54 protein-coding genes, 1 tRNA gene and 1 pseudogene (2 of these 56 cut by a window edge) are annotated in these 55,349 nt (G+C 72.4%); 38 read left to right on the top strand and 18 right to left on the bottom strand.

The window, feature by feature from the left end; translation table 11 throughout:
• From ACYBSK_RS17980 to ACYBSK_RS17945, 8 genes are all read left to right on the top strand, one after another.
• Window positions 1-484, top strand: the 3' portion of a protein-coding gene (locus ACYBSK_RS17980; protein WP_460246820.1) for a carbohydrate ABC transporter permease. Its footprint begins 377 nt before the window's first position; 484 of the gene's 861 nt are visible here — the last part of the coding sequence; its start codon lies beyond the left edge, outside the window; the stop codon is at window positions 482-484.
• A 23-nt stretch (window positions 485-507) separates the two neighbouring features.
• Window positions 508-1,488: a hydroxyacid dehydrogenase gene (locus ACYBSK_RS17975; RefSeq protein ID WP_460247051.1), complete on the top strand. Its 981-nt coding sequence runs from the start codon at window positions 508-510 to the stop codon at window positions 1,486-1,488.
• Window positions 1,485-3,362 (top strand): DUF2264 domain-containing protein, encoded by a 1,878-nt coding sequence (locus ACYBSK_RS17970; RefSeq protein WP_460246819.1) that lies wholly within the window; start codon window positions 1,485-1,487, stop codon window positions 3,360-3,362. The genes ACYBSK_RS17975 and ACYBSK_RS17970 overlap by 4 nt, the downstream gene beginning before the upstream one ends.
• Window positions 3,363-3,407: 45 nt before the next feature.
• Window positions 3,408-4,601, top strand: a complete 1,194-nt coding sequence (locus tag ACYBSK_RS17965) for a DUF4032 domain-containing protein (protein ID WP_460246818.1) — start codon at window positions 3,408-3,410, stop codon at window positions 4,599-4,601.
• 432 nt (window positions 4,602-5,033) lie between these two features.
• Window positions 5,034-5,855, top strand: a complete 822-nt coding sequence (locus ACYBSK_RS17960) for an MmyB family transcriptional regulator (RefSeq protein WP_460246817.1) — start codon at window positions 5,034-5,036, stop codon at window positions 5,853-5,855.
• An 88-nt stretch (window positions 5,856-5,943) separates the two neighbouring features.
• Entirely contained in the window at window positions 5,944-6,984 is a 1,041-nt protein-coding gene (locus ACYBSK_RS17955; RefSeq protein ID WP_460246816.1) for a thiolase family protein, read from the top strand.
• Between the two features lie 78 nt (window positions 6,985-7,062).
• Window positions 7,063-7,731: a TetR/AcrR family transcriptional regulator gene (locus ACYBSK_RS17950; protein WP_457478132.1), complete on the top strand. Its 669-nt coding sequence runs from the start codon at window positions 7,063-7,065 to the stop codon at window positions 7,729-7,731.
• A gap of 8 nt (window positions 7,732-7,739) precedes the next feature.
• Window positions 7,740-8,531 carry an SDR family NAD(P)-dependent oxidoreductase gene (locus ACYBSK_RS17945; protein WP_460246815.1) on the top strand — a complete coding sequence of 264 codons (792 nt, stop codon included), beginning with the start codon at window positions 7,740-7,742 and terminating at the stop codon, window positions 8,529-8,531.
• 31 nt (window positions 8,532-8,562) lie between these two features.
• Here the strand turns inward: ACYBSK_RS17945 and ACYBSK_RS17940 are convergent, their stop codons facing one another.
• Window positions 8,563-9,270 carry a DUF2470 domain-containing protein gene (locus ACYBSK_RS17940; protein WP_457478130.1) on the bottom strand — a complete coding sequence of 236 codons (708 nt, stop codon included), beginning with the start codon at window positions 9,268-9,270 and terminating at the stop codon, window positions 8,563-8,565.
• A 216-nt stretch (window positions 9,271-9,486) separates the two neighbouring features.
• Here ACYBSK_RS17940 and ACYBSK_RS17935 point away from each other — a divergent pair, with 216 nt between their 5' ends.
• Entirely contained in the window at window positions 9,487-9,783 is a 297-nt protein-coding gene (locus ACYBSK_RS17935) for a plasmid mobilization protein (RefSeq protein WP_457478129.1), read from the top strand.
• Between the two features lie 129 nt (window positions 9,784-9,912).
• Complete coding sequence (locus ACYBSK_RS17930; protein WP_457478128.1) at window positions 9,913-10,314, top strand: ATP-binding protein; 402 nt, start codon at window positions 9,913-9,915, stop codon at window positions 10,312-10,314.
• A 115-nt stretch (window positions 10,315-10,429) separates the two neighbouring features.
• Here the strand turns inward: ACYBSK_RS17930 and ACYBSK_RS17925 are convergent, their stop codons facing one another.
• A complete protein-coding gene (locus ACYBSK_RS17925; protein WP_460246814.1) occupies window positions 10,430-11,077 on the bottom strand; it encodes an MBL fold metallo-hydrolase in 648 nt (215 codons plus the stop codon).
• Window positions 11,077-12,162 carry an S-(hydroxymethyl)mycothiol dehydrogenase gene (locus tag ACYBSK_RS17920; RefSeq protein ID WP_460246813.1) on the bottom strand — a complete coding sequence of 362 codons (1,086 nt, stop codon included), beginning with the start codon at window positions 12,160-12,162 and terminating at the stop codon, window positions 11,077-11,079. Before ACYBSK_RS17920 ends, ACYBSK_RS17925 begins: the two co-directional genes overlap by 1 nt.
• 120 nt (window positions 12,163-12,282) lie before the next feature.
• On the opposite strand from ACYBSK_RS17920, the gene ACYBSK_RS17915 reads away from it, so the two are divergent.
• Window positions 12,283-13,065, top strand: a complete 783-nt coding sequence (locus ACYBSK_RS17915; RefSeq protein ID WP_460246812.1) for an ABC transporter permease — start codon at window positions 12,283-12,285, stop codon at window positions 13,063-13,065.
• A gap of 31 nt (window positions 13,066-13,096) precedes the next feature.
• Here the strand turns inward: ACYBSK_RS17915 and ACYBSK_RS17910 are convergent, their stop codons facing one another.
• On the bottom strand, window positions 13,097-13,570 hold the full coding sequence (locus ACYBSK_RS17910) for a MarR family winged helix-turn-helix transcriptional regulator (RefSeq protein WP_460246811.1): 474 nt from the start codon (window positions 13,568-13,570) through the stop codon (window positions 13,097-13,099).
• A 71-nt stretch (window positions 13,571-13,641) separates the two neighbouring features.
• Here ACYBSK_RS17910 and ACYBSK_RS17905 point away from each other — a divergent pair, with 71 nt between their 5' ends.
• Window positions 13,642-14,418, top strand: coding sequence for an alpha/beta fold hydrolase (locus ACYBSK_RS17905; RefSeq protein ID WP_460246810.1), 777 nt, complete (start codon window positions 13,642-13,644; stop codon window positions 14,416-14,418).
• 177 nt (window positions 14,419-14,595) lie between these two features.
• On the opposite strand, the pseudogene ACYBSK_RS17900 reads toward ACYBSK_RS17905, so the two are convergent.
• The 5 genes and pseudogenes from ACYBSK_RS17900 to ACYBSK_RS17880 all read right to left on the bottom strand — a co-directional run.
• Window positions 14,596-14,874, bottom strand: a pseudogene (locus tag ACYBSK_RS17900) (DedA family protein); the annotation flags it as partial.
• A 113-nt stretch (window positions 14,875-14,987) separates the two neighbouring features.
• The gene (locus ACYBSK_RS17895) at window positions 14,988-16,166 is read right to left on the bottom strand and encodes a serine hydrolase domain-containing protein (protein ID WP_460246809.1); all 1,179 of its coding nucleotides are present in this window, start codon (window positions 16,164-16,166) and stop codon (window positions 14,988-14,990) included.
• 126 nt (window positions 16,167-16,292) lie between these two features.
• Window positions 16,293-16,514 (bottom strand): hypothetical protein, encoded by a 222-nt coding sequence (locus ACYBSK_RS17890; protein ID WP_457478121.1) that lies wholly within the window; start codon window positions 16,512-16,514, stop codon window positions 16,293-16,295.
• A gap of 29 nt (window positions 16,515-16,543) precedes the next feature.
• On the bottom strand, window positions 16,544-17,242 hold the full coding sequence (locus tag ACYBSK_RS17885; RefSeq protein ID WP_457478120.1) for a hypothetical protein: 699 nt from the start codon (window positions 17,240-17,242) through the stop codon (window positions 16,544-16,546).
• Window positions 17,243-17,429: 187 nt separating this feature from the next.
• A complete protein-coding gene (locus ACYBSK_RS17880; protein WP_457478119.1) occupies window positions 17,430-17,723 on the bottom strand; it encodes a hypothetical protein in 294 nt (97 codons plus the stop codon).
• A 102-nt stretch (window positions 17,724-17,825) separates the two neighbouring features.
• Between ACYBSK_RS17880 and ACYBSK_RS17875 the strand changes: the two genes are divergently transcribed.
• From ACYBSK_RS17875 to ACYBSK_RS17840, 8 genes are all read left to right on the top strand, one after another.
• Complete coding sequence (locus tag ACYBSK_RS17875) at window positions 17,826-18,317, top strand: glutathione peroxidase (RefSeq protein ID WP_457478118.1); 492 nt, start codon at window positions 17,826-17,828, stop codon at window positions 18,315-18,317.
• Window positions 18,318-18,380: 63 nt separating this feature from the next.
• Window positions 18,381-19,940 (top strand): ATP-dependent DNA ligase, encoded by a 1,560-nt coding sequence (locus ACYBSK_RS17870; RefSeq protein WP_460246808.1) that lies wholly within the window; start codon window positions 18,381-18,383, stop codon window positions 19,938-19,940.
• A gap of 114 nt (window positions 19,941-20,054) precedes the next feature.
• Window positions 20,055-20,540: a cation:proton antiporter regulatory subunit gene (locus tag ACYBSK_RS17865; RefSeq protein ID WP_457478116.1), complete on the top strand. Its 486-nt coding sequence runs from the start codon at window positions 20,055-20,057 to the stop codon at window positions 20,538-20,540.
• A gap of 4 nt (window positions 20,541-20,544) precedes the next feature.
• Window positions 20,545-21,873, top strand: a complete 1,329-nt coding sequence (locus tag ACYBSK_RS17860; RefSeq protein WP_457478115.1) for a cation:proton antiporter — start codon at window positions 20,545-20,547, stop codon at window positions 21,871-21,873.
• Window positions 21,874-22,021: 148 nt separating this feature from the next.
• On the top strand, window positions 22,022-23,554 hold the full coding sequence (locus ACYBSK_RS17855; protein WP_460246807.1) for an MFS transporter: 1,533 nt from the start codon (window positions 22,022-22,024) through the stop codon (window positions 23,552-23,554).
• A 134-nt stretch (window positions 23,555-23,688) separates the two neighbouring features.
• A complete protein-coding gene (locus tag ACYBSK_RS17850) occupies window positions 23,689-24,231 on the top strand; it encodes a hypothetical protein (protein WP_460246806.1) in 543 nt (180 codons plus the stop codon).
• 63 nt (window positions 24,232-24,294) lie between these two features.
• Window positions 24,295-24,795 carry an NUDIX domain-containing protein gene (locus ACYBSK_RS17845; protein WP_460246805.1) on the top strand — a complete coding sequence of 167 codons (501 nt, stop codon included), beginning with the start codon at window positions 24,295-24,297 and terminating at the stop codon, window positions 24,793-24,795.
• A 103-nt stretch (window positions 24,796-24,898) separates the two neighbouring features.
• Window positions 24,899-26,293 carry an NADP-dependent succinic semialdehyde dehydrogenase gene (locus ACYBSK_RS17840; protein ID WP_460246804.1) on the top strand — a complete coding sequence of 465 codons (1,395 nt, stop codon included), beginning with the start codon at window positions 24,899-24,901 and terminating at the stop codon, window positions 26,291-26,293.
• Here the strand turns inward: ACYBSK_RS17840 and ACYBSK_RS17835 are convergent.
• The 4 genes from ACYBSK_RS17835 to ACYBSK_RS17820 all read right to left on the bottom strand — a co-directional run bounded on the left by ACYBSK_RS17835 (window position 26,268) and on the right by ACYBSK_RS17820 (window position 32,165).
• The gene (locus ACYBSK_RS17835; protein WP_460246803.1) at window positions 26,268-27,182 is read right to left on the bottom strand and encodes an oxamate carbamoyltransferase subunit AllH family protein; all 915 of its coding nucleotides are present in this window, start codon (window positions 27,180-27,182) and stop codon (window positions 26,268-26,270) included. The two genes, ACYBSK_RS17840 and ACYBSK_RS17835, sit on opposite strands and share 26 nt — an antisense overlap.
• Window positions 27,179-28,681, bottom strand: a complete 1,503-nt coding sequence (locus tag ACYBSK_RS17830; RefSeq protein ID WP_460246802.1) for a YlbE family protein — start codon at window positions 28,679-28,681, stop codon at window positions 27,179-27,181. Before ACYBSK_RS17830 ends, ACYBSK_RS17835 begins: the two co-directional genes overlap by 4 nt.
• 55 nt (window positions 28,682-28,736) lie before the next feature.
• Window positions 28,737-30,305, bottom strand: coding sequence for an acyl-CoA synthetase FdrA (locus tag ACYBSK_RS17825; protein WP_460246801.1), 1,569 nt, complete (start codon window positions 30,303-30,305; stop codon window positions 28,737-28,739).
• Window positions 30,306-30,596: 291 nt separating this feature from the next.
• The gene (locus ACYBSK_RS17820) at window positions 30,597-32,165 is read right to left on the bottom strand and encodes a PucR family transcriptional regulator (RefSeq protein ID WP_460246800.1); all 1,569 of its coding nucleotides are present in this window, start codon (window positions 32,163-32,165) and stop codon (window positions 30,597-30,599) included.
• 202 nt (window positions 32,166-32,367) lie between these two features.
• Here ACYBSK_RS17820 and ACYBSK_RS17815 point away from each other — a divergent pair, with 202 nt between their 5' ends.
• The 5 genes from ACYBSK_RS17815 (at window position 32,368) to ACYBSK_RS17795 (ending at window position 38,118) form a co-directional block, all read left to right on the top strand.
• Window positions 32,368-33,483, top strand: a complete 1,116-nt coding sequence (locus ACYBSK_RS17815; protein ID WP_460246799.1) for a carbamate kinase — start codon at window positions 32,368-32,370, stop codon at window positions 33,481-33,483.
• Between the two features lie 85 nt (window positions 33,484-33,568).
• Window positions 33,569-34,711 carry an acetamidase/formamidase family protein gene (locus tag ACYBSK_RS17810; protein ID WP_460246798.1) on the top strand — a complete coding sequence of 381 codons (1,143 nt, stop codon included), beginning with the start codon at window positions 33,569-33,571 and terminating at the stop codon, window positions 34,709-34,711.
• A 94-nt stretch (window positions 34,712-34,805) separates the two neighbouring features.
• Entirely contained in the window at window positions 34,806-36,089 is a 1,284-nt protein-coding gene (locus tag ACYBSK_RS17805; protein WP_460246797.1) for an amidohydrolase family protein, read from the top strand.
• A 1-nt stretch (window position 36,090) separates the two neighbouring features.
• The gene (locus ACYBSK_RS17800; protein ID WP_460246796.1) at window positions 36,091-36,660 is read left to right on the top strand and encodes a DUF1097 domain-containing protein; all 570 of its coding nucleotides are present in this window, start codon (window positions 36,091-36,093) and stop codon (window positions 36,658-36,660) included.
• A gap of 105 nt (window positions 36,661-36,765) precedes the next feature.
• Window positions 36,766-38,118, top strand: coding sequence for an esterase-like activity of phytase family protein (locus ACYBSK_RS17795; protein ID WP_460246795.1), 1,353 nt, complete (start codon window positions 36,766-36,768; stop codon window positions 38,116-38,118).
• A 22-nt stretch (window positions 38,119-38,140) separates the two neighbouring features.
• Here ACYBSK_RS17795 and ACYBSK_RS17790 read toward each other — a convergent pair whose 3' ends face one another.
• Window positions 38,141-38,500, bottom strand: a complete 360-nt coding sequence (locus ACYBSK_RS17790) for a hypothetical protein (protein WP_457481783.1) — start codon at window positions 38,498-38,500, stop codon at window positions 38,141-38,143.
• A 121-nt stretch (window positions 38,501-38,621) separates the two neighbouring features.
• On the bottom strand, window positions 38,622-39,788 hold the full coding sequence (gene xylA, locus ACYBSK_RS17785; protein WP_457478101.1) for a xylose isomerase: 1,167 nt from the start codon (window positions 39,786-39,788) through the stop codon (window positions 38,622-38,624).
• Window positions 39,789-39,986: 198 nt separating this feature from the next.
• Here xylA and xylB point away from each other — a divergent pair, with 198 nt between their 5' ends.
• The 10 genes from xylB (at window position 39,987) to ACYBSK_RS17735 (ending at window position 50,712) form a co-directional block, all read left to right on the top strand.
• A complete protein-coding gene (xylB, locus tag ACYBSK_RS17780; RefSeq protein WP_460246794.1) occupies window positions 39,987-41,438 on the top strand; it encodes a xylulokinase in 1,452 nt (483 codons plus the stop codon).
• A gap of 285 nt (window positions 41,439-41,723) precedes the next feature.
• A complete protein-coding gene (locus ACYBSK_RS17775) occupies window positions 41,724-42,914 on the top strand; it encodes an ROK family protein (protein WP_460246793.1) in 1,191 nt (396 codons plus the stop codon).
• 198 nt (window positions 42,915-43,112) lie between these two features.
• Window positions 43,113-43,268 (top strand): hypothetical protein, encoded by a 156-nt coding sequence (locus tag ACYBSK_RS17770; protein ID WP_457478098.1) that lies wholly within the window; start codon window positions 43,113-43,115, stop codon window positions 43,266-43,268.
• 109 nt (window positions 43,269-43,377) lie between these two features.
• Window positions 43,378-44,052, top strand: coding sequence for an N-acetylmuramoyl-L-alanine amidase (locus ACYBSK_RS17765; RefSeq protein ID WP_457478097.1), 675 nt, complete (start codon window positions 43,378-43,380; stop codon window positions 44,050-44,052).
• 169 nt (window positions 44,053-44,221) lie between these two features.
• Window positions 44,222-45,481, top strand: a complete 1,260-nt coding sequence (locus ACYBSK_RS17760; RefSeq protein WP_457478096.1) for a GAF domain-containing protein — start codon at window positions 44,222-44,224, stop codon at window positions 45,479-45,481.
• Between the two features lie 120 nt (window positions 45,482-45,601).
• Window positions 45,602-47,125 (top strand): acetaldehyde dehydrogenase ExaC, encoded by a 1,524-nt coding sequence (gene exaC / locus ACYBSK_RS17755; RefSeq protein WP_460246792.1) that lies wholly within the window; start codon window positions 45,602-45,604, stop codon window positions 47,123-47,125.
• A 152-nt stretch (window positions 47,126-47,277) separates the two neighbouring features.
• On the top strand, window positions 47,278-47,991 hold the full coding sequence (locus tag ACYBSK_RS17750) for an alpha/beta fold hydrolase (RefSeq protein ID WP_460246791.1): 714 nt from the start codon (window positions 47,278-47,280) through the stop codon (window positions 47,989-47,991).
• A gap of 107 nt (window positions 47,992-48,098) precedes the next feature.
• Entirely contained in the window at window positions 48,099-48,743 is a 645-nt protein-coding gene (locus tag ACYBSK_RS17745) for an SMI1/KNR4 family protein (protein ID WP_457478080.1), read from the top strand.
• Window positions 48,744-49,120: 377 nt separating this feature from the next.
• The gene (locus tag ACYBSK_RS17740; RefSeq protein WP_460246790.1) at window positions 49,121-50,203 is read left to right on the top strand and encodes an NAD(P)H-dependent amine dehydrogenase family protein; all 1,083 of its coding nucleotides are present in this window, start codon (window positions 49,121-49,123) and stop codon (window positions 50,201-50,203) included.
• A 29-nt stretch (window positions 50,204-50,232) separates the two neighbouring features.
• On the top strand, window positions 50,233-50,712 hold the full coding sequence (locus ACYBSK_RS17735; RefSeq protein WP_457478078.1) for a carboxymuconolactone decarboxylase family protein: 480 nt from the start codon (window positions 50,233-50,235) through the stop codon (window positions 50,710-50,712).
• Between the two features lie 40 nt (window positions 50,713-50,752).
• Here the strand turns inward: ACYBSK_RS17735 and ACYBSK_RS17730 are convergent, their stop codons facing one another.
• From ACYBSK_RS17730 to ACYBSK_RS17720, 3 genes are all read right to left on the bottom strand, one after another.
• Window positions 50,753-52,396 carry a GMC oxidoreductase gene (locus ACYBSK_RS17730; protein ID WP_460246789.1) on the bottom strand — a complete coding sequence of 548 codons (1,644 nt, stop codon included), beginning with the start codon at window positions 52,394-52,396 and terminating at the stop codon, window positions 50,753-50,755.
• A gap of 159 nt (window positions 52,397-52,555) precedes the next feature.
• On the bottom strand, window positions 52,556-53,467 hold the full coding sequence (locus ACYBSK_RS17725) for an alpha/beta fold hydrolase (protein WP_460246788.1): 912 nt from the start codon (window positions 53,465-53,467) through the stop codon (window positions 52,556-52,558).
• A 74-nt stretch (window positions 53,468-53,541) separates the two neighbouring features.
• Window positions 53,542-53,790, bottom strand: a complete 249-nt coding sequence (locus ACYBSK_RS17720; RefSeq protein ID WP_457478075.1) for an SCO4226 family nickel-binding protein — start codon at window positions 53,788-53,790, stop codon at window positions 53,542-53,544.
• A 232-nt stretch (window positions 53,791-54,022) separates the two neighbouring features.
• On the opposite strand from ACYBSK_RS17720, the gene ACYBSK_RS17715 reads away from it, so the two are divergent.
• From ACYBSK_RS17715 to ACYBSK_RS17705, 3 genes are all read left to right on the top strand, one after another.
• Window positions 54,023-54,427 (top strand): FKBP-type peptidyl-prolyl cis-trans isomerase, encoded by a 405-nt coding sequence (locus ACYBSK_RS17715; protein WP_460246787.1) that lies wholly within the window; start codon window positions 54,023-54,025, stop codon window positions 54,425-54,427.
• Window positions 54,428-54,522: 95 nt separating this feature from the next.
• Window positions 54,523-54,614 (top strand) — tRNA-OTHER (locus ACYBSK_RS17710).
• Window positions 54,615-54,656: 42 nt separating this feature from the next.
• Window positions 54,657-55,349, top strand: the 5' portion of a protein-coding gene (locus ACYBSK_RS17705) for a diacylglycerol/lipid kinase family protein (protein ID WP_457478073.1). 240 nt of this gene lie beyond the right edge of the window; only the first 693 of its 933 coding nucleotides appear in the window; it begins with the start codon at window positions 54,657-54,659; its stop codon lies off the right edge, out of view.

Genomic DNA, 55,349 nt, shown 5'->3' with positions numbered 1-55,349 from the left:
GCAGACGGTGCTCGCGCTGCCGCTGTACCTGATCGCCTCCGAGATGGGCGTGGTGAACACCTTCTGGTCGGTGTTCGTCCCCGTCCTGTTCAATCCCTTCGGCGTCTACCTGGGCCGCATCTTCGCCCAGGGGTACGTGCCGGACGAGGTCCTGGAGGCGGCCCGTGTGGACGGCGCCGGCGAGCTGACGACGTACGTCCGGGTGTCGCTGCGGATGCTCGGCCCCGGCCTGATCACCGTCTTCCTCTTCCAGCTGACGGCGATCTGGAACAACTTCTTCCTTCCGATGGTGATGCTGTCGAACCAGGACCTCTATCCCGTCAGCCTGGGCCTGTTCCAGTGGAACAGCCAGGCGTCCGTCTCGCCCGAGTACTACCCGGTGGTGATCATGGGCTCGCTCCTCGCGGTCCTTCCTCTCGTCCTCGCGTTCGTCTTCCTCCAGCGGTTCTGGCGGTCCGGTCTCACGGCGGGGGCGGTCAAGTGAGCAAGCCCCGCGTGGCGTTGGCCATGTCCCCCCGGGCCGCGGCGGCCGTCTTCACGCCGCGGTCCATGGCCGCGCTCACGGAGGTCTGCGACCTCGCGCCGCTGCCCGTGCTGGACGACCTGACGACGGCGCGGGCGAGGGAGGTGCTGGCCGGCGTCGAGGTGCTCGTCACCGGCTGGGGCTGTCCGCCGCTCGACGCCGACGTGCTCGCGGCGGCGCCTGCCCTCAAGGCGGTGGTGCACTCGGCGGGTTCGGTGCGCGGGCATGTCACCGACGCCTGCTGGGAGCGGGGCATCGCGGTGTCCTCGGCGGCCGCGGCCAACGCGCTGCCGGTCGCCGAGTACACGCTCGCGATGATCCTGCTGCACGGCAAGCACGTGCTGGAGCGGGCCCGCCACTACCGCGAGACGCGCGAGCGCGGCGACTGGCTGCTCACCCCGCACGAGGTGGGCAACTACCGCCGCACCGTGGGCATCCTGTCCGCGTCGCTGATCGGCCGCCGCATGATCGAACTCCTGCGGCCCTTCGACTTCGAGGTGCTGCTGCACGACCCGTACGTGTCCGCGAAGGACGCGGCGGAGCTGGGCGTCGAGCAGGTGTCCCTGCCCGAACTCTTCACGCGCAGCGACCTGTTGAGCATCCACACCCCGCTGCTGCCCACCACGCGCGGGCTGGTCAGCAGGGACCTGTTGAACTCGATGCGGCCCGGTGCCACGCTGATCAACACCGCGCGCGGCGCCGTCGTCGACCAGGACGCCCTGACCGACGTGGTCCGCGCGGGCCGGATCCGCGCGGTGCTCGACGTGACGGACCCGGAGGTGCTGCCCGCCGAGCATCCCCTGTGGGAGTGCCCGAACGCACTGATCACGCCGCATCTGGCCGGCTCCCAGGGCAGTGAGTGGGAGCGGCTCGCCGACACCGCGGTCGGCGAGCTGGCGCGCTGGGCCGCGGGCGACGGCTTCGCCCACCCCGTACGACGCGAAAGGCTGGCGTTCCTCGCATGAACAGCACCCCGTTCGACCTGCCCGCAGAAGACCGGGACCTGAGCCCGTGCACGGGGTTCACCCGGGCGCACTGGGAGGCCGTCGCCGACGGGCTGCTCGGCGCGGCCTGGCGGTGGGCGACGCCCGAGGGCGCGCTCCTGGACCTGCCGGGCCGCCCCTCCGGCTCCGGTGTCCGTTCGGACGGCCTCGAAGGGTATGCCCGTACGTTCCTGGCCGCCGGGTTCCGGGTCGCGGGCGCCGAGGGCAAGGATCCGCACGGCTGGCTGGAGCGGTACGCGCGCGGCCTCGCGGCGGGCACCCTGACGCCGGGCCGGGACGACGCCGAGTCCTGGCCGCTGATCCTCGACCACCACGTGCAGGGTCAGCCGATGGTGGAGTCCGCCTCGGTGGCGCTCGGTCTGTCGCTGACCCGGCCGTGGCTGTGGGACCGGCTCGACGGGGACGTGCAGGACCGGGCGGAGAAGTGGCTGCGCGGCGCGATCACGCACACCCCGGCCCCGAACAACTGGTACCTCTTCCCGTTCATGGTGGCCTCGTTCCTGGAGTCGGTCGGCCGGGCCGACGCGGCGACGACCGGGGCGATCCAGCGGGCCCTGGACCTGATGGAGACGTGGTACGAGGGCGACGGCTGGTACCGGGACGGCGACGGCCGGGCCTTCGACCACTACAACGGGTGGGCGCTGCACCTCTACCCGCTGCTGCACGCACACCTGACGGCGGACGCGGCGCTCGCGGAGCGCTTCGGTCCGCGGCTGCGCGAGCATTTGGAGGGCTTCTCCCTGTTCTTCGGCGCGGACGGGGCGCCGATGCACTACGGGCGTTCGCTCACGTATCGGTTCGCGACGTCGGCGGCCGTCGGCGTCGGCGCGGTCACCGGCCACACCCCCCTGACCCCCGGCACCTCACGACGCCTGATCAGCGGCAACCTGCGCTACTTCCTCGACCGGGGCGGCGTCACGGACGACGGTCTGCTGAGCCTCGGCTGGCACGGCCCGCACGAGGCGACGCTTCAGCACTACTCGGGCCCGGCATCGCCGTACTGGGCGTCGAAGGGTTTCGTGGCGCTGCTCGCGGGCGCGGACGACCCGTTGTGGACGGCGCCCGAGGAACCGGCGCCGAGCGAGGGGCCCGACCGGGTGCTCGCGCTGCCCGCGCCGGGTCTGCTGGTGCAGTCGACGCGCGCGGACGGCATCGTGCGGCTGCACAACCACGGCAGCGACCATGTCCGGCCGCACGAGGGCGAGCTCGCCTCGCAGGACGACGCCCACTACGGCCGCCACGCCTACTCGACGCACACCGGCCCCACCTCGGGCGCCAATCCGGCGGACAACCATCTGTCGGTCGAGTGCGGCGGCGTCGGCAGCGTCCGGCGCCGCATCCATCCGCTGGGCGCGGGGCACGGCGACGGATGGGGCTGGGCCGCGTCCTGGCACCGGCCGGCGTTCACGTCGGGCCCGCCGATGGTGCCGGGGTTGCGCGTGGAGAGCGTGACCGTGGCCCGGAGCGCGTACGAACTGCGGGTGCACCGGGTGGTCGGCGCCCCGCCCGGAGCGCGGGTGACGCTCACCGGGTGGGCGACGCGGGCGCTGCGCTCGGAACTCGTCGGGCTGCACGGCTGGGGCGAGCGGGACGAGGTGCGGGCGCCCGAGGGCACGGCGTACGAGGCGTGGGTGCGGGTGCCGCGGCTCGCGGCGGACGTGGAGGGCACGGCGGTGTTCGCGGCGCTGGCGCGCCTCGGCACCGCCGAGGCGGCGGACGACCTCGCGGACGCCGTGGCCGACATCGCCCTCCTGGACGGGGAGTTGACGGTCCGGTGGGCCGACGGCACGCGGACGACGGTCGCCTTCGACCCGGTGGACGTCTCGTGCGCCTGACGCACTCCTGAGACTCGGCGGCATGGCCCGTTTACGCTGGTGGCCATGCCGCTAGAGATCAGCGCCACCAACCCCGAGCACCCGGTGCTCCTGCTCGCCCTGCCCTGGCACATCCCGCTGGAGGAGTGGCCGGAGGAGTACCTGGTGCCCCTGCCGCGCGGCATCTCCCGGCACGTGGTGCGCTACGCGCGGGCCGGCGACGAGGTGGTGGCGGTCAAGGAGCTGGCCCGCCGCCCGGCGCTGCGCGAGTACGAACTGCTGCGCACGCTCGACCGGTTGGGCATCCCGGCGGTGGATCCGCTCGCGGTGGTCACGGGCCGCGAGCAGCCCGACGGCACCCCGCTGGAGCCGGTGTTGATCACGCGGCACCTGGGCGGCTCGCAGCCCTACCGCTCCATGTTCGAGACGACGCTGCGGCCGAAGACCGTGCACCGCCTGATGGACGCGCTCGCCGTCCTCCTCGTGCGCCTGCACCTCACCGGCTTCGCCTGGGGCGACTGCTCGCTGTCCAACACGCTCTTCCGCCGGGACGCGGGCGCGTACGCCGCGTACCTGGTGGACGCCGAGACCGGCGAGCTGCACCCCCAACTGAGCGACGGGCAGCGGGAGTACGACATCGATCTGGCGCGGGTGAACATCGCGGGCGAGATGCTGGACCTGGAGGCGTCGGGGGCGCTGCACCCGTCGATCGACCCCATCGAGTTCGGCGCGGAGATCGTGCAGCGCTACACGAACCTGTGGACCGAACTGACCCGTACGTCGGTCTATCCGGCGGGCAAGCACCACTACATGGAGCGCCGCATCCGCCGCCTGAACGACCTGGGCTTCGACGTGGCCGAGATGCAGATCTCGCGCTCGCCGCACGGCGACACCGTCACCTTCGTGCCGAAGGTCGTCGACGCGGGCCACCACCAGCGTCAACTCCTGCGGCTCACCGGCATGGACGCCGAGGAGAACCAGGCGCGGCGGCTCCTCGGCGACCTGGAGAGCTGGATGGCGACGCAGGAGGACGCGGCGGACGCCCGGCCGGAAGTGCTCGCCCACCGCTGGGTCCGCGACGTGTTCCGCCCCACGGTCCGCGCCGTCCGCGACCGCGTCGACACACCGATGGATCCGGCCGAGCTGTACCACCAGGTCCTGGAGCACCGCTGGTACTTGTCCGAGCGCGCCCAGCACGACATCGGGCTCGACGCAGCGGCCGACGACTACGTACGGAACGTGCACAAGGCCGGGAGCTGACACGGCCCGGGGACCGGGCGCGGTCGGTGCCGTGGCCGCTACGTGATGGCGAGTGACGGCACCGACCGCAGCCAGTGACCTCCTCCGGCCGCCCGGACGAGTGTGGGCGTTTGCGTCTCGCAACGCATTTTCCGGCCACATCCAACACAATTGGTGGCCCGGCCCCACTCGCACTCACGTGAACAGCCGCGGAGGCTCGTGGGTTACCCGCAGCCGGGAACTTTCGGCCAATCTCGAGCGGCCCGGCACAAGTGCCGCAATGCCGCGCTCACTTGCTCACGGCGGAAGAAACCAGCAGGTGGGCAACCCAACTCCGCTCATCATGACGCACCGTCTGATCGTTTTCTTCGGGCAATGTTTATTACCAAAGAGCTTGGGACTATTTAGACTGCACTCGCTCAACCAGGCGTGAACAACGAGGGATTACCCACCATGAACAAGAAGGCGCTCCGCGCCCTGCTCCGTGAACGTCGTGCCCTCATAGCCCCGGAATCACATGGCTTCAGCAGACCGACAGGACAGGGCCGCCGCGCGCCCGGCCTCTCCCAGCATCAAGTCGACCAGCTGCTGCACCGAACGCTCGGCACCTACCACCGACTGGAGTCGGGCACCTACCCGAACGCCCCGGCGGAGCTGCTGCGCGACGTGGCACGTCTGTTCGGGCTCAACGAGCAGGAATGGATCCTGCTGTGCCGGTACGCCCTGCTCCAGGATCCGCCGGGACCACTCAACTTCAGCGCGGGCAAGGAAGTTCCCGGTGTCTGGCAGGAAGCCGTCGACGGCATCTCGCACATGGCCTACGTCACGGACGCATCGTGGGATCTCCTGGCCTGCAACGATCCCTTCTCGGAGCTTTTCCCCGACGCGTGCGTGCCGGCGAACACCATGCGCTGGATGCTGCTGGATCCAGCGGCTCGGACGGCCCTGACGAATTGGTCCACGGCGTGGGCGCCCCTGGTCATGCCCCAGCTGCGTGCCGCGCTGGCCTCACGCCCCCACGACGACACCCTCCTTCAGATCGAGAAGGAGGTGTTGGCCGACTCCGAGACGGCACGCATCTATGAAGCGGGCGGGGCGTCCGTGCATCCCGACGGCGACGAACGCCCACTGCTTCACGCGAAGTACGGTCCGGGCTGGGTGACCACCTGCGCCGCCCAACCCCTCACCGCACCGGGCGCCAGGATGATCATCCTGGTCTTCCACCCCGGCGCGCGCCGGTCCCACCAGCGCGCGCCCTACCTTCGCGCGGGCTGAACCGAGGCTGCAGGGGGCACCGTTACGGCGGTGAAGTACGTTGAGCGACACCCCCCACGCCCGAACTCAGCCAAGTGGGAGTCACTCCGTGCCCGCCTACATATCGCAGCCCCGGACCGTCTTCGGCGCCCACAAGATCGCCACTGACGAGATAGCCGACGACATACGCTCCCACCACCGCGATCACCCCCGCCTGGGCGCAATCCTGCGCGTCATCGGCAACTGCGGTGTCGACACGCGCTACTTCGCCCGTCCGCTCCAATCCCCGACGGTATCGGGCACGTCGGACGTCGGTGAACGGGCACGCACCGCGTTCGAGGACGCGCTCGAACTTGCCGAACAGGCAGCGACGACCGCACTCGATGCGAGCGGGCTGGCTCCCGAGGACGTCGACGCCGTCATCACCACCCACGCCTCGGGCTGGGCAGTTCCCAATCTGGACATCCGGTTGATGAACCGGCTTGGCCTCCGCCCGACCACCCGGCGTATCGCCCTCACGACCTTGGCGTGCGCAGGTGGGGCCCAGGCGCTGATCCGTGCCGCCGATCACGTGAACGCCCGCGCCTCCGACAGGGTGCTCGTGGTCGCGGCGGAAGCCATATCGGGCGTCTACCAGCACAGCGACACCACCATCCAGTCAATGATCTACAAGGCCCTCTTCGGCGATTCGGCCTCTGCCGCGATCGTCACGGCGCGACCTTTCGGACCCGGGATGGCCATCGAGGACAGCTTCGAATACGTACTGCCCGACAGTGTCGACCGGTACAGCGGCCGGGTCGCCGTCGACGGCTTCCACTTCGACTCAACCAAAGCTGCGCTGTCGGCGGCCGATGACGTGCTGCCGGCACTCACCGACTGGCTGGGCTCCCGCCGCACCGATTTCCCCGTGATCCACCCCGGCAGCACGCGCATCATCACCGACACCGCGACAGCGCTCGGCTTGAGCGCCAACGCCGCTCGGCACTCCACCGACACCCTGGCCGAAGAGGGCAACCTCGGCGCGCCGAGCGTCCTGCGCGTCCTCGAACGCACCCACACCACCCCGCCCGCCCCCGGCTCCCGCGGCACGCTGGTCGCCTACGGGCCCGGGTTCACGACCGCCGCGCTGCACGGGCACTGGCACGCCTGAGGCGGGACGCGGACCGGAACAGGAATGTCCCCCTGGGACATCTGTCCCATTGGGACACGAAGGTGTAAGGTCGAAGACATGAAGGGCAACGACGCGATCAGCACCGCACCGGCCGCCGACCGCCGCCAGGCCAAGGCCCGGCGGACGCGCGAGGCGCTCGCGGAGGCGGCCGTGGAGCTGATCCTCGAGCGCGGGCTCGCCGACGTCACCGTCGAGGCCATCGCCGAGCGCGCGGACGTCACCCGCCGCACGTTCAGCCGCCACTTCTCCGGCAAGGAGGACGCGGCGCTGGACTTCACCCGGGCCGACGGCGCGGGGATCAACGCGGCGCTGCGCGCCCGCCCCGCCGAGGAGCCGCCACTGCTCGCCTACCGCGGCGCGGTCACCGACTGGCTCGCCGACCGGGAGACCCCCGCCTGGCATCACCGTCCCCGGCTGCGCGAGCTGTACGCGGTCGTGGACGCGGAGCCCGCCCTCTTCGCCGCGTACGAACGGATCCGGGTCGACGCCCAGGACGAGTCCGTGCGCATCATCGCCGACCGGCTCGGCACCGACCCGGCCCGTGACCCCCGTCCCGAGGTCTACGTCGGAGCCCTGGCCGGAGTACTGACCGCCGCACTGCGCACGTGGGCGCGCGGTGCGGACTCGGACGCCGAAGACCTCGCCGATCTGGTCGCGCGGGCCTACGACGCCCTCATAGCGGAGGCCGCCCGCGCGGCGGCCCCCGTCAACGCCACCAGAAAGTGAAACGCACCATGAGCACCACCCCCACCACGGGCAACATCACCGAGTACGCCGCCGAGTTCGCCGGGAAGACCGCCCTCGTCACCGGCTCCGCCTCCGGCATCGGCCTGGCCACCGCCCGCCGCCTCGGCCGCGGCGGCGCCAACGTCGTCATCGCGGACTACAACGAGAAGGGTGCCCAGACAGCCGCCGAGACGCTGACGTCGGAGGGCCTGAAGGCCGCGGCCGTCGCCCTCGACGTCACCGACCCGGCCTCCGTCGAGGCGGCCGTCCGGTTCACCGTCGACACGTTCGGCGGGCTCGACCTGGCCGTGAACAACGCCGGCATCGGCGGCGCGAGCGCCCCCACCGGCGAGTACGACATCGATGTCTACAACCGCGTCGTGCGCACGAACCTGGACGGCGTCTTCTACTCGATGCGCTACGAACTCCCGGCGATCCAGGCCGCGGGCAAGGGCGGCGCGATCGTCAACGTCGCCTCGATCCTCGGCTCGGTCGGCTTCGCCGGCTCCCCCGCCTACGTCGCCGCCAAGCACGGCGTCGTCGGCCTGACGAAGTCGGCGGCCGCCGAGTACGCGGCGAAGGGCATCCGCGTCAACGCGGTGGGTCCCGGCTTCATCGAGACCCCGCTCCTCAAGGAGATGGACAAGGCCGCCTACGACGGTCTCGTCTCGCTGCACCCGGCGGGCCGCCTGGGCCAGTCCGAGGAGGTCGCCGAGCTCATCGCGTTCCTGCTCTCGGACCGCGCCTCGTTCATCGCCGGCAGCTACCACCTCGTGGACGGCGCGTACACCGCCGTCTGATCCACCGGTCCGGCCGCGCCGCGCGGCGGGGTCACCTCCGGCGGCGGCTGACGGACTGGGCCGACGCGAGCAGGCAGTGCATGCGCTCGGTGAGCGAGCTCAGGTCGTCGGCCGGCCGGTGGAACGCGAGGCGCACGTCGGCCTGGCCGCGCATGCGTTCCAGACGCAGCGTCAGCCCGTGCCGGTCGACGGCGAGCGGCTGCACGCGGACGACGCCGTGCAGGCTGTCGGGCGTGATGAGCCGGGTGAGCTGCTCGACGGCCTCGGGGTGGGCGTCGGCCAGATGCGTGAGCAGCCGGGGCTCGGCGAGCGCCAGCGGGTCGGGGGCGGTCGCGGCGAGTTCGTCGAGGTCGATGCAGATGCGTTCCGAGCGGGTCTGGAGCACCGCCCGCTCGGGGCGCAGCACCATCTCCATGCCGTCCGCGCTCTCCTCGGGCACGAGTTCACCGGAGAGCCACAGCCGGGCGCGCACCCGGTCGCGTACGGGGACGGGTGCCGCGTCGGCGAACTCCAGGAGCGTGGTGGGCCGTCCGTGCGGTGAGCAGAGCACGGCGGCGGCCAGCACGCTGTCGGCCGGCGGCGTGATGCGCACCGTGCCGTCGTCGGCGACGCGATGCGCGCCGACGAGGTCGTCCTGCCCCACATCGGTGGTGACGCCGCAGGTCCATGCGGCGGCGAGCACGGAGCGTGCGTGGGCCGCAGTGCTGGGCACGGCGGCAGCGATCTGTCGGACACCCATCCCGAACCTCCATTAGGTAAGCCTTGCCTAACTTACCGGAGATGATCGGCGAGGGTCTACCCCGCCCTCCCCGTGTCGGGGAACGGGGCGGCGGATCCCGACCGGTTCTGAGCGTCTTCTGCGCGGCGCGCCATCGAACGTCGCCAACTCCACGCTAACGAGGGGTGAATATGCCATCCGCCCGCGCGGCGCGTCCCATGGCGGCATCATGCCGCCATGGACGGTAGTACTGCGCTCCTACGGGAGCTGTTCACGCCCGATGAGTACGCCGCGGTCCGCAGTCATGCGGACCATCTGGGCGTGACCGTGACCGAGTACGTACGCTCCTCAGCCGCAGAACGCGCCCTGGAGCGGCTCCATGTGACGCGGGCCCTGGAGTCCCGTGCGCCGCATCCGGGCAAGTTGCCGATACCGCACGTGGAGCGCTCGCACGGGTCCGACGGCGCTTCTTCCCCCGCGCTCGACCGGTTCCTCGACACGCTGGCGCACCCGCACCCCACGGAAAGCGGCTGAACCGGCCTGAACGGGCCGGGGCGGGGCACACGATGCACAGAGCACGGATGACATGACGGTGATGTGGGAATGGGGTCCGTCACCGAGGTGCGATCCGCGCACAGTCCATCACGAGAGGAAGTGATCGTCATGCGTGCGTCGAGGGGCGCCGAGCGGCGTGCCGCGCGCGTGGAGTTCCTCATGCCGCAGGGGACGGGCGCGGCCCGGTGGGCCCGGCGGCTGACGCGGCGGTTCCTCGCCGGGCGTGCGGGCGAGGGGGCGACGGACGCCGAGCTGGTGGTGTCGGAGCTGGTGGCGAACGCGACGGAGGCCCAGGGCGGCAGCTGCCGGATGAGCCTGTGCCTGGACTCCGGCGAGCTGACGGTGGCCGTCCACGACGACGCACCGGGCGTCCCGCGCCTGATGCCGGAGTCCCGGACGGCCGAGTCGGGCCGCGGCATCGTCCTGGTCGATGCTCTCGCCCGCAGCTGGAGCGTCCGCCCGGACCCGCGCGGCGGCAAAACGGTCTCCGCGGTCCTGACTCCCTGCTGACCGGGGCCATGGGAGCCCCTGCGGCGATTGAGCAGCGGGGCCCGGGGCGGAGCCCCGCGAGCGCACCCCCGGTCGGAGCGACGGCACACCCGCCGCTCCGACCGGAGGTACCGGCTCAGTGCCCGCGCGCGATCCACTCGTCGAGCTGGGGCGCCTCCGCCCCGATCGTCGTCCCGTCCCCGTGCCCGGTCCGCACCACGGTCTCCGCGGGCAGCGTCAGCAACCGCTCCTTGATCGACTCCACGATCGTCGGAAAGTCGCTGAACGTCCGCCCCGTGGCCCCGGGCCCGCCCTGGAAGAGCGTGTCCCCGGTGAACACGGTGCCGAGGGCCGGGGCGTAGAGGCTCACCGCGCCGTGGCAGTGCCCCGGCGTGTGCAGCACGGTCAGCTCGACGCCCGCGACGGCGATCGTCTGCCCGTCGGCCAGTTCCCCGTCCGGCGCCCGGTCCGGATGCGTACGCTTCCACAGCTCGGTGTCGGCCGGGTGCAGCAGGATCGGCGCCCCGGTCCGTGCGGCGAGCGCGGGCGCGGCGTCGATGTGGTCGTCGTGGGCGTGCGTGCACACGATCGCGACGAGCCGCCGCTCGCCCACGGCCTCGGCGATGGCGTCGGCGTCGTGCGCGGCGTCGATGACGATCGCCTCACGGTCGTCGCCGACGATCCACACGTTGTTGTCGACGTCCCACGTGCCCCCGTCGAGGGAGAACGTGCCGGAGGTCACCAGGTGCTCGATGCGGGCACCGGGAGCGGTCGTGCCGGTCATCAGAACACCACCACCGAACGCAGCACGTCACCGTGGTGCATCCGCTCGAACGCCTTCTCCACGTCGTCGAGGGCGATGGTCTCGGTCACGAACGCGTCGAGGTCGAGGCGGCCCTGGAGGTAGAGGTCGATGAGCATCGGGAAGTCGCGGGACGGCAGGCAGTCGCCGTACCAGGACGACTTGAGCGCGCCACCGCGGCCGAACACGTCGAGCAGCGGCAGCTCCAGTTTCATCTCCGGCGTCGGCACCCCGACCAGGACGACGGTGCCCGCCAGGTCGCGGGCGTAGAAGGCCTGCTCGTACGTCTCCGGACGGCCGACCGCCTCGATGACGACATCGGCGCCGAAGCCGCCGGTCAGCTGGCGCACGGCCTCGACCGGGTCGGTGGAGCGGGAGTTGACGGTGTGGGTGGCGCCCAGTCCGCGGGCCGTGGCGAGCTTGGCGTCGTCGATGTCCACGGCGATGATCTTCGCGGCGCCGGCGAGCCGCGCGCCGACGACGGAGGCGTTGCCCACGCCGCCGCAGCCGATGACGGCGACGGAGTCGCCGCGGCCCACGTTGCCGGTGTTGATCGCGGCGCCGATCCCGGCCATCACGCCGCAGCCGAGCAGGCCCGCGGCGGCCGGCGAGGCCGAGGGGTCCACCTTGGTGCACTGCCCGGCGGCGACCAGGGTCTTCTCGGCGAAGGCGCCGATGCCGAGCGCGGGCGACAGCTCGGTGCCGTCGGCCAGCGTCATCTTCTGCTTCGCGTTGTGCGTGTCGAAGCAGTACTGGGGGCGCCCGCGCCGACAGGCCCGGCACTGGCCGCACACCGCACGCCAGTTGAGGACGACGAAGTCGCCCACGGCGACCTCGTTGACCCCGTCCCCCACTGATTCGACGACACCCGCCGCCTCGTGACCGAGCAGGAACGGGAACTCGTCGTTGATCCCGCCCTCCCGGTAGTGCAGATCGGTGTGGCAGACCCCGCAGGCCCGGATCTTCACGACGGCCTCGCCCGGCCCCGGGTCGGGAACGGTGATCGTCGCGATCTCCACGGGGGCGCCCTTGGCCCGCGCGATCACGCCCTGCACCTGCTGTGCCATGACGGTCAGCCCTCTTTCTCAATCGCGGCATCTTCACACTTCGTTGTCCGCCCATCCTCGCGCACTGATCAAGCGGTGAACAGCACCGGTGCCCTGGTCGGAGCGCTCTACGCTGCTGTGGTGCGCGATCGAACCCAGGCAGCGGCCGCCCTCCTCCCCGTCAACGGCGCCCTCGCGGTGGCGCTCGTCCTTCTGCTGACGGTCGCGGCGGGCGTGGCGGCGGTGTACCGCCTCTCCCCCGACGGCTCGCGCCGACGCGCACGGGACATCGGGATCGCGGGGGTCCGGGCGACGGCCCAGCTGGCGGTGGTGTCGGCGCTGATCGGCTGGGTGGTGCGGCACGGCGTGGCGCTGTTCGCCTTCCTGCTGCTGATGCTGACGGTGGCCGCGCGCACGGCGGGGCGCCGCATCACGGCGAACCGGAGCTGGGTCTGGGCGGCGCTGCCGATCGCGGTGCCGGTGGTGCCGGTCGTGGCGGCGCTCATCGCCTCCGGGCTGTTGCCGCCGCGGGGCATCGCCGTGATCCCGGTGACCGGCATCCTCATCGGCGGCGCGCTGACGGCGAGCGTGCTCGCGGGGCGCCGTGCGCTCGACGACTTGACCGCGCGCAAGGGCGAGGTGGAGGCGTGCCTGGCGCTCGGCCTGCTCCCCCACGAGGCGCGTCTGGAGATCGCCCGCCCCACCGCGTCCGACGCCCTGCTCCCCGGTCTCGACCAGACGCGGACGGTGGGCCTCGTCACGCTGCCGGGGGCGTTCGTGGGCATGCTGCTGGGCGGGGCGTCGCCGGTGACGGCCGGGGCGGTGCAGCTGTTCGTGCTGGTGGCGCTGATGGCCGTTCAGGCGATCGCCGTGGCGGCGACGGTGGAGCTGGTGGCGCGGGGGCGGTTGCACCGCGCGGCTTGAGGCGAACCTCGGCTACGAGGTGGAGCCCGGCTTACGGGGTGGCGCCCTCGTCCATGACCGCGAGGAGGCCGGAGAGGACGCGCAGGCAGGTGTCGACGTCCTCCTCGGTGAGGTCGCCGTCGACGTCGCGCAGGACGGCGCGCTCGCGGTCGAGGACGCCGCCGATGACGTTGCGGCCCTCCTCGGTCAGCCGGATCAGGGAGGACCTCTTGTGGGCGGGGTTCGGGACGGCCTCCACGAGGTCGCGCTCGGCGGCCTCGTTCACCATGCGCTGCACGAACTGGCGGCTCAGCGCCTGGGCACGGCCCATCTGCGGCACCGTCATGGGCCCGCGCCCGTGCAGCATGGCGAGCACGGCGCGCACCCCCACGGACAGCCCGTCGGCCGCCACGTCCCGCTCGACTCTCGTGTACGTACGCCGGTACAGCGGCCCGACGAGGTCGAACACCTCGGCGAGCCGGTCCGCGAGCGCTGCGGGGATCGGGCCACGGTCTGTCTCACTCACCCGCCCATCATGACACCTCAGTTGTCGGTCGGTGGTTGTCAGGCGAAGGAGAAGATGACAACCTGGTTGTCATGTCAGACCTCTTCTGGATCGACAAAGGCACCGGCCGCCCGCTCGTCCTGCTGCACGGCGGCTTCCTCGACCACCACATGTGGGACGACCAGATCCCCGCTCTGGCTTCGGAACACCGCGTCATCGCGCCCGACGCGCGGGGCCACGGCCGATCCCCCAACGCCGGCGAGCCGTTCCGGCACACGGACGATCTGGCCGCGCTGCTGCGCCACTTGGACACCGGCCCGGCCGTCCTGGTGGGCGTCTCGATGGGGGCGAGCACCGCGGTCGACACCGCGCTGGAGCACCCGGAGCTGGTGAGCGGCCTCGTCATCAGTGGCGCGGGGACCAGCGAGCCGTACTTCACGGATCCGTGGACCACCGGGATCTGGGCGACCTGGCAGGCGGCGATGGCGGCGGGCGACGTGGCCGGAGCCGTCGAGGCGTTCACTGTCTTCGGGGCGGGTCCACACCGCGACCTCGACGACCTGGACCCGGGCGTCGTCCAGCGGCTGCGCGCCATGACGTGGAGCACCATGACCAAGCACACCGCGGACGAACCCGACTGGCGTGTTCCGCTCCAGAACACCTGGGAGCGCGCCGCCGCGATCACCGTGCCGGTGCGGGCCATCAACGGCGCCGTCGACTCACCGGACCACATCGGCATGGCCGAGCGGCTCACCGGCAGCGTCGCCGACGGCCGGGCGGTCTCCCTCGCCGACGCCGCCCACTACCCGAACATGGAGCGGCCCGACGCCTTCAACCGGGCACTGACGGACTTCCTGCGCACGATGTGATCGCCGGCGCGCCGCCAGCCACTGCGCGCCACCGGCCAGGGCCGCCACGACACCCGAGGCGGCCAGCCCGAGGAGCGCCCCGGCGAGCGGCCCACCGGCGGTCACGCCACCGAGGACACCCATCCCGATCGCGTACGAGACCCAGAGCGTCTCGGCGATCAGCGACGCGCACGCGAACCGTCGCGCCCGGAGGCCGACGAGCCCGGCGGCGACCGCGCCGACGAATCGTCCGGCGGGCAGGAAACGGAGGCCGACGATGACCGGGATTCCGCCGCGCCGGACCCGTACCGACGCCCGGTCGAACAGCGCGGCGCGGCGTCTCCTGCGCCGCAGCCGTCGCAGCACCGGACCGGCGAACCGTCGCGCGCCGTGGAACACCAGCAGGTCGCCGAGGACGGCGGCGCCCGCGACCACGAGCAGCACCAGGACGAGCGGGAGCCGGCCGTCGGCGACCATGGCACCGGCGCCGACCAGCAGCCACGCGTTCGGTACGAGGGGCAGCAGGACGCTCAGCGCGAGGAGGCCGCAGAACAGGCCGTCGGGCACAGCCGCACTCCCACCCGCCACCGCTAGCAGAGCGCCGTCTGGACGGCGGATTCGATGTCGTCGCTCTGCGCGTCGGAGCCGCCGGGCCCGGAGTTCACCATGACCGACGCCTGCCGGCCGTCCCGCGTGGCACCCGCCGCCGTCTCGAATCCGAGGAAGTCGCCGGTGTGTCCCCAGTAGTGGCCGCCGCAGGGCAGCGGTTTTCGTTCCAGGCCGAGCCCGTACCTGCGTCCGTCGGAGCCGCCGGTCGGCACGGTCCGCTTCATCTCCCCGAGTTGTTCGGGACGCAGCAGCCGGCCACCGAGCAGGGCGTCGAGAAAGCGGTTGAGGTCTCCGCCTGTGGAGATGACCGCGCCGGCCGCGCCGCCGATCGTCGAGTTGATCCGGGTGATGTCGATGAGCGGGGCACCGCCTCCGGGATTTGCGTAGCCGCGCGGATGCGGAACCGGGAGGGTGGTGGCGTCGCCCGGCACGGAGGTTCCGTGCAGCCCGAGCGGTGCGATGACGCGCCGCTGGACCTCTTCGCCGTAGCCGCGCCCGGTCACCTTCTCGATGATCATTCCGGCGAGCACGTACCCGGTGTTGGAGTAGTCCCAGCCGGTGCCGGGCTCGAAGACCGGCGGGTGCGCGAGGGCGATGTCCACGAGGTCGCGGGCATCGCGATGGACCAGCGGATCCTTGACGACGTCCTGCGGCTTGAGGTGGTCGAGGAAGTCGGGGAGGCCGCTGGTGTGCTGGAGCAGCTGCCGGACGGTGACGGTCCGGCCGTCGTTGCCGTGTCCACGGACGACGCCGGGGAGGTAGCGCTCGACGGGGGCGTCCAGCGCGACGCGCCGCTCCCCCACCAGCTGGAGCATCACGGTCGCCGTGAACAGCTTCGTCATGCTGCCGATCCGGAACCTGCTGTCGGGCTGCACCGGCGCGTCGCTCCGGAGGTCGGCGACGCCGCTGGTCAGCACGGTGCGGCCGCGTCGGTCCCGGGTGGCGACGAGCGCGCCGGGGGCGCCGTCGACGGTGGTCAACCGGTCCAGGATCTTCTGGAGTCGGGCGTGGTCGGTACCGGTGCCGACGACGTGGCCTGCGGCGGACCGGGGGCTCGGTGGGGTGGTGGCGGCGGCCCCGAGGGGCGCCGTCGTCGCCACGATTCCGAGCGCGACGGCCGATGCGAGTGCGCCACCCAGGGCCCGCTTGTACTTGATCACGTCGACGTCCTTGTGTGTGTGGGAGTCGTGCGGCAGGGCTCTCACGATGCCGCGCGCGAGACGTCGACGCGCTGGGGCGGTCGGCCGGATCCGTGGTGGGGTTAACCCCCGGCCGCGGTCGACGCCTTACGGGGCGCCGTAGTCGTGCGCACGCCCACCACGCCAGTGGATGAGCGGCGAATCCCCGAACACCAACTGCTCGGCGTCCTCGAGGCCCGCGCGGCGCAGGAACTCGACCAGGTCGTGATCACCTCTGGCCAGCCCGAGCACCACCCCGTGGACCGCGACCCGCCGCCCACCGCTCGCCACCGCCCGATGCACCACGATCCCCTGCTGTATCTGCCGCATACAAACAATTAGATCGCGTGTTCGATTTTCTAGGCAAGTCGGTGCTCGCTCCGCGCGACGCCGGGCCTCGCCACCGCGACAGGGCCTTGGAACCCACTGAGCGTGATGGTGTTGCGCACGAGGGGCCCGTCCGCGAAGCGCAGCCCTTCCCGCACCCGCACGACACGCCCCTCCTCATCGACCCACACCTCGGCGTCGACGGTGGTGACGGACCGCAGATTGCGCCCGCTCGTCCTGTCGACCGTCTCGATCTGACGCGGCGTCAGCTTCCCCGACACACGGACGGGTTCGCCCTCCCGCTGATGGACCCGCCCGCCGTGATCGAGGATGAGCCGCACGAACCGCGGCAGCCGGTCCACCGGAATGCCGCCCTTGGCCGCCGCCGCGGGCAGCACCTGCCACGCGCCCCCGGCACCGACCGCGCGCCGGTACACGTGCTGCCGGGTCATCACCACGTCCTCCGTGTAGTGCTCCGTGACGTCCGTGGTGCGCCCGGTCAGCGGCGCGTTGAGGTTGATACGCCCGTACATGTGCTGCAACCGCTTGCCCTCGGACCGGGTCACGGCGTCGAGCGCGGCCGAGTACGGCGCTTCGGAAGCCGCCCGCAACCGTTCGAGGACCAGCTGCCGCCCGGTCTTCGGGGGCGCGGCGGGCGAAGCGGAGGCGCAAGCGCTGAGCAGCAGCCCGGAGAGCACAAGGATGACGGGGAGGGGCCGACGGTGCGTCACAGAGAATCCTCGAAGTACCGATCCAGGCGCGGCGAAACGCCGGTCCGGGGAACGAATGATCCCCTCATCCTTCGCCACGGACACACCCAACCCCCCACGCCCCCACCAGACGTGACCGGTCGTCCGCCGGACGGTTACCGAATCGCGGCCCGCCCCCGTACAACCCTCGGCCCGAAGGGCGCAGCCGCTACCGCCGGCCCCGGTCGTACCGTGCCCTGGCGAGCCGTCGGCAGATGCCCGTGGCGACCGCCACGCAGAAGCTGATCAGCGTGGCGGTGCCCCAGCTGGACTCGGTCATGACGCCGCCGTTGGCCACGATGCACAGTGACAGCGTCATGAAGAAGGTCATCGCGCAGAGAATGCGCAACGGGACCAGGTACCACGTCGGCTTGGTTTCGTGGGCGGTCGCCTGCCGGACGATGGCGGCGAACTCCCGGTCGATGTCCTCGTTCGAGAAGTCTTCCCTGCGTTCCTCACTCACCGTGCACCCCGTTTCGCTGGGCAACGCCCCCCTCGCCGGATCGTCCCGTGGCCCGCAGGGCGCCGTCAACGCTTCGTCCGACGTCGGCGTACGCTCCGGACCATGACCGTTTACGACGCCGTAGAGATCGACCGCCTCCAGGGCGGTTCCGCAGACCTCGACCAGTACCTCGGCAAGGCCGTTCTGATCGTCAACGTGGCCTCGAAGTGCGGCCTGACGCCGCAGTACACCGCGCTGGAGGAGCTCCAGAAGCAGTACGGGGAGCGCGGGTTCACCGTGCTCGGGGTGCCGTGCAATCAGTTCATGGGGCAGGAGCCCGGCAGCGCCGACGAGATCGCCGAGTTCTGTTCGGCCACGTACGGCGTGACGTTTCCGCTGACGGAGAAGGTCGACGTCAACGGTGAGGCGCGGCACGCGCTGTACGCGCATCTCGTGGGCACCGCGGACGCCGAGGGGCACACCGGTGACGTGCGGTGGAACTTCGAGAAGTTCCTCGTGAACCGTTCCGGCGACGTCGTCGCCCGTTTCTCGCCCCAGACCGCCCCCGACTCCCCCGAGGTCATCGCCGCCATCGAGCGGGAGCTCGCCGCGTAGGGCGTACCGCCGGGTGGCGCGTGTCCCGGTGCGGCCCCGGGCCGGGCGTTGCACCATGGGCCCATGTTGTTCGCCCGGCTCGCTCAGGTGTCCCAGGACGTCGCCGCCACCTCCGCGCGGTCGCGGAAGATCGCGTTGCTCGCGGAACTGTTCCGGGACGCCGAGCCCGATGACGTCCCCATCGTCATCCCCTATCTGGCGGGGCGGCTGCCGCAGGGACGGCTCGGGGTCGGGTGGCGGGTGCTGAGCGAGCGGGTGGAGCCGGCGTCGGAGCCGCGGTTGAGCGTGCAGGACGTCGACCTGCTGATGACCGAGCTCGGGGACGTGTCCGGTGCCGGTTCGCAGGCCGAGCGGAAGCGGCTCGTGGGTGAGCTGATGGGGGCGGCGACCGAGGACGAGCAGAGGTTTCTGTTCGGGCTCGTGACCGGTGAGGTGCGCCAGGGCGCCCTGGACGCCGTCGCCACCGAGGGCCTCGCGCAGGCCACGGGCGCCGCCCCCGCCGACGTACGCCGCGCGGTGATGCTCGCCGGTGGGTTGCAGGACGTCGCGCGGGCGTTGCTGGCGCGCGGGCCGGAGGCGCTCGACGACTTCCGGCTGACCGTGGGGCGGCCGGTGCTGCCGATGCTCGCGCACAGCGCGGCAGGTGTGGTCGAGGCGTTGGAGAAGTTGGAGACATGCGCCGTCGAGGAGAAGCTCGACGGGATCCGGGTGCAGGTGCACCGGGACGGCGACGAGGTGCGGGTGTACACGCGGACCCTGGACGACATCACCGAGCGACTGCCCGAAGTAGTCACCGCCGTAAGGGAGTTCGACGGCGAGCGGTTCATTCTCGACGGGGAGGTCATCGCTCTCGGCGAGGACGGGCGGCCCCGCGCGTTCCAGGAGGTCGCCGGGCGCGTCGGGTCCCGGGTGGACGTCGCGCGGGCCGCGCAGGCGCTGCCGGTGTCCCCCGTCTTCTTCGACGTGCTGTACGTCGACGGGCGCGATCTGCTGGACCTGCCGTTCGCCGAGCGGCACGCGCAGCTGGCCCGGCTCGTGCCGGAGCCGATGCGGGTGCGCCGGGTGCTCGTCGAGGAGACGGGCGACGAGGCAACCGCCCAGGAGGCGCGGCGGTCCGCCGAGGCGTTCTTCGCCGACACCCTCGCGCGCGGGCACGAAGGGGTCGTCGCCAAGGGGCTGGAGGCCCCCTACAGCGCGGGGCGGCGGGGCGCCTCCTGGCTGAAGGTCAAGCCCGTGCACACGCTCGACCTGGTCGTCCTCGCCGCCGAGTGGGGGCACGGCCGACGCACCGGCAAGCTGTCCAATCTGCACCTGGGCGCCCGCCGCCCGGACGGTACGTTCGCGATGCTCGGCAAGACGTTCAAGGGGCTCACCGATGCCCTGCTGGCCTGGCAGACGGAGCGGCTGCGGGAGCTGGCGGTGAGCGACGACGGGCACGTCGTGGTGGTGCGGCCCGAACTCGTCGTGGAGATCGCCTACGACGGGCTCCAGCGGTCGACCCGCTACCCGGCGGGCGTGACGCTCCGCTTCGCGCGCGTGGTGCGCTACCGGGACGACAAGACGGCGCAGCAGGCGGACACCGTGGACGCCGTGCTCGCCGCGCATCCCGCCCTCGGCGCCTGACCGTTTCTTTGCCAATCCTTGGCCCCGTATAGGGTGGCGGACATCCATCCAAAGATGCATCTGCCAACTATTGGCCGCGGGGACCAGCGGCCACGCACGGACAAGGGGAGAGACGTGCCCGCTTCACGCCTGAGCAGGACACCATTGCCGGGGATCGGCTACCGCTACGACCTCACGACCCGCGAACAGCGCCAGCTGTCGGTCGTCGCGCACCGGGACGGCGGGCGCACCATCAGCGCGTACCGCGCGGACGACCCGGACGCCTGTGACCTCTCGATGAAACTGACGTCGGGTGAAGCGGCGTATCTGATCGACGCGTTGATGCCCTCGCACCACAGCCCCAACCTGCTGCACACCACCGACCTGGGTCTGGTCGCCGAGCGCATCGAGGTGCCGGGCGCCTCGGTGTGGAACGGCCGGCTGCTCGGTGAGACGCAGATGCGGACGGAGACGGGAGCGTCCATCGTGGCCGTGCTGCGCCGGGCGGACGCCCATCCGTCGCCGGCGCCGGACTTCCGGCTCGCGGGCGGCGACACCGTCATCGTGATCGGTACGCGCGAGGGCGTCGACGCCGCGGCCGCGATTCTGGGCCGGGAGTGAACGTATGCATTCCGCTGTTTTCCTGATCGAGTTCGGTGCCATCACGCTGGCGCTGGGGCTGCTCGGACGGCTCGCCGGCAGACTCCAGTTCTCCCCGATTCCGCTCTACCTCCTGGCGGGCCTCGCGTTCGGCGAGGGCGGTCTGCTGCCGCTCGGCGCGAGCGAGGAGTTCGTCGCCATCGGCTCCGAGATAGGCGTGATCCTGCTCCTGCTGATGCTGGGCCTCGAGTACACGGCCAGCGATCTCGTCACCAACCTGAAGACGCAGTATCCGGCCGGTCTCGTCGACATGACCTTCAATGCCCTGCCCGGCGCGATCGCCGCACTCCTCATGGGCTGGGGCCCGGTGGCCGCCGTGGTGCTCGCCGGTGTCACCTGGATCTCGTCGTCCGGCGTGATCGCCAAGGTCCTCGGCGACCTGGGCCGCCTCGGCAACCGTGAGACTCCGGTCATCCTCAGCATCCTGGTGCTCGAGGACCTGGCGATGGCCGTGTACCTGCCCATCATCACCGCGCTGCTCGCCGGCGTCGGCTGGGCGGCCGGCGGGCTCACGCTCGCCATCGCGCTCGGCGCCGCGGGTCTCGTGCTGTTCATCGCGGTGCGGTACGGGCGGCACATCTCGAAGTTCGTGTCGAGCGACGACCCGGAGAAGCTGCTCCTCGTGGTGCTGGGTCTGACCATCCTGGTCGCCGGCCTCGCGCAGCAGCTCCAGGTCTCGGCGGCCGTGGGCGCGTTCCTCGTCGGCATCGCGCTGTCCGGTGAGGTCGCCGAGAACACGCACACGCTGCTGTCCCCGCTGCGCGACCTGTTCGCGGCCGTCTTCTTCGTCTTCTTCGGCCTGCACACGGACCCGGCGAGCATTCCGCCGGTGCTGCTGCCCGCGCTGCTGCTCGCCGTGGTCACGGCCTGCACGAAGATCGCGACAGGGTACTGGGCGGCGCGGCGCGCCGGGATCTCCGTCAACGGTCGCTGGCGGGCCGGTGGCGCCCTCGTGGCGCGCGGCGAGTTCTCCATCGTGATCGCGGGGCTCGCCGTCACCTCCGGCATCGAGCCGCGGCTCGGCCCGCTGGCCACCGCGTACGTGCTGATCCTGGTGATCCTGGGCCCGCTGACCGCGCGGTACGTCCAGCCGCTCGCGCAGCGGCTGTTCCCGCGGCGCGCAGCGGTGGCGACGGCCGGCGCGGGCGCGGTGCCCGAGCAGCGCCCGACCGAGCCGTCCCCGCAGGCGGAGCCCGGCCGGGTCGAGCTGGCGAAGTCGGAGGACGAGCCGGACGTCGCCGACGAGGTGTCGAGCACGGACGAGCAGTCGGCCGTGGACGAGCGCATCCGCTGACGCGTTACCGCCCGCGCGGCGGCATCCGACGGGGCCGTTCTCCTGACCGGGGGAACGGTCCCTTTCTCTCTCCAGTCGCCCGCCGTGGGCAGGGCGCTTAGCGTGGTGGGCGACGCTGATCGGGGGGCCGGGTGGTTTGGAGGCCCCTATGGATCGCTCGCCCGACACCTCCCAGGCCGGGTCCGAACCCGGCCCGGAGAGCGCCCCGCCCACCGGTGGCTCCGCGCAGTACGCGAGCGGAGGCAGGCACGAGCACCGCTGGATCATCCTGGCCGTGATCGGCCTGGCGCAGCTGATGGTCGTCCTCGACGCCACCATCGTGAACATCGCGCTGCCGTCGGCCCAGCAGGATCTCGGGTTCTCCGACGGTCAGCGCCAGTGGATCGTCACCGCGTACTCCCTCGCGTTCGGCAGCCTGCTGCTGCTCGGCGGGCGGATCGCCGACCTCGTCGGACGCAAGGCCGTCTTCCTGACCGGTCTGGTGGGGTTCGCGGTGGCCTCCGCCCTCGGCGGCGCCGCGGGCAGCTTCGGGATGCTGGTGCTCGCGCGCGCCCTCCAGGGGGCGTTCGGCGCGCTGCTCGCGCCGGCCGCGCTGTCCCTGCTGACGACGACGTTCACGGACCCCAAGGAACGCGCCAAGGCCTTCGGCATCTACGGCGCGATCGCGGGAGCGGGCGGCGCGGTCGGGCTGCTGCTCGGCGGGGTGCTGACCGAGTACCTGGACTGGCGCTGGTGCCTGTTCGTGAACCTGGCGTTCGCCGCGTTCGCGTTCCTCGGCGGTCTGCGTCTGCTGATCGGCGGGCGGCCCGCGGACCGGCCGAAGCTGGACGTGCCGGGCACGATCCTGGTGTCGGCGGGCCTGTTCTGCATCGTGTACGGGTTCTCCAACGCCGAGACGCACGACTGGGGAGAGTTCCTGGTCTGGGGCTTCCTGGTGATCGGCGTGGTCCTGCTCGCGGCGTTCGCGCGGGTCGAGACGCGGGCCGCGCATCCACTGCTGCCGCTGCGCGTGCCGCTCGACCGGGACCGCGGCGCCTCGTACCTGGCGATGTTCATCGCCGGTGCCGGCATGTTCGGCGTGTTCCTGTTCCTGACGTACTACTTGCAGCAGATCCTGGAGTTCTCGCCGGTGTCGACCGGTGTGGCGTTCCTGCCGATGGTCGCCTGCATGATCTTCTCCTCGATGGTCACGCAGAACTATCTCGCGCCGCGGTTCGGGCCGAAGCCGATCGTGCCGCTGGGCATGGCGCTCGCGGTGCTGGCGCTGATCTGGCTGACGTTCCTCGGCCTCGACAGCGGATACGCCGCCCATGTGCTGCCCCCGACGATGGTGATGGGGCTCGGCATGGGCCTGATCTTCGCCACGGCGATGAACCTCGCGACCTCCGGCGTCGCCGCGCGCGACGCGGGTGTGGCCTCCGCGATGGTCAACACCAGCCAGCAGGTGGGCGGTTCGATCGGTACGGCGCTGCTGAACACGCTGGCCACGACCGCCGCGACCAACTATCTCGTCGGCAAGCAGCCCACGCCGCTGGTGCGCGCGAACGCGGCGATCGAGAGCTATTCGACCGCGTACTGGTGGTCGGCCGCGTTCTTCGCGGTGGGATTCGTCGTGACGCTGCTGCTGTACCGGCCGGGCGCGCCGAAGGTGATGTCGGGTGAGGGCGCCGTGCACATGTGAGGCGGTCCGGGCGCCACCGGTTCGCGCGGCCCATCCACGGGGCATACCCCCTGAGCAAAGTCCGCCGTACGTGCAGGTGCCGGTTCGGACGGTTGCGCCGTGCGGGGTGGACGAGTCGGGGCGAGGGGGACGTCATGCGTGGCGTGCCGTACGAGGCGTACCAGGTGGACAGCGAGCGGCTGGCGACGGCGTTCGTGGAAGTGGCCGACGCCGCCGTGCGAGGTGGTGCGCAGGCCCTGACGGCGCTCGTCGGCAGCTGTGTGTCCCTGCTCGGGGTGGCGTCCGCGGTGGCGGTGCTCCAGCCGCCGGCGGGCCGGGTCGAGGTCGCGGCGTCCGACGCGCGCTGTCTGCGGCTGGAGCGGGCCGCCCTGACCTGGGGCGAGGGCCCCGGCCGGGACTGCCGCGACTCCGCGACGGCGATCAGTGGCGTCCCGCTCGCGCATCCCTACGCGCGCGCCAACTGGCCCTCGTACACGGCGATGGCGCGCAGTCTGGGCTTCGCGTGCGTGGTGGCGGTTCCGCTGCGGGCACCGGACCGGGCTCCGGAGCGGGCGGCGGTCGGTTCCCTGAGCCTGCTGTCGGAGCGGGCGGGGCCGCTCGGGCCGTTGCAGTTGCGGCTGGGGCAGCATCTGGCGGACGCGACGGCGCTGGGGATCGTGCCGCGGGGGCGCGGCTGAGCGCGCGCCCGCTGCCTCGTCGTGTACTCGCGGACACCCGGTGCCTGCACCGAGACTTGAGGCATGGCTGACGGGACGAGGCGAACGAAGCGCAGTGCGGGCCTGCTTCTCTTCCGGCGGACGGCGGAAGCGGTCGAGGTGCTGCTCGGGCACATGGGCGGCCCGTTCTGGGCGCGCAAGGACGCGGGGGCGTGGGGTGTGCCGAAGGGCGAGTACGAGCCGGGCGAGACGGCGTGGGAGGCGGCGCGGCGCGAGTTCCAGGAGGAGCTGGGGCTGCCGCCGCCGGAGGGGGCCGCGCTGCCGCTGGGCGAGACGGTGCAGTCCGGGGGCAAGCACGTGACGGTGTGGGCGGTGGAGGCGGACCTGGACCCGGCGGACATGGTGCCGGGGACGTTCACGATGGAGTGGCCGCGGGGTTCGGGGCGTACGGCGGAGTTCCCGGAGCTGGACCGGGTGGCGTGGTTCGGCCTGGAGGCGGCGCGGGCCAGGATCGTCAAGGCGCAGACGGTGTTCCTCGATCGGCTCGCGGAGCAGCTGCGATCCGGGCCCCGGGAGCACGTCTGACGTGCGGGCGAGCGGGTACTCGGCGGTCCGTCCGCAGCCCGCGTTGCGCAGGTCGGTGGCGCGCGGGAAGGTCGAAGAAATCGCGCAGAGGAGGTCGGCAGCCATGCCCATCGCGACGGTCAACCCCGCGAGCGGCGAGACGCTCAAGACATACGACGCCCTGTCGTCGCAGGACATCGAGCACAGGGTGGCCCTCGCGGCCAGTGCCTTCGACTCGTACCGGAAGACGACGTTCTTCGACCGGGCGAGGCTGTTGCAGCGGGCCGCCGACCTGCTGGAGGCGGACGCGCCGGACATCGCCCGCGTGATGACGACGGAGATGGGCAAGCCGGTCGCGGCGGCCCGCGCCGAGGCGCTGAAGTGCGTGAAGACGATGCGCTGGTACGCGGAGAACGCGGCGCGGCTGCTGGCGGACGAGCATCCGGCGGACGCCGATGTGAAGGACTCCGGGGCGGTGCGGGCGCAGGTGCGGTACCGGCCGCTCGGGCCGGTGCTCGCGGTGATGCCGTGGAACTTCCCGCTGTGGCAGGTCGTGCGGTTCGCTGCGCCCGCGCTGATGGCGGGCAACGTGGGCCTGCTCAAGCACGCGTCGAACGTGCCGCAGACCGCGCTCTACCTGGAGGATCTGTTCCGCCGGGCCGGGTTCCCCGAGGGCTGTTTCCAGACGCTGCTGATCGGGTCCGGCGCGGTCGAGGACATCCTGCGCGACGAGCGGGTGGCCGCGGCGACACTCACGGGCAGTGAGCCCGCCGGGCGTTCCGTCGCGTCGATCGCGGGCGACGAGGTCAAGAAGACGGTGCTGGAGCTGGGCGGCAGCGACCCGTACGTGGTGCTGCCGTCGGCGGACGTCGCGAAGGCGGCCAAGACGGCCGTGACGGCGCGCGTGCAGAACAACGGGCAGTCGTGCATCGCGGCGAAGCGGTTCATCGTGCACGAGTCGGTGTTCGAGGAGTTCCGGGACGCGTTCGTCGCCGGGATGCGGGAGCTGCGGGTGGGCGATCCGCTCGACGAGGACACGGACGTCGGTCCGCTCTCCAGCGAGCAGGGGCGCAGCGATCTGGAGGAGCTGGTCGACGACGCGGTCGAGGCCGGGGCGACGGTGCTGTGCGGCGGGCAGCGCCCCGAGGACTTCGCCGACCGGGGCTGGTTCTACGAGCCGACCGTCATCGCCGACGTGACGCCGGAGATGCGCATTCACCGGGAGGAGACGTTCGGTCCTGTGGCGACGCTGTACCGGGTCGCGGACCTGGACGAGGCGATCGCCGTCGCCAACGACACGCCCTTCGGGCTGAGTTCCAACGTGTGGACGCGGGACGAGGACGAGATCGAACGGTTCGCCCGCGACAGCCAGGCCGGTGGTGTCTTCGTCAACGGCATGACGGCCTCCCACCCGGCGCTCCCCTTCGGCGGCGCGAAGCGCTCCGGTTACGGGCGTGAGCTGGCGGACCACGGCATCAAGGAGTTCTGCAACGTCACCACGGTGTGGATCGGGGCGTGAGGGAGGCGGCCGGGCGCCGCGGTGACGTCCCCGGCGGTTCGGGGCGTGGTCGTGCGCCCGGCCTGTCGGCGCGCGATCCGGCCGTCGGCCCGGACCGGTCGAGGCGGGCCGTCGCGCACAGGCCGTGCAGGAGGTCGTTGCCGGAGGTGTGGCCGACGGTGCTCAGGTCGGCGACCGGTGGGCCGAGGTCCGCGCAGGTGGCCGCGGCGCGCAGCACCGCCGCCACCTGCGGAACGCAGTAGCCGTCGGCCGCGTGGCGCAGGAGCGCGGCGGAGACCGGGGCGGTCCGGGCGGCGGCCTGACCGGCCGTGTCCAGCAGGACGGGCAGCCAGTGCGGCGGCCGGAGCGGTAGCCGGGCGGCGAGCAGCAGTCCGCACAGGAAGTCGTCGCCGGACGGGGTGGCGCCGGGGCCGAGCCCCAACAGGGCGTCGGCGCGGCGCCGTTGAGCACTCGGCGTGCCGTGCGCGAGGGCGCGGACGAGCGCGGTGGCGGCGCGGCGGGCCTCGGCGGCGAGCGGCCGGGGCGGGCGCAGCGCGGCGAGCCGTTCGAGCACGGGGCCGCGCGGGGTGTCCTGGGCGCGGGGCGGCGCCCAGAACTTCCCCGCGGTCAGGTACAGGTGCCCGACCGCGAGGCGCCCGCCCCCGACCCGGCCCGTGTTGCCGACCGCGAGACCGTCGAACGGCCGCTCCCCCGCGGCGCGCGGCACGACCACCGCGGTCGGCACCCGCACGGCCCGCGGCGTCACGACGGCGAGCGGGGCGTCGTCCCCGTACGGCGCCAGGTACAGCGCCTGCCGGGCGACGGCCACGACGCGCGCCGGGCGGGCGGGCCCGGCGAGGAGGTCGCGGGCCAGGGTGCTGACCGTGCACGGGAGCAGTGCGGGGCTCATGGGCGGGAGTCGGGGGCGGTGGGGGTTGGGCCGTCGTCAGGAACCGTGTGGGCTCCTTCGGTGTCGTCCGTCTCCGGTACCCGCAACGCCGCCAGTGCCTTGCGGAAGCACTCGGACGGGGCGTGGGCGAGGCCCGCGCCGATCTGGCCGATGCCGGGCTCGCGGTGGGCGATGCCCGTGGTGACGACGGGTTCGATACCGGTGTCGAGGACGGCGCGCAGGTCGATGCCGACGGGTGCGCCGATGCCGCCGAGGGCGGGCAGCCGGTACGCCTCGTGGCGCGCGAGCGTGATCCGGGCCATGTCGCGGCTGGTGCGCAGCGCCTCCCGGGCGGTGCCGCCGACGAATCCGGTGATGGCGGGCGCGGCGGCGAGGGCGAAGCCGCCGAGGCCGTTCGTCTCGGTGATGGCGCTGTCGCCGATGTCGGGGTTGGCGTCCTGGGGCCCGTATCCGGCGAAGTACAGACCCCGCACCTCGGCGGCCGGCGCCGTGAACCAGGCATCACCGAGTCCGCTGACGCGGATGCCGACCTCGACACCGTTGCGGGCGAACGCCGTGACGAGCGTGGAGTGGGCGACGCCGTGGGCGGCGGACGTGGCGAGTTTGGCGGCAGCCATCGAGAAGTTGAGGAACCAGTAGTGGTTCGCGGCGAGGAATTCCAGGACGTCGGGGCCGTACGGGACGCGGGCGAGGGGTGCGGCGAGTTCGCGCAGCAGCAGGGCGGAGGCGGCGGTGTTGCGGCTGTGGCACTCGTCGCCCATCTGGAGCGCCTGGGCGACGACGGCGCGCAGGTCGACGCCGTCGGGCAGCCCGGCGAGGACCGTGCGCAGGGCGGGTGCCAGGATGTCGGCCATCCAGCGCAGGCGTTCCATCACGTCGTCGCCGAGCGCCCCGTAGCGCAGGCAGCGGCCCGCGCCCTCGTTGAGGTTGGCGTAGGCGCGGCGTCCGGTGCCGGGGTCCTCGACGACGAGCACGGGCATCGACGGGGACGTGATGCCGCCCATGGGGCCGACCGCCTCGTGGTGGTGGCACGGTTCGAAGCGCAACGCGCCGGAGTCGGCGAGGAGTTCGGCCTCCTGTGGTGTGTCGGCCCACCCTTCGAGGAGCGCGGCGCCGATGACACCGGCGCGCATCGGGCCGCACATGTCGGCCCAGGCGATGGGCGGTCCGGCGTGCAGCAGGACGCGTTGGCCGGTGGCCCGGTCGTCGAGCACCGGCAGGACGTCCCGGGCGGTGCGTACGTCGCGCCAGACGGGGCGCACGGCGAGCAGCCGGCCGACGGCGACCCGGTTGGCGGCCTCGATCCTTTCGTGGCCGGTGAGTTCGGCGAGCTTCCAGGCCAGTTCGGGGTCGCCGCCGGCCGGGGGCCGCCAGTCGAGCGTGGTGACGTGGGCGCCCGCGGTGCGGGGCACGTCGGCGAAGTCGGCGACACCGACGGCGGCGACACGGGGCGCGGCGGCGCCAGCGCCGAGCAGGTCGGGCACGGGGTGCGGGATCATGTACGGCCTCCTGGGCGGGGATCGGGGTGACGGGCGGCAAGGGCGGCGGGGCCGGTCATCGCCCCGGCCGGCCCGAGGACGTCAGCTCGCCCGCGTCCCGCCGCGCGTTCACGGCCGCGGCCACCAGGGCGACCGCCCACTCGGCTGCGTCCGTGCTGGTCGGTGCGAGGTGGGCGCCCGCTCGTGCCAGGCGGGACCGCACCGCGGACACGTTCTGCGGGTCGCCTTCCGTACCGACGGTGAACGCGACGACCGGCGGCCGTCCCCGCTCCCCCGCCCGTTCCAGTTCGGCGGCGAGCGGCCCGGCCGGGTCGGCGCCCGCGCCGTGTCCGCAGACGACGTCCAGGACGACGGCCGCCGTCCTCGGATCGGAGAGCGCGGCCCGCAGATGGGCCGCGCGGACCGTCGGATCGATCATCGGGTGGGGCCGACCGGCGGTGTAGGCGTCGTCGCCGAGGTCGAGCACCAGGTGCCCCTCCGGCAGGTCGATGTCCCGTCCGGGCACGTACGGCGCGACCTCGGTGGCGGCTGCGGGCAGCAGGTGCCGCGCCTCGTGCGCGAAGGTGCCGCCCGCGTACAGGGCGCGCAGGTACCGGCCGGGCCCCGGGGTCACCGGCGGAGGCGTCCACGGTGTCGTGGGTGCGCCGCCGAGTCTGCGCAGCGCCTCACGGGCGGCGTCCCGCAGCGCGCCGACCACGGTCACCGGCCCGCGGACGACCGGGCGTTCGGTTCCGAGGAACGCGGCGACGACGGGCTTGCCGGTCCGTGCCGCGTGCGCGAGGACACGCTCGGCGACCTCCGGGGCGGGCGGCTTGGACACCAGGACGATCAGCTCGCAGCCGGGGTCGGCCGCGAGGAGGTCGAGGGCGTCGTGCGTGGTGCGCGCGCCGACCTCGGCGCTCAGGTCGCGGCCGCCGGTCCCGATCATCTGCCGTACGCCCTCGCCGGCCGCGTCCAGGAGGCACGACACCTGTTGCAGTCCCGTGCCGGAGGCGCCGATCAGGCCGGTGCGGCCGGGCCGCAGCACGTTGGCGAAGCCGAGCGGGACGCCGTCGAGCATCCCCGTGCCGCAGTCCGGGCCCATCGCGAGGAGGCCGCGCCGGTGGGCCTCTTCCTTGAGCCGGATCTCCTGCTCCAGCGGCACGTTGTCGCTGAAGACGAAGGCGTGCATGCCGGAGCGCAGCGCTTTGAGGGCTTCGGCCGCGGCGTAGGGGCCGGGCGTGGAGATGAGCGCGAGGGAGGTCGCCGGGTCGGCCTCGACGAGGGCGCGCGGCGTGGGGGCGTCGTCCGACTCCTGGCGGTCCTCGGCGGGCTGTTCGAGCAGCGCGGGCACTTCGCTCACCGCGTGCTCGATCGCCTCGGCGGTGCCGCGCAGCGCGACGATCAGGTCGGCGGGGCGGGCGGCGCGGCCCTCGTCGGTGAGCAGTCCGGCGTCGGCGAGCAGCCGCAGGTTCGGTGCGGTCGCCATGACGAGGCTGGCGGCCGTGATGCCGGGCAGCGCGGTGAGGTGCTGGGCGGCGCGCATGAGGGCGACGGAGTCGGCGTAGGCGTCGGGCCGCACGGTGTTCGACGTCCGGGGGGTCGGGGCGGGTGCGCCATCGGTGGCGGGCGGGATGGGCTCCATGGCGTCGACGCTACGGTCGGCCGGGGGGTGGGGTCTTCGGCGAGCGGTGCCAGTGGGTGGGTGTGGATCACCGGCAGTGGGTGACAGTGACCTGGCGGGTGGGGTGGGTTCGGTGTGGGCCGGGCCGGGGCTGGGCGGCGCCGATCGGCCAGGTGGTCCGTCCTGCGTCACGGGGCGCTGCCCCGGACCCCGCTCCTCAATCGCCGGAGGGGCTTAATTTAGGGCCGGCTTCTCGAACGCGGCCGAGGCTTGGGTGGGGCGCTCCTCAATCGCCGGAGGGGCTTGACTGGTTCAGTGGGCGCGGGCCGTGAGGAGGCGGTGGGCGTGGATGGCGAGTTCGGTTTGGAGGCGGCGCATGGGGTCCTTGTCGGGGGCGCCGGTGAGCCGTTCGATCTGCTTGAGGCGGTAGCGCAGCGTGTTGTAGTGCACGTGGAGTTCCTCGGCCGCCTCGACGCCGTTGCGGTCGTGGCGCAGGTACACGGTGAGGCTGTGGACGAGACTGCCGTCGTGCCCGGCGTCGTACGTGAGGAGCGGGCCGAGCGCGTCGTCGACGAGTGCCTGGAGTTCGCCGGCGGGCAGCTGGTCGAGCAGTCGGTAGACGCCGCTCTCCTCGTGGAGCCGGACGAACGACCGTGCCGGGCCTTCGAGTTCGCGGCCGAGGGCGAGCGCGCTGAGCGCCTCACTGTGGCTGAGGTGCAGTTCGGTGAAGTCGTCGCGGACGGTGCCGGCCGCGACGGCGACCACCCGGCCGGGGCACGCGGCGGTGACGGCGCGGCGCAACTCCTCGCAGAGGCGGCGCAGTTCGACGCCGTCGGGCGCCACCAGCGCGGTGAGGCCGCCGGGGGTGCCCCACGCGGGCGTGTGCGCGCCGAGCGCGGTGCGGGCGGCGGCGAGCAGGCGCTCCTCGGTGAGGCGGACGCCACCGCCGTCGAGGGGCGCCGCGGCCTCGACGACCACGGCGGCGCGGGGCCGTTCCAGGTCCCAGCCGAGCGCCGCGGCACGCCGCGCCGACTCCGCGCGGTCGCGCGGCGGATGCGAGACGAGTTCGGTCAACAGCAGTGTGCGGTAACGGCGTTCACGCTCGGCGAGTACCCGTTCCTGCACGGCGAGCATGCCCGCGAGGCTCGCCACGTGGTCGGCTGCGGTCGTCCACTCCTCGTCCGGTACGCAGCCGGGCCCCGCCCACAGGGCGACCTCGCCGCCGCCGCGATGCCCGACGGTGATGGGCCGGGTCACGGACGCGGGGGCGCCCTCGGGCACGTCACCGGCCGCCGCGAGGACCGCGCCGTCCGGGCCGCGGATGGCGGCCGGGCAGCCGGTCTCCCCCGCCAGCAGCACGACGAGCTCCCGGTAGGAACCGCCGCCGAGCACCGCCTGCGAGAGCCGGTCGCGCAGCGCCTGCGAGCGTTCCAGGCTGAGGGCCTGGCGGTTGAGGACCGTGCCGATGACCTCGGAGAGGATGTCGTTGAGCATGACGTCGCCGGGCAACTCAACGATGGGGAAGCCCAGTTCGTCGGCGCGGCGCAGCATCGGGGCGGGCAGCCGCGGCAGGTAGGGGCCGACCTTCACGCCGAGGGCGGCGAGACCGCGGTCGGCGAGTTCGGGCACGAGGCCGATGAGGGCGCGCTCGTCGTCGCGGACGGCGTACGCGGTGGTGAGCAGGAATTCGCCGCCGCGCATCCAGCGGATGATGTCCGGCACTTCCATGATGTTCGCGACCCGGATGGGGCGCCGCGCACCCCGCTCGCCGGCCGCGAGGCGGGCCCCCGCGAGCGCGGGCAGCTCCAGCGCCTGGGCCACGGTCAAAGCCGCGGCCCCGGCTGGGCGGGGCGCCGTCGCGGTGCGCGGAACAGGGGTCACGCAGCTCACTATGGGCGCCCTTCCGGGGGCTGTAAACGCTCGTGACGCAAGGTTGTATACGATTTACGGGTGGGACGGCGCCGCGCCGCCCCGGCCCCACCGACTCGCCTCCGAGGCACTGTCAGCGAGCGTCAACGCCCTCGCGCACACGCTGGCACCGACTGCCCATGACCACCGCGTCCGGCGTTCCTATCGTCCTGGCATGCCTCCTGGAACCGCGCCCTCACCAGCCGCTTCCCCCGTCCGACCGGCGGCCGCGCCCCGTCCCGCGGCCCCGGTCACGGTCCTCGCCATCGGCGGCAACGCGTTGCTGACCGGTGGCCCGCGCGCCACCATCGCCGAACAGTTCGCCGCCGCCCGCCAGTTGGCCCGGCCGGTCGCCGAACTCGTCCGCGCGGGGCACCGCGTGGTCGTCACGCACGGCAACGGCCCCCAGGTCGGCTTCATCAAACGCCGCGCCGACCTCGCGGCCGAGCTGGCCCCCGAACTGCCGGTGCTCGACCTCGACATGTGCGTCGCCGACTCGCAGGGCAGCCTCGGCTACATCCTCGTCCGCGGACTGTCCGACGCGTTGCCCTCCGGTTCCCGGCCCGTCGCGCTGCTCACGCACACCGTCGTCGACCCGGACGATCCGGCCTTCGCACGGCCCACCAAACCGATCGGCGCCCCCTACGACCGCGCGGAGGCGGAGCGGCTCGCCGCCCGGTTCGGGTGGGCGGTCGCGGACGACGCGGGGCGGGGCTGGCGGCGCGTGGTGCCGTCGCCCGCACCGCGGGCCGTCGTCGAACTCGACGCCATCGCCGCGCTGTTGGACGCCGGGCACGTCGTGGTGGCGGGCGGGGGCGGTGGCATCCCGGTCACGCGCGGGGCCGACGGGACGCTGTGCGGGGTGGAGGCGGTCGTCGACAAGGACGCGACCTCCGCGCTGCTCGCCTCGGCGCTCGGCGCGGACGAACTGATCGTGATGACGGGCGTCGAGCGCGTCGCCCTCGACTGGGGCACCCCTCGCCACCGCGACCTGGACCGCATGGACGCGGCGCAGGCCCGTGAGCATCTGGCCGCGGGGCAGTTCCCCGAGGGCAGCATGGGGCCGAAGGTGCGGGCGTCGCTGGACTTCCTCGCGTCCGGCGGGCGGCGCGTACTGATCACGTCGCCGGGCGCCCTGAGCGAGGCGCTCCGCGGCACGACGGGCACGCGGATCGTCCCGACGCCCGAAACCGTCGACTCCCTCGCTGACGCCACGGCCGCTGCAACCGCCCCTGCCCCTGCCCCCGCCCCCGCCCCCGCCGCGAGCAACACGACGGGTTCGGAGCCGTAACACGCCAGAAGCAAGATCACCGCTCAGTTCCCTGTCCCGCCTCCGCCCCGACTCCCCCTTCATCACCTCACCGAGAGGACCCCTTGTGCCCCTGACCACCGGCGTCGGCCCCGCCCCCACGCCCGAGCCGCTGCCCCTCGACGGCCGCCACCACCTCGCGACGACTCCGGACACGGCCCGCTGGGGCGAGCTTCCCCGCGCGGACAGCGCCCCGGTGCTGAAGGTCGACGACGGCGACACGGTCACCCTCGACCTCGTCTCGCACGAGGGGATCCTGCCGGACCAGGGCCGCGACCCGGTGGAGTTCTTCGGCGCCTACGGCGTGGCTCCGCACCACGTGCCGCGCGACGCGCAGGTGATCGCCGCATCGGACCTCGGGCGCGGCCCGGAAGGTCTGCCCGGCCCGCACATCGTGACCGGTCCCGTCGCGGTGCGCGGCGCCCGGCCCGGCGACCTGCTCGCCGTACGCACCCTGAGCCTGCACCGCCGCACGCACTACGGCATCGTCTCCAACCGCCACACCCGCGGCTCGCTACCCGGCGAACTCCCGTATCCGGACAACGAGTTCACCGGCCCCGACACCCGGCGCGCGGCCGAGGGCACGGTCTCCTCGTTCTGCACGGTCGAACGGGACGGCGCCGGAGCCGAGTTCGGCGTGCTGCGCTGCACACCGACGCTGAACGCCCGGTTCCCGCTCGGCCCGTTCGTCGGGCTGATGGGGGTGACGGACGACGGCGCGGACACGCACAGTTCGGTGCCGCCCGGCGCCTTCGGCGGCAACCTCGACATCAAGCACCTGACCTGCGACTCGACCCTGTACCTGCCCGTACGCACCGAGGGCGCGGGCTTCTACGCGGGCGACCCGCACTTCGCCCAGGGCAACGGCGAGGTGGCGCTGACCGCGCTGGAGGCACCGCTGCGCGCCACGTTCCAGCTGTCGGTGGTGCGGGGCGCCGCGGCGCGCAGGGTGACCGGGCTGCTCGGGGAGCCGTTCGCCGAGACCCGTACGCACTGGGTCGCGCTCGGGCTCGACGCCGATCTCGACGAGGCGATGCGGCAGTGCGTGCGCTCCGCGCTCGGCTTCCTCACCGCCCGTACCGGCATGGACCGGGCCACCGCGTACGCGTATCTCAGCGCGGCGGCCGACTTCGAGGTCTCGCAGGTGGTCGACCAGATCAAGGGCGTCCACTGCCTGATCCGCAAGGCGGACTTCCCCGCCGGAGCGTAACCGCACCACCCCCAGGACACACCCGCACGCATCGCACCCGCACCCGCACTTGCTCTGTCACGCATGTCTCGACCACTGATGAGGAGAATCCGTCGTGACCGCTCTGCTGCTGCGCCACGCGCGTGTGGAGGTCTCGCCCGATCCGACCGACATCCGTATCCTCGACGGCCGGATCGACGCCATCGGCCCCGATCTCACCCCACCGGACGCCCCGGGCGCCGAGGTGCTCGACTGCGCCGGCCGGGTCGTCCTGCCCGGCCTGATCGAGGCCCATCTGCACCCGGACAAGGCGCTGCTCGACGGGTTGACCCCGGAGGGCACCGGCTCCCTCGCGGACGCCATCCGGATCACCGCCGAGCTCAAGGCGGGCTTCACCCACGACGAGGTACGCGCGCGTGCCGAGCAGGTGCTGCGCATGTGCGTCCTCAACGGCACCACGGTGATCCGCGCGCACCCCGACGTCGATCCCGTGGCGGGCCTCACAGGACTCAACGTCCTGCTCGAACTGCGCGAGAAGTGGGAGGCGTTGGTGACCCTCCAGGTCGTCGCGTTCCCTCAGGAGGGGATCCTCAAGGCGCCCGGCGCGGAGAAGCTGCTGCGCGAGGCGCTCGACTCAGGCGCCGATGTCGTCGGCGGCTGTACGTACAACGAGGCGTCCCTCACCGACTGCCACCGGCATGTGGAGCTGGTGCTCGACCTCGCGGCGGAGTACGGCGTGCCGGCCGATCTGCACGCCGACTTCGGTGACGACGCCGCCGACCCGCGGTTCGCGCTCGCCGAGTTCATCGCGGCCCGCACCGCCGAACGCGGCCTCCAGGGCCGGGTGACGCTCGGCCACGCCACCTCGCTCGGCGGCCGCCCACCCGCCGAACGGCTGGCCGCCCTGACCGCGCTCGCGGCCGCCGGGGTCGCGGTCGTGCCGCTGCCCGCGACGGACCTCTTCCTGGGCGGCCGGGGCGACGACACGGCGCCGCGCCGCGGTCTCGCACCGGTGCGCGAGCTGTGGGCCGCGGACGTGCTCACCGCGTGCTCCACCAACAACATCCGCAACGCGTTCACCCCGTACGGCAGCGGCGACGTCCTGGAGACCGCGCTGCTGCTCGCGCGGATCGCCCAGTTGTCGGGCCCGGCCGAGCTGCGGCGGGTGCTGCGCATGGTGACGTACGACGCCGCGCGCGTGATCGGCATCCCGGAGGCGGACTACGGGGTGCGCGAGGGGGCGGTGGCGGACCTCGTCGTCCTGGACACCCGCGACCACGCCACGCTGCTCCTGGACCGGCCGGCGCGCACGGCGGTGGTCAAGGCGGGCCGGGTGGTGGCCCGTTCGGCCTTCTCGGCGGAGCTCGACGGATCCCTCATCGCGGGCGGGGTGGCGTGACATGGCGGAGACGACGACCGGGACGACCCCGGCGACCCCGGTGACACCCGTGGTCCGGGAGCGGATCCCGCACGAGATCGTGGCGTCGGTGCTAGCCGCGACGACCGCGTTCGTGGGTGGGACCGCACTGCACCTGCCGCCGTGGGCGATCTTCATCTCGTGGGCGGGGACGTTCATGCTGGGCGGGCCGAGCCTCGCCAACGCGCGCCGGTTGTGGTGCGCGATGCCGGTGGGATCCACGTACGCGCTGCTCATCGTGTTGCTGGAGACGAACGCGGGCACGGCGTTCGGGGAGAGTCAGTTGGCGCGGAACGCGTTCGGGGCGGTGTGCATCCTCGTGCTGAACAGCGCGCTGATGTACACGGGCCGCATCAGGTTCTTCTCTCTCATCCCGGGCATGTTCTTCGGCTTCGCCAGCTACTTCGCGACGTTCTTCGGCGGCTTCGGCTACGACGCGGGCAATCCGTGGGCGGCGTGGGTGTGCGTGGTCGCGATGAACGCGCTGGGGCCCGTGTACGCCTGGCTGTCGGTGAGGCTGGCGTTCCCGGTGGAGATCAAGTCGCCTTCCTGAGCAGTCCTGTTCACCCGGGCGTCATCCCGCGTTCGAGGTGGGGGCCGAGCGTGTGCGCCGTACACCGTTTCAGGTGTGCGCCGTTCCAGCGCCGCAGGAGGCCCCATGTCCCCGCTCGTCCCCGGCAAGCGCCGCACCGTCGCACTGACCGTCGCGGCGGGGGTGCCTCTCGCCGCCCTCGTGGCGCTGGGGCTCGCCCCGGCCGCGACGGGCGCGTCCGCCGGCTCCGGTTCGGCGGAGGTCACGGGCAGCGCGACGCTCGGCGACATACCGCTGGGCGGATTCAGCAACGCCCTGCTGCCGGGCTCGGTGGACAACGACCGGGGCGTGGACCTGGGCGGCATCGGCTCCGACCTCTACCCGGCGGGTCGCACGGGCGAGTTCTGGACGGTGACGGACCGCGGCCCGAACGGCCAGATCAAGGTCGACGGCACGAAGCGCCGCACGTTCCCCGTGCCCGGTTTCGACCCGGCGATCGTGAAGATCCGCGTGAGTGGCGACACGGTGAAGGTCCTCGACGCGATCCCGCTCACCACGAGGTCGGGCAAGCCCGTCACCGGCCTGTCGAACCAGGAGGGCCGGGACGAGAAGCCGTACTCGTACGACGCCCGGAGCCCGCTCGCGTACGACCCGAACGGTCTCGACACCGAGGGCGTCGTGCGGGCGGCGGACGGCAGTTTCTGGCTGGTCGACGAGTACGGGCCCTCGCTCGTGCACGTGTCGGCGGACGGCCGGGTCCTCGCCCGGCACGTGCCGAAGGGGCTGAACCTGAGGGGCGCCGACTACCGGGTCGTCGAGTCGCTGCCGTCGGTGCTGCTGCACCGGAAGGTCAACCGGGGCTTCGAGGGGCTCGCTCAGCTGCCGGGCGGCGACCTGGTGCTGGCGGTGCAGAGCCCGCTGTCGCTGCCGGACGAGGACGCGGGCGAGGCGTCGCGGACGACGCGGCTGCTGCGGTTCTCGCCGAAGAGCCAGGCGGTCACGGCGGAGTACGCGTACCGGTTCGACCCGGTGGGCGAGGTGGACCCCGGTGAGGACGACACGTCCGAGCTGAAGATCTCGTCCGTCGTCGCGGTCGGCGGGAACCGGCTGCTGGTGGAGGAGCGCACCGACAAGGCGGCCCGCCTCCAGGAGGTGCGGCTCACGCGCGGCGCGGACATCCTCGGGCAGCGCTGGGACGACGCCACCACGTCGCCGTCGCTGGAGCAGGTGCCGGACCCGGCGGCGAGCGGTGTTCCGGTTCTCGACAAGCGGCTCGTGGTGGACCTGGGCACGGTCGACGGCGTGCCGGACAAGATCGAGGGCATCGCGCTCGCGGGCCGGAACACCCTGGCGCTGATCAACGACAACGACTTCGGGATGACCGACGGTGCGGCGGCGTTCGACGCGGCCGGGCGGCTCGTGGACAGCGGCGTCGAGACGAAGGTGACGTACGTGAAGCTGCCGAAGGGCGCCCTGTAGGGGCCGGGCCCGACGCGGGGGGTCAGCCGAACAGATCCGTCGGGAGCTCGCTGGGCAGCTCCGAGGGCAGCTCGCTCGGCAGTTTGCTGGGGAGTTCGCTCGGCAGCTCACTCGGCAGCGAGGACGGCAGCTTGCTCGGGACGCTCAACGAGGGCGTGGCCCGCTCGCTGCTCTTGTCGGGGGCCTTCTCGTCGCCGCCGGAGGAGCCGTCGCGGGTCGTCAGGAGGACCGTGGCGCCCACGATCACCACGAGGGCGAGGAGCACGGCGACGATCAGGAAGCGGCGCCGGTCGGGTCGCTGCGGCCCGTCGGGCGGCGGCGCGCCGAAGCCGCCTCCGGGCGGTGGGGCGTCGCTCGGCGGCGGGGGCTGCTGCGGCGGCATCGGAGGCACGGACACTCCTCCAGGATTGCCGCACCGGGGCCAACATGCGAGCCCCTGGGGGAAGTTGGCCGACCGGGCATCCGGGCCCGGCCGTCCAACCCTCCCCGCGGGTGTCCTCGCGTCAGCCGCGCACGCCCAGCAGGTGGTCCATCGCCAGCTGGTCGAGGCGCTCGAAGCCCATACCGCGCTCGGCGGCGGCGTCGACGTCGAACTCCTCGAAGGCGCTCTTGTCGGCGAGCAGCGCGGACAGGCCGTCGGCGGCGGTCGGCTGCGCGAGCTGGTCCAGGCGCGAGGCGGCCAGGGCCTCCTGGACCTCCGGGTCGTCGCGGAAGGCGGCGGCCCGGTCCTTGAGGATCAGGTAGTTGCGCATGCAGCCGGCGGCCGAGGCCCACACGCCCTCGAAGTCCTCGGTCCGCGGCGGCTTGAAGTCGAAGTGCCGCGGGCCCTCGTAACCGGCCTGTTCCAGCAGGTCGACGAGCCAGAACGCGGCGCGCAGGTCACCGGCGCCGAAGCGCAGGTCCTGGTCGTACTTGATGCCGGACTGGCCGTTGAGGTCGATGTGGAACAGCTTGCCCGCCCACAGGGCCTGGGCGATGCCGTGCGGGAAGTTGAGGCCCGCCATCTGCTCGTGACCGACCTCCGGGTTCACGCCGAACAGCTCGGGCCGCTCCAGGCGCTCGATGAACGCGAGGGCGTGGCCGACGGTCGGCAGCAGGATGTCGCCGCGCGGCTCGTTGGGCTTCGGCTCGATGGCGAACTTGAGGTCGTAGCCCTGTTCGGTGACGTACTCGGCGAGAAGGTCGAAGGCCTCCTTCATGCGGTCGAGGGCGTCCCGGACGTCCTTGGCGCCACCGGACTCGGCGCCCTCGCGGCCACCCCAGGCGACGTAGGTCTGCGCACCGAGCTCGGCGGCGAGGTCGATGTTGCGGATGACCTTGCGCAGGGCGTAGCGGCGTACGTCGCGGTCGTTGGCGGTGAAGCCGCCGTCCTTGAAGACCGGGTGCGTGAACAGGTTCGTGGTGGCCATCGGGACGACCATGCCGGTGGCGTCGAGGGCCTGCCGGAAGCGCTTGATGTGCGACTCGCGCTCGGTCTCGGAGGCGCCGAAGGGGATCAGGTCGTCGTCGTGGAAGGTCACGCCGTGGGCGCCGAGCTCGGACAGGCGCTGCACGGACTCGACCGGGTCGAGCGCCGGACGCGTGGCGTCGCCGAACGGGTCACGGCCCTGCCAGCCGACGGTCCACAGACCGAAGGTGAACTTGTCGTCAGGAGTGGGCTGGTACGTCATCTCGCGGCTCCCTCGCCGTTGCCCGGCGGCGCTGCACATGGGGTGCGGCCACCTATTTCGTCATGGCGCTTTACAAATTAGTATGCGGGAACGCCGCTGGGAAGAGCCGACGGCCCTTCGGGGCACAATCGCGAAAAATCGCGATCCGACGACCGCCCCTCAGGGCGCCATTTCCACACAAACGTTCAGGAGAGCCGCATGTCAGCTGCCGATGGACCCCTCGTCGTAGGAGTCGACAGTTCCACGCAGTCCACGAAGGCCCTGGTCGTCGATGTGGCCACGGGCGCGATCGTGGCGAGCGGGCAGGCGCCGCACACCGTGACCTCGGGTGCGGGCCGCGAGAGCGATCCGGAGGAGTGGTACGGGGCGCTGCGCGCGGCGCTCGCCCAGTGCGGCGACGCGGCCCGGGGCGCGTCGGCGGTGTCGGTGGGCGGGCAGCAGCACGGGCTGGTGACGCTGGACGCGCGGGGGCGGCCGGTGCGGCCCGCGCTGCTGTGGAACGACGTGCGCTCGGCGCCGCAGGCGCGCCGCCTGGTGGACGAGCTGGGCGGGGCGAAGGTGTGGGCGGAGCGGTTCGGGATCGTGCCCGCGGCCTCCTTCACGGTGTCGAAGTGGGCGTGGCTGGCCGAGCACGAGCCGGAGGCGGTCCGCGCCACGGCCGCGGTGCGGCTGCCGCACGACTACCTCACGGGGCGGCTGACCGGTGACGGCACGACCGACCGGGGCGACGCGTCCGGTACGGGGTGGTGGGCGTCGGCGACCGAGGCGTACGACGAGGACGTGCTGGGGCGGGTCGGGCTCGACCCGGCGCTGCTGCCGAGGGTCGTCGGGCCGGGCGAGGTCGCGGGCACGGTCCACGCCGCGGACGGCGACCTGCCGTTCGCCAAGGGCACGTTGGTGGCGGCCGGTACCGGTGACAACGCGGCCGCCGCGCTCGGCCTCGGCCTGCTGCCGGGTACGCCGGTGCTGAGCCTGGGCACCTCGGGCACGGTGTACGCGGTGTCGCGGAACCGGCCGGCCGATCCCACCGGCACGGTCGCCGGTTTCGCGGACGCGCGCGGTGACTGGCTGCCGCTGGCCTGCACGCTGAACTGCACGCTCGCGGTCGACCGGATCGCGGCGCTGCTGGGCCTGGACCGGGAGGCGGTCGAGGCGGGCGGCACGGCGACGATCCTGCCGTACCTGGACGGCGAGCGGACCCCCAACCTCCCGGACGCCTCGGGCCTGCTGACGGGACTGCGCCACGACACGACGGGCGGGCAGCTGTTGCAGGCGGCCTACGACGGCGCGGTGCACGCGCTCCTCGCCGCGCTCGACCAGGTCCTCGACGCCGACCCCGACCCGACGGCTCCCCTGCTGCTCATCGGCGGCGGGGCGCGCGGGACGGCCTGGCAGGAGACGGTGCGGCGCCTCTCCGGGCGCGCGGTGCAGGTGCCGGAGGCCCGCGAACTGGTCGCCCTGGGCGCGGCAGCCCAGGCCGCCGCCCTCCTGACCGGCGAGGACCCCGCCGCGGTCGCCCGCCGCTGGAACACGTCCCAGGGCCCCCTCCTCGACCCGGTCCCCCACCGCGACGAGACGACGATGAACCGGATCTCCGGGGTGCTGGAGGGGGCGGGTGCGTTGCTGGGAGGTGGCGGCGCGGAGAGCTGAGCGAGGTCCTACGACGGGGCCCGCCACCTCAAGCCCCTGCCACCCTCGCAGCGCACGCTCGGAGACCGGGCCCCGCCACCTCAAGCCCCGGCGGCCCTCGCCACGCACGATCCGAGGCCGAGCCCCGGCAATTCAAGCCCCTGCGGCGATTGAGCAGCGGGGTCCGGGGCGGAGCCCCGTGGGCGTGGGCCGGGTGGGCGTGGCCCGGGTGGGCGCACTCGACGGACACCTCAGCACACCCACGTTCGGAAGACCCCACCTCTCCTCCCCTGGGAGCATGTCCACATGACCGCACCACTGCACCGCCCACGCCCCGGCACATCCGACACCCAACAGGCCATGCGCCGCCGCAACCTCTCCCGCGTCATGCACGCGGTCGCCGCCGAGGGCACACTGTCGCGGGCCGCGGTCTCACAGCGCATCGGGCTGACCAGGGCGGCCGTGTCCACCCTCGTGGACGAGCTGATCCGGGCGGGTCTCCTGGAGGAGTTGGGGCCGCAGCGCCCGGGAGGCGTCGGGCGGCCGGGCTCGGCGCTGGGCATCAGCGGCCAGGGCCCGGCCGGGCTCGGCGCCGAGGTGGGAGTCGACCATCTTGCGGTGTGCGCGGTGGACCTGCGGGGCGAGGTACGGGCTCGGGCACGGCGCCGGGTGAGCAACCGGGGCCGCGCCCCGAAGCCCGTACTGGACGAACTCGCCGAACTCGTACGGGAGGTGAGCGAGACGGCCCGGGAGGCCGGCCTGCGCCCCGCCGGTCTCGCGCTCGCCGTACCGGGCCTCGTCGCACGCGGCTCCACCACCGTCGTCCGCGCCCCCAACCTCGACTGGCACGACACGGACGTCGCGGCCCTGTTGCCCGTCGACGTGCCGGTCACCGTGGAGAACGAGGCGAACTTCGGCGCCCTCGCCGAACTGTGGCTCGCCGAGGACTCCCCCGCCGACTTCCTCCACGTGTCGGCGGAGATCGGCATCGGCGCCGCACTCGTCGTGGACGGCCACCTCCTGCGCGGAACACGAGGGTTCGCCGGAGAACTGGGCCACGTCCCGGTCCAACCGGAGGGCCCCGCGTGCCCGTGCGGCGGCCGCGGCTGCCTGGAGCAGTACGCGGGCGAGGAGGCGGTACTGCACGCCGCCGGCATCGAACCGGGCCCCGACCGGGTGTCACTGCTCGCCGAGCGGGCCGCCGACGGCGACACCGCGACCCGCCTCGCGCTGCGCTCCGCGGGCACCGCACTGGGCATCGCACTGGCGGGCGCGGTGAACCTGGTGGATCCGCGCGCGGTGGTCCTCGGTGGCGCGCTGTCCCGTCTCGCGCCGTGGCTCCTGCCGTCCCTGGAACAGGAGTTGACGAGCCGCATGGCGTCCCCGACCGACGGCGTCGTCGCCTCCGGGCTCGGCTCGGACGGGCCGCTGCTGGGCGCGGCGCACTCGGTGGTGCGGGCCGTGCTCGACGATCCGACGGGAGCCGTCGCCGCCTGAATCCCGTCCCACTCAGGCACCCCGCCGCCACTGGTTCGGACCTCTGACGTGCGGTTGTTCACAACGCGCCAGTAGTCCACAGATCCTTCGCGCCCTCTTCCACCCCAGCCGACGGGCCCCGTAACGTGATGCACGCGAGGCGCCGCACTCCCGTCCGTCCGGCGGGTGGCGGCGTGCGCACGGGGAGGGGGAATTCCTGTGTCGGGGGACATCAACAGCAGGCAGAGCGCGACCCGCACGAGCGGCGACTTCCGCGAGGCCGTCGCCAGCAGCGGCAACCAGGCGCGCCCCACCCTGCCGTGCACGGTCTACGCGGGTCCCGCCTCGGGCATACCGCTGATACCCGCCGCCTGACCACACCACCGCCCCACCCGGCCGCGCACCCAGGCCCCCACAGCTGGGGCCCGCTCAAAGCCCCGCCCCGATCTACCGCCCCACCGGTGACCCGAGAGGCAGCATTGACATGAACCGTGCAATCCAACCAGCAACCCAACGAGCGACCCAGCGCGCAGCCGACCGAGCGGACGACCCGGCATCCCACCGCTCGACACCCGCACTCCCCAGCCGCCGCCGACTGCTCCAACTCGGGGCGCTCGCCGCCGCGCCCACCTCCCTGCTGGCCACGGGCCGGGCCGACGCCCGAGCGCTGGCGGTGGACTACCCGAAGGCCGAGTCCGTCCCGGCGAGCACGTCCAACTACACGGTGTCCGGGCGCCCGTCCTCGTACCCGATCGACTTCGTGATCGTCCACGTCACGCAGGAGACGTACGCGACGACGCTCGACATCTTCAAGAACCCGGCCAAGCAGGTCTCCGCGCACTACGTGGTCCGCTCCTCCGACGGGCACATCGCGCAGATGGTGCGGGAGAAGAACATCGCCTGGCACGCGGGGAACTGGAACTACAACACGCGCAGCATCGGCATCGAGCACGAGGGATGGGTGGACAAGCCGGAGTACTTCACGGAGGCCATGTACAGGGAGTCGGCGGCGCTGACCGCGTCGATCTGCGCGCGCTACGGCGTCCCGAGGACCCGCGACCACATCATCGGACACGTGGAGGTGCCCGGCGCGGACCACACGGACCCCGGGCCGAACTGGGACTGGGACCGGTACATGCGGCTGGTCGCCGCCGCCTGACCCGGCCGGGCGCGGAGCCCGCCCACGCTGTCGGTAGGAGCCGGCCCACGCATGTGAGTGGCATGTGCCGATCCGTCCGACCCGTGTACTGATCCTTGTCGGCCCGCTCCCCCGGGGCGACGATGGTCGCGTCACCGCACCGTCGCGAGGATTCGCCCTGGAGGCCGAGTTGACCGATCAGTGGGTCGCCCTGGAGCCGGGCACCGATCCGTCCGAGCAGGTCAGGGCGTTGCGCCGCGCGCACGACCGGTTCACCGCGGCGGGTACCGTGGTGCGTCCCGTGCGCCCGGTCGTCGCCGCGTCCTGGCGGCGCTCGGCGGGCGCGCGCGTCAGTCCGGACGCCTCGGCGTCCGTGGAGATGCCCGAGGACGACCTCGACGCCTACCGCGCGGAGCATCCGCTAGCGCGGGTGATGCCGCTGTTCCGCGAGCTGATGGGCACGTTCGCGGCGGACGGGGAGCATCTGCTGGCGGTGTGCGACGCGCACGGCAGACTGCTGTGGGTCGAGGGGCACACCGGGACGCGACAGGCGGCGGGCCGGATGAACTTCGTGCCGGGCGCCCGCTGGGCGGAGTCGGCGATGGGGACGAACGCGCCGGGCACGGCCGTCGCGGTGGACCGTCCGGTGCAGGTGTTCGCGGCCGAGCACTTCATCCGCAAGGTGCAGCCGTGGACGTGCGCGGCGGCCCCCGTGCACGACCCGCACACCGGGCGGCTGCTCGGAGCCGTCGACATCACCGGCGGCGACCGTCTCGCGCACCCGCACAGCCTCGCGTTCGTGCAGGCGGTGGCCCGCGCGGCGGAGTCCCAACTGGCGCTCCAGGCGCCGCAGTCGGTGAGCGAGCCGACGCTGCGGCTGAGCGTCCTCGGCCGCGACGAGGCCCTTCTGCTCACCCCGACCGGCCACAAGCTCCGCCTCAGCCGCCGCCACAGCGAACTCCTCGTCCTCCTCGCCCGCCACCCGGAGGGCCTGACCGGCGACGAGTTGCTGTGCTTCCTGTACGAGGACGAGTCCGTGACCCCGGTGACGTTGCGGGCCGAACTGGCCAGGCTGCGCCGGGTGTTGGGCCCCGACGTGCTGCGCTCCCGCCCTTACCGGCTGGCGGCCCCGGTCGACTCGGACCTCTCCACCGTGGAGCGGCGGCTGGCGTCCGGGGCGGTCACGGCGGCGGCGTCCGCGTACGCGGGCCCTCTGCTCCCCGGTTCGCAGGCGCCGGCGGTGGCCCGGGTCCGGCACCGGCTCGCCGCCGAACTCCGGGCGGCGCTCATCGCCCGCGGCGACCCGGACCTGCTGGCGGACTGGGCGCACGCGCCGTGGGGCGAGGACGACCTGGACGTGTGGCGGGCGCTCGCGGCGATCCGCCCGACCCCACCGGTCCTGGCCCGCCTCGCCGCGCTCGACGACGAGTTGCGCGCCCCGACCCCGTAGGCGCACCGCGCAGGCACCCGCACGCCACGTCCCTGCACGCAACGTACCTGCAACGTACGGACTCCTAGCCTCCCTGCGAACGCTGCCCAACGGCGGGCAGCCGCAGAGGAGGCCAGCACCATGACCCGCTACGCAGCGCCCGGCACCGAGGGCTCCGTCGTCTCCTACCAGGCCCGCTACGACCACTTCATCGGCGGCGAGTACACGCCTCCCGCCCGCGGCCAGTACTTCGAGAACCCGAGCCCCGTCAACGGTCAGCCGTTCACCGAGATCGCCCGCGGCACGGCCGAGGACGTCGAGCGTGCCCTCGACGCCGCGCACGCTGCCGCACCCGCCTGGGGCCGCACGGCGCCCGGCTCCCGTGCGGACATCCTCCTCAAGATCGCCGACCGTATGGAGCAGAACCTCGAACTCCTCGCCGTCGCGGAGAGCTGGGAGAACGGCAAGCCGGTCCGCGAGACGCTCGCCGCCGACATCCCCCTCGCCATCGACCACTTCCGCTATTTCGCGGGCGCGGTCCGCGCGCAGGAGGGCAGCCTCTCCGAGATCGACGACGACACGGTCGCGTACCACTTCCACGAGCCGCTGGGCGTGGTCGCGCAGATCATCCCCTGGAACTTCCCGATCCTGATGGCGACGTGGAAGCTGGCCCCCGCCCTCGCGGCGGGCAACGCGGTCGTCATCAAGCCCGCCGAGCAGACCCCGGCGTCGATCCACGTCTGGCTGGACCTGGTCAAGGACCTGCTGCCGGCGGGTGTGGTCAACATCGTCAACGGCTTCGGCGTGGAGGCGGGCAAGCCGCTGGCCTCGTCCTCCCGCGTAGCGAAGGTCGCGTTCACGGGCGAGACCACGACGGGCCGCCTGATCATGCAGTACGCCTCGGAGAACATCAAGCCGGTCACCCTCGAACTGGGCGGCAAGAGCCCGAACATCTTCTTCGACGACGTCTGGGCCAAGGACGACGACTTCCGCGACAAGGCCCTCGAGGGCTTCACGATGTTCGCCCTCAACCAGGGCGAGGTCTGCACCTGCCCGTCGCGCGCGCTGATCCAGCAGGGCCACTACAGCGAGTTCCTCGACGCGGCCATCGCCCGCACCCAGGCCATCAAGCCCGGCCACCCGCTGGACACCGACACGATGATCGGCGCCCAGGCCTCCAACGACCAGCTCCAGAAGATCCTCTCGTACCTCGACATCGGCCAGCAGGAGGGCGCGAAGGTCCTCACGGGCGGCCAGCGCATCGAGTACGACGGCGAGCTGGCGGGCGGCTACTACGTGCAGCCCACCATCTTCGAGGGCCAGAACCGGATGCGGATCTTCCAGGAGGAGATCTTCGGCCCGGTCGTCTCGGTCGCCTCCTTCGCCGACTACGACGACGCCATCAAGATCGCCAACGACACGCTGTACGGCCTGGGCGCCGGGGTGTGGACCCGCGACATCAACACGGCGTACCGGGCGGGCCGCGCGATCCAGGCGGGCCGCGTCTGGACCAACTGCTACCACGCGTATCCGGCGCACGCCGCGTTCGGCGGCTACAAGCAGTCCGGCATCGGCCGCGAGAACCACAAGATGATGCTGGACCACTACCAGCAGACGAAGAACCTTTTGGTTTCCTACAGCGCGACGAAGCTCGGGTTCTTCTAGAGCCTCACGTCGGCTGCCTGGAGGCCCCGTTGCGCTCCAGGCAGTCCGACACCGGAGTCGCTCCAGGTATGCCAGAGGCTGCCTGAAGTGGGTGGTTCGGCCGCCAGTGAACGCCGATCCTCCGGCAGTCCCTCACCGCATAACCTCCGGACATGGTTGATCACCGCTCGGTCGACGCAAGAGGAGTCCGGCTGGCCTACCAGGTGTCGGGGCCGCCGGATGCTCCGCCGATCGTCCTCATCCACGCGCTCGGCGAGAATGCCACCGACTGGGAGCCGGTGGTGCCCGCCCTCGCCCACAGCCGACGGGTGTACCGCCTCGACCTGCGCGGGCACGGCCGAAGCGACTGGCCGGGGGACTACTCGCTCGAACTCATGCGGGCCGATGTGCTCCACTTTCTGGACGCTCTGGGACTGGGCCCGGTGGACCTGATCGGACATTCCCTGGGCGGGATCGTGGCCTACCTGCTCGCACAGGACCACCCTCAGCGGGTGAGCCGACTCGTCCTGGAGGACGTGCCGGTCCCCCGTCCCCGGGAGCCGAGTGCCCCGACCAGGCCGGACGGCGACCTGACCTTCGACTGGGAGATGGTGCTCGCCGTCAGGCGGCAGATCGACCAGCCCGATCCCCGGTGGCTGGAGCGACTCAGCCAGGTCACCGCCGAGACCCTCGTGGTGGCCGGCGGCCCACGCAGCCATGTGCCGCAGGACGGCGTCGCCGAGTTGGCCCGCCGCATCCCCGGCGGACACATGGTCACCATCCCGGTCGGACACCTGATCCACCGCGCAGCGCCGGAGGCGTTCACAGAGGTGGTTGCGGCGTTCCTCCTGACACAGGAGGAACGCCGCCCCGCCCGCCAACCATGAACGCGATCAAGAGAACCAGCCTGACGTACCCGGACCGGACCCGGCGCATGGACAAACACGGCATCGACGGGGCGCACACGACGGCGTTGTCAGAGCCATAGGGCACCATGACCTTCATGAGTGAGACAACTGGGCCCGAAGAGAACACAGTTGCCGCTGTTCCGATCACGCCGCAGGAGTGGCGCGGCTTCCTGGAGCGGTACGGCGAGCGGTACGTGAAGACCTCTGCCGACGAGGACGAGCTGGCCGATCTGCTGGATGACGATCAGCTGGACGCGCTGGATCGAGAGGAGCGGATCGAGCTGTGGCTGGGTGAAGCACCGGCTCGGGAAGAAGCCCTGGCGGCATCCGAGGAGCGCCTCGGGGTGCGGTTCCCACCGAGCTTGCGGGGATTCTTCCTGGCGAGTGACGGATGGACGCACCTGGACGCCTGGGTGGACGGCGTCCATCCGTGCGGCCGCGTCTCGTGGATGCGGGACGGCGATGCCGGCAGGCGCGTGACCGCGGTCTACGAGTCGATACCCGGCAACGAGGACGATGTACAGGTGTTCCGCCGGTCCCTCCAGATCGCCCAGGGAGAGGACTTCTGGTTGCTCGATCCGACCGACGTCGGGCCGGACGGCGAGTGGGCCGCCTACGAGTTCGCGCCGAAGTACGGCGATCTGACCAGGTATCCCAGCTTCTCGGCGCTCTTCCTCTCCGCGTACGAGGGCATGGACGAGGACGGAGAGGAGGACGAGGACGAGGACTGAGTCGGGTCACGTCACGCCGACATCAGAACGCCCACATCAGAAGTGGGGCGAGGGTGACGGCCGCTGCGCAGGACGCGATGGGTTTCTCACTGCGGGTGGCAACGCCCTTGCGCTGGGCGTAAGACGCAGGACGCAGTGCACAGGACACAGCTGAGAGATCATCGCATCCACGCCCCTGCTGCCGCGCCACGATTTCGGCCGTGCGGGGTCTTCCTCACACAGCAAGGCGCCCGACCCCATCATCCACACGTCGGGCGCCTCACTGCCACCGCGACCGGTACCGAACCGGCCACACCGCCCCACCCATAGTCGCCCCGAAGGTGCAACTCACGCACCAGGTCTATGAACTGACGACACGTCAGGTTACGCTCCGGCGCATGACTTCCACGGTGGTCTGGGGCACCGGGAACGTGGGACGCGCGGCGATCCGAGCCGTTGACGCCCATCCCGGGCTCGAACTCTGCGGCGTACTCGTGCACGACCCCGCCAAGGACGGCCGCGACGCGGGCGACCTGGCCGGTTGTGACCACGCCCTCGGTCTCACCGCGACGACGGACGTCGACGCGGTGCTCGCGGCCCGGCCCGGCGCTGTCTTCTACGCGGCCTCCGGCGAGCTGCGCCCCGACGAGGCCCTCGACGACATCTGCCGCGCCCTGCGCACCGGTGCCGTCGTGGTCTCCCCGGCCCTCTATCCGCTCTACGACCACCGCAGCGCACCGCCCGACTTCACCGATCCGGTGCGCGCGGCCATCGCGGAGGGCGGCGGGTCGCTGTTCGTGTCCGGCGTCGACCCCGGCTGGGCCAACGACGTACTGCCCCTGCTGGTCAGCGGTCTCGGCACCCGCGTCGACGTGCTGCGCTGCCAGGAGATCTTCGACTACTCGACGTACGACCAGGAGGACTCGGTACGCGATCTCGTCGGCATGGGGCACCCCATGGAGTACGAGCCCTTGATGCTGGCGGAGTCCGTGCCGACGATGGTGTGGGGCGGGCAGCTGAGGCTGATGGCGCGGGCGCTCGGGGTGGAACTCGACGAGATCCGCGAGACGTTGGAGCGCCGGGCGCTGGAGCGCGACGTCACGACGGCGGCCATGGGCGACTTCGCCGCGGGCACCCAGGGCGCGGTCCGCTTCGAGGTGCAGGGCGTCGTGGACGGCGAGGTGCGCCTCGTCGTCGAGCACGCGACGCGGATCCATCCGTCCTGTGCGCCCGACTGGCCGGTGCCGCCCGGTGGCGGGGCGGGCGCGCACCGGGTGATCGTCGAGGGCCGTCCGCGCATCGAGGTCACCGTCCAGGCCACCGACGAGGGCGGCAACCACGCGGCGGGCGGCAACGCGACCGCCGTGGGGCGCCTCGTCGGCGCGATCGAGTGGCTCGTGGCCGCGCCGCCCGGACTCTACGACGCGCTCGACGTGCCCATCTCCCCCGCCGTCGGCCGGCTCGGAAGGAAGCAGCCATGACGGAAGCAGCGAGGACATCGGAAGCAGTCATGAGGATCGACATACCTGACGGGCAGGAACCCATCCCGTACGTGTGGGGCGAGATGGTGCCCGGCATCGGGCCCGCGGCGGCGCAGTTCTCCATGGCCGTGTACGACCATTCGACCCTGGGGCTGCGGGAGTTCGAGGCCGCGCGGCTGCGGATCGCGCAGATCAACGGTTGCCTGTTCTGCCTGGACTGGCGCACCGAGCGGGACGGCGAGAAGGTCGAGGAGTCGTTCCTCGACGCCGTCGAGGGCTGGCGCGAGACCAACGCGTTCGACGAGCGGACCCGGCTCGCGGCGGAGTACGCGGAGCGCTACGCCGTCGACCACCACGGCCTGGACGAGGAGTTCTGGAAGCGGATGACCGCCCACTACAGCCAGGCCGAGATCGTGGAGCTGAGCATGGCCATCGGCTCCTGGCTGGCCTTCGGACGGCTCAACCACGTGTTGGGCCTCGACACGGCGTGCGTCCTGCCCAAGTCCTGAACCGCACCTGGGCGGCCGGGACTCGGGCAGGCCGCGGCCGTTACAGATCAGCGGCGACGATCTTGGCGATGTTGCGCTCGGCGAGCGCCGTGATCGTCACGAACGGGTTGACGCTGGTGTTGCCCGGGATCAGCGCGCCGTCGATGACGTACAGACCCGCATAGCCGTGCAGGCGGCCGTAGTTGTCGGTCGCCTTGTTCAGTACGGCGCCGCCCAGCGGGTGGTAGGTGAGGTGGTCGCCCCAGATCTTGTACGTACCGAACAGGTCGGTGCGGTAGATCGTGCCCTCCTTCGCGTTGATCTTGTCGAAGATGGTCCTGGCCATGTCGATCCCCGACTGCTTCCATGCCCTCTGCCAGCTCAGGTCGACGCCGCCGGTCGTCGGGTTGTACGTGAACTCGGCGCGTTGCGGCGTCTTCGTGATGGACAGGTAGAAGGAGGCGTACGTCTCGATGCCGGTCGGCAGCGGCGCCACTTCCGCGAAGGCGCCGCCCGCGGCCCAGTTGTCGATGCCGCCGGTGGGGATCGACGCCTGGAGCGAACCGGTCGGGTCCCAGAGGTGGTTGGCGCGCCCGCACATGACGTTGCCGTTGTCGCCCCAGCCCTTGCCGATCTCACCGTTGAGCGCGGGCAGGACGCCGGTCGCCCTGAGCCTGGTGAGGAGCTTGCTGGTGCCGACGCTGCCCGCGGCGAAGAAGACCCGGCCAGCGGTGACTTCCTTGGTGGCGGTGACGGCGCCGGTGGTGTCGAGCTGGTCGATGCGGACGGTGTAGCCGCCGCCTGCCGCCGGGGCGACCGATGTCACCTTGTGCAGCGGGGAGATGGTGACCTTGCCGGTGGCCGTGGCCCGCGCGAGGTAGGTCTTCTGCAGTGACTTCTTGCCGTAGTTGTTGCCGTAGAGGATCTCCCCCGCGAGCGCCGACTTCGGCACCGTCCCCGCGGCCTCCTGCTTCATGTAGTCCCAGTCGTACACGTCGGGGACGAACACGAACGGGAAGCCGGAACGCTGGGCGTGCTTACGGCCGACGCGCGCGTACTGGTAGCACGCGGCGCTCTCGAACCAGTCCGGGTCGATGGTGGCGACGCCGAGCCCCGCGTTGGCGCGCGGGTAGTACGTGCCGTACATCTCGCCCGCGTCGACGGACGGCAGGATCGCCGCGAAGTTCTCCCGCTTGGGCGTCACGGCCATGCCGCCGTTGACCAGCGAGCCGCCGCCGACACCGCGGCCCTGGTAGACGGTGATGCCGGCGAAGTCCTCGGCGTCCAGGATCCCGGTGTACTTCGGGATGTCCTTGTCGATCGGGAAGCCGAGGAAGTTGCTCAGGGGCTGCTTCGTTCTGGTTCTCAGCCAGAACGATCTCTTGTCGGGTGTGGTGGTGTTGGCGAAAATCTTGCCGTCGGATCCCGGGGTGTCCCAGGCCATGCCCATCTCCACCATCTGCACCGCGACGCCGGCCTCGGCGAGCCGGAGCGCGGCCACGGAGCCGCCGTAACCGGTGCCGATGACGAGGGCGGGCAGGTGTGCCCCGTCGGCGACGGGAGCGACGGCCGCCGCGGTGGAGCGGTCGGCCGCGGCGGCGTGACCGCTGAGGGCCACGGCGCCGAGAAGAGAACTTGTTCCTGCGAGGAAGCCGCGGCGGGAGATCCCGTTACGGCCCACTTCAGGGCGGGTTGAGTCGGTCATCGCACGTTCCTCACTCTCGACGGAATGGGAACGAGTTCTACTGTTGATCGCTCATCAAGTCGATGCATACCGATAGGTAACGTGCGTCCAATTCACGCCAACTTCTCCCGATCTTGGGCACCGCCCCGGCACGGGCACCGACGGCGTCCGCCGGGCCGCTCAATGAGCCCCGACCGCGGCTGCGGCGGCCCGCGCCGACGGCACGGCCTCCAGTCGGCGCAGCGCCGGATGGTCCTCCAGCGGCTCGTCGGTCATGAACCGCGCCAGTACGTCGCTGAAGTCACGGGGCCGCTCCAGGTGCACGACGTGCCCGCTGCCCCGCAACACCGCGAGCATCGCCCCGGGAATGCTGGCGGCGACCGCCCTCGCGCCCTCCGGCGGGCACAGCCGGTCGTGTTCGCCGCTGACGCACAGTGCCCGCACCCCGTGGATGCCGTCGGGGTCGCCGAACGGGTGCCGCAGCAGCCGGTCGTTGGCCGCGATGTACCGAGGGATGTCCGCCGGTCCGGCGGCCGACAGCACGCGGCGCAGTACCTCCGCCGCAGCGTGCGGGTGGGCCGTCAGGCACGCGGGCTCGGTGCACACCAACAGTTCCACCGCGCGGCGGGCGAACGTCTCGGTGTCCCCGGCCCGCAGCAGTTCGCTGAGCTGGGCGATGGCCGCGCGGGCGTCGTCCGGGACGGCCGGGGTGGACCCCACCAGCGCCAGCCGGGCCACCCGCTCGGCGTGGCGTTGCGCGTACCGGTAGGCGATCGCCGTGCCGTAGGACACCGCGATCATGTTGACCCGGTCCAGGCCCAGTTCGTCCAGCAGGTGCCCCAGGGCGTCGCCCAGGAAGTCGAAGCCGTACTCCTCCGGGAGGTCGGCGGCGGTGCCCAGACCCGGCAGTTCGACGCTGACCACCGTGGACGCGGCCACCCACGGCCCCTCCGAGCGACGGTTGGAGTGCATGTTCTGGTAGGCGCCGCCCAGGACGACGATGGGTTCGGTCCGCGGGTGTGGCTGCTCCACGATCCGGCAACCGAAGGCGAAGCCTCCGTAGGTCATTTCGCGGATCGATTCGACCGGCATGTACTACCTCGTCACGTCAGTGTGTTTTCACCTTCGATCAAGGACAACGAGGCACTGCCGGGACCGTCACAGCCTCACACCGTCAGCGGGACGGCGTGGATTTCGTCGGCCTTGTGGCCGGCCCGTTCGTGGATGCGCTGCACGGCCTCCGCCGAGGGGGCCTCGGACAGGCAGTAGACCGTGCCGGACTGCGGGTCCGCCCATGCCTTCTCGAAGTGGACGCCTTCTTCCTTCTCGATCGCGAGATCCGCCTGGTGCGCCTTCATCAGATCGTCGGCCGTGAGGCCCTTCATTCCGTGGTGGACGTCCATGAACTGCGACATGACGTCGCACCTCCTCTCTCGCTCGGCCCATCGGTCCGGCCCGTCTTCTCACCGGCCTGTTTCTTCCTCTCCATCCTCCTCCGCCGGGGCCCCGGCAGCGACAGAAGCGGGCTCTCGTCACTGCCCGAGGCGCAGGCGATACGAAGCGTGCGGCCTCGGTCCTGAGACGCTGTGTCCGGCCACTCCGTGCTGGGGCGGCGATCGATCGAAGAGTGATGACGAGGTGCGCGCGATGAGCGAACTGACGAAGCCCGAGGTGGACGTTCCGGAGGGGGAGGCTCCTGCCGAGTTGACCGTCCGGGACCTGGTCGTCGGCGATGGGCCCGAGGTGAAGCCGGGCATGGTGGTCAGGGTCCACTACGTCGGGGTGAACTTCGCGTCCGGCAAGGAGTTCGACGCCTCCTGGGACCGGGACGAGCCGTTCAAGTTCGCCCTGGGCGGCGGCAGGGTCATCAAGGGCTGGGACCGAGGGGTGAGGGGCATGAGGGTCGGCGGCCGACGCGAGATCGTCGTTCCCCCGCGACTCGGCTACGGCAACCAGTCGCCGTCACCGCTGATCCCGGCGGGCTCGACCCTCGTCTTCGTGGTGGACCTGCTCGACGCGTACTCCCGCACGACCGGGTGGAGCAACTCCTAGCGAGGCCGGGTCTGTTCCGCGCGCTGAGACGTACGTTTCAGCGGTCTGCAAGTCCGGCGTGACACCGTCCTTGTGTCGGCCGCGGAGGCCGGCGAGGAGAGATTCCCAGAGCGGCCCAATGGGGGCCGGAGCCCGTCTCCGGTCAGGGGTGCCGAGCCCCGCGCAGGTTCGAATCCTGCTCTCTCCGCTCAGCGCGGCGGCCGATCCGATGCGGACAAGGATGCAGAGCATGAGCCACTGGGCACGCACTGCGGTGATCGTGGCGAACGAGCGGGCGGGCGGCGCCGTGGCGGCCCCCGTCACGGAGGTCGCCGAGGCGTGTCGGAGGCTGGTCGGAGAGGTCGCCGTAGTGCGGACCGCGCACCCCGGGCACGCCCGGATCCTCGCCGCGAAGGCCGCAGGGGACGGTGTGGACGCCGTGGTCGCGGTCGGCGGCGACGGCACCGCCGCCGACGTGGCGGGCGGCATGGTGACCGCCGGGGCGGGTCCCGGCGGACCGGCCCTGTTCTGCGTTCCCGCCGGTACCGGGAACTCCTTCTACAAAGAGGTCTGGCACGACCGTCCGTGGCACGAGGCCCTCGCCGCCGCCTTCACCGGGGCGCGACCGCGCCTTCGGCGGCTCGACCTGGCGCGTGTGGCCCAGACACGGGACGTCGTGCTGCTGGGCGCATGCTCCGGTCTCGTCGCGGAGGCCCTTTTGACGGCCGCCGGGCTCACCGGGATCAGCGGCCGGGCCCGCTACCGGCAAGCGGTGGCCGCGACGCTGCGCGACTTCGCGCCGCATCCGGCCAGGGTCGTGGTGGACGGCGAGGTGGTGCACGACGGCAGCGTCGTCCTCACGGCCGTCGGGGGCGGCCGCTACCGGGGCGGCGGCTTCCTCCTGCTGCCCCGCTCCGTGCTGGACGACGCGCTGCTCGACGTC

The organism is Streptomyces sp. BYX5S (assembly GCF_054724165.1).
Note: the sequence above shows the minus strand (reverse complement) of the source record. Positions and strands in the feature narration are given on the sequence as shown.

Excerpts from the sequence above, each read along its gene's own strand:
- ACYBSK_RS17975 (WP_460247051.1), top strand. The coding sequence starts at position 508 with ATGTCCCCCCGGGCCGCGGCGGCCGTCTTCACGCCGCGGTCCATGGCC.
- ACYBSK_RS17970 (WP_460246819.1), top strand. The coding sequence starts at position 1,485 with ATGAACAGCACCCCGTTCGACCTGCCCGCAGAAGACCGGGACCTGAGC.
- ACYBSK_RS17965 (WP_460246818.1), top strand. The coding sequence starts at position 3,408 with ATGCCGCTAGAGATCAGCGCCACCAACCCCGAGCACCCGGTGCTCCTG.
- ACYBSK_RS17960 (WP_460246817.1), top strand. The coding sequence starts at position 5,034 with ATGAACAAGAAGGCGCTCCGCGCCCTGCTCCGTGAACGTCGTGCCCTC.
- ACYBSK_RS17950 (WP_457478132.1), top strand. The coding sequence starts at position 7,063 with ATGAAGGGCAACGACGCGATCAGCACCGCACCGGCCGCCGACCGCCGC.
- ACYBSK_RS17945 (WP_460246815.1), top strand. The coding sequence starts at position 7,740 with ATGAGCACCACCCCCACCACGGGCAACATCACCGAGTACGCCGCCGAG.
- ACYBSK_RS17940 (WP_457478130.1), bottom strand. The coding sequence starts at position 9,270 with ATGGGTGTCCGACAGATCGCTGCCGCCGTGCCCAGCACTGCGGCCCAC.
- ACYBSK_RS17935 (WP_457478129.1), top strand. The coding sequence starts at position 9,487 with ATGGACGGTAGTACTGCGCTCCTACGGGAGCTGTTCACGCCCGATGAG.
- ACYBSK_RS17930 (WP_457478128.1), top strand. The coding sequence starts at position 9,913 with ATGCGTGCGTCGAGGGGCGCCGAGCGGCGTGCCGCGCGCGTGGAGTTC.
- ACYBSK_RS17925 (WP_460246814.1), bottom strand. The coding sequence starts at position 11,077 with ATGACCGGCACGACCGCTCCCGGTGCCCGCATCGAGCACCTGGTGACC.
- ACYBSK_RS17920 (WP_460246813.1), bottom strand. The coding sequence starts at position 12,162 with ATGGCACAGCAGGTGCAGGGCGTGATCGCGCGGGCCAAGGGCGCCCCC.
- ACYBSK_RS17905 (WP_460246810.1), top strand. The coding sequence starts at position 13,642 with ATGTCAGACCTCTTCTGGATCGACAAAGGCACCGGCCGCCCGCTCGTC.
- ACYBSK_RS17890 (WP_457478121.1), bottom strand. The coding sequence starts at position 16,514 with ATGCGGCAGATACAGCAGGGGATCGTGGTGCATCGGGCGGTGGCGAGC.
- ACYBSK_RS17875 (WP_457478118.1), top strand. The coding sequence starts at position 17,826 with ATGACCGTTTACGACGCCGTAGAGATCGACCGCCTCCAGGGCGGTTCC.
- ACYBSK_RS17870 (WP_460246808.1), top strand. The coding sequence starts at position 18,381 with ATGTTGTTCGCCCGGCTCGCTCAGGTGTCCCAGGACGTCGCCGCCACC.
- ACYBSK_RS17860 (WP_457478115.1), top strand. The coding sequence starts at position 20,545 with ATGCATTCCGCTGTTTTCCTGATCGAGTTCGGTGCCATCACGCTGGCG.
- ACYBSK_RS17855 (WP_460246807.1), top strand. The coding sequence starts at position 22,022 with ATGGATCGCTCGCCCGACACCTCCCAGGCCGGGTCCGAACCCGGCCCG.
- ACYBSK_RS17850 (WP_460246806.1), top strand. The coding sequence starts at position 23,689 with ATGCGTGGCGTGCCGTACGAGGCGTACCAGGTGGACAGCGAGCGGCTG.
- ACYBSK_RS17845 (WP_460246805.1), top strand. The coding sequence starts at position 24,295 with ATGGCTGACGGGACGAGGCGAACGAAGCGCAGTGCGGGCCTGCTTCTC.
- ACYBSK_RS17840 (WP_460246804.1), top strand. The coding sequence starts at position 24,899 with ATGCCCATCGCGACGGTCAACCCCGCGAGCGGCGAGACGCTCAAGACA.
- ACYBSK_RS17835 (WP_460246803.1), bottom strand. The coding sequence starts at position 27,182 with ATGAGCCCCGCACTGCTCCCGTGCACGGTCAGCACCCTGGCCCGCGAC.
- ACYBSK_RS17830 (WP_460246802.1), bottom strand. The coding sequence starts at position 28,681 with ATGATCCCGCACCCCGTGCCCGACCTGCTCGGCGCTGGCGCCGCCGCG.
- ACYBSK_RS17825 (WP_460246801.1), bottom strand. The coding sequence starts at position 30,305 with ATGGAGCCCATCCCGCCCGCCACCGATGGCGCACCCGCCCCGACCCCC.
- ACYBSK_RS17815 (WP_460246799.1), top strand. The coding sequence starts at position 32,368 with ATGCCTCCTGGAACCGCGCCCTCACCAGCCGCTTCCCCCGTCCGACCG.
- ACYBSK_RS17800 (WP_460246796.1), top strand. The coding sequence starts at position 36,091 with ATGGCGGAGACGACGACCGGGACGACCCCGGCGACCCCGGTGACACCC.
- ACYBSK_RS17795 (WP_460246795.1), top strand. The coding sequence starts at position 36,766 with ATGTCCCCGCTCGTCCCCGGCAAGCGCCGCACCGTCGCACTGACCGTC.
- ACYBSK_RS17790 (WP_457481783.1), bottom strand. The coding sequence starts at position 38,500 with ATGCCGCCGCAGCAGCCCCCGCCGCCGAGCGACGCCCCACCGCCCGGA.
- xylA (WP_457478101.1), bottom strand. The coding sequence starts at position 39,788 with ATGACGTACCAGCCCACTCCTGACGACAAGTTCACCTTCGGTCTGTGG.
- xylB (WP_460246794.1), top strand. The coding sequence starts at position 39,987 with ATGTCAGCTGCCGATGGACCCCTCGTCGTAGGAGTCGACAGTTCCACG.
- ACYBSK_RS17775 (WP_460246793.1), top strand. The coding sequence starts at position 41,724 with ATGACCGCACCACTGCACCGCCCACGCCCCGGCACATCCGACACCCAA.
- ACYBSK_RS17765 (WP_457478097.1), top strand. The coding sequence starts at position 43,378 with ATGAACCGTGCAATCCAACCAGCAACCCAACGAGCGACCCAGCGCGCA.
- exaC (WP_460246792.1), top strand. The coding sequence starts at position 45,602 with ATGACCCGCTACGCAGCGCCCGGCACCGAGGGCTCCGTCGTCTCCTAC.
- ACYBSK_RS17750 (WP_460246791.1), top strand. The coding sequence starts at position 47,278 with ATGGTTGATCACCGCTCGGTCGACGCAAGAGGAGTCCGGCTGGCCTAC.
- ACYBSK_RS17745 (WP_457478080.1), top strand. The coding sequence starts at position 48,099 with ATGACCTTCATGAGTGAGACAACTGGGCCCGAAGAGAACACAGTTGCC.
- ACYBSK_RS17740 (WP_460246790.1), top strand. The coding sequence starts at position 49,121 with ATGACTTCCACGGTGGTCTGGGGCACCGGGAACGTGGGACGCGCGGCG.
- ACYBSK_RS17735 (WP_457478078.1), top strand. The coding sequence starts at position 50,233 with ATGAGGATCGACATACCTGACGGGCAGGAACCCATCCCGTACGTGTGG.
- ACYBSK_RS17730 (WP_460246789.1), bottom strand. The coding sequence starts at position 52,396 with ATGACCGACTCAACCCGCCCTGAAGTGGGCCGTAACGGGATCTCCCGC.
- ACYBSK_RS17725 (WP_460246788.1), bottom strand. The coding sequence starts at position 53,467 with ATGCCGGTCGAATCGATCCGCGAAATGACCTACGGAGGCTTCGCCTTC.
- ACYBSK_RS17720 (WP_457478075.1), bottom strand. The coding sequence starts at position 53,790 with ATGTCGCAGTTCATGGACGTCCACCACGGAATGAAGGGCCTCACGGCC.
- ACYBSK_RS17715 (WP_460246787.1), top strand. The coding sequence starts at position 54,023 with ATGAGCGAACTGACGAAGCCCGAGGTGGACGTTCCGGAGGGGGAGGCT.